The 56087-nt window shown below is 63.2% G+C and carries 55 protein-coding genes (2 of these 55 only partly in view); 28 read left to right on the top strand and 27 right to left on the bottom strand.

Translation table 11 applies throughout. The features are described from left to right. Both IFT75_RS13615 and IFT75_RS13620 read left to right on the top strand, forming a co-directional pair. Window positions 1–449: the end of a GMC family oxidoreductase gene (locus IFT75_RS13615; RefSeq protein ID WP_192055183.1), read on the top strand. It extends 1204 nt beyond the left edge of the window; 449 of the gene's 1653 nt are visible here — the last part of the coding sequence; its start codon lies beyond the left edge, outside the window; the stop codon is at window positions 447–449. 67 nt (window positions 450–516) lie between these two features. Next, on the top strand, window positions 517–2136 hold the full coding sequence (locus IFT75_RS13620) for an MFS transporter (RefSeq protein WP_192055185.1): 1620 nt from the start codon (window positions 517–519) through the stop codon (window positions 2134–2136). A 179-nt stretch (window positions 2137–2315) separates the two neighbouring features. On the opposite strand, the gene IFT75_RS13625 is transcribed toward IFT75_RS13620, so the two are convergent. The 4 genes from IFT75_RS13625 to glyQ are packed head-to-tail and all read right to left on the bottom strand — an operon-like array spanning window position 2316 to window position 6642. Beyond that, on the bottom strand, window positions 2316–3086 hold the full coding sequence (locus tag IFT75_RS13625) for a lysophospholipid acyltransferase family protein (RefSeq protein WP_122480050.1): 771 nt from the start codon (window positions 3084–3086) through the stop codon (window positions 2316–2318). Window positions 3087–3100: 14 nt separating this feature from the next. Then, a complete protein-coding gene (gene gmhB, locus IFT75_RS13630; RefSeq protein WP_192055187.1) occupies window positions 3101–3634 on the bottom strand; it encodes a D-glycero-beta-D-manno-heptose 1,7-bisphosphate 7-phosphatase in 534 nt (177 codons plus the stop codon). Window positions 3635–3637: 3 nt separating this feature from the next. Continuing rightward, window positions 3638–5692: a glycine--tRNA ligase subunit beta gene (gene glyS / locus IFT75_RS13635; RefSeq protein ID WP_192055189.1), complete on the bottom strand. Its 2055-nt coding sequence runs from the start codon at window positions 5690–5692 to the stop codon at window positions 3638–3640. Next, window positions 5689–6642, bottom strand: coding sequence for a glycine--tRNA ligase subunit alpha (gene glyQ, locus IFT75_RS13640; protein ID WP_043193756.1), 954 nt, complete (start codon window positions 6640–6642; stop codon window positions 5689–5691). Before glyQ ends, glyS begins: the two co-directional genes overlap by 4 nt. Window positions 6643–6725: 83 nt before the next feature. On the opposite strand from glyQ, the gene IFT75_RS13645 reads away from it, so the two are divergent. Both IFT75_RS13645 and IFT75_RS13650 read left to right on the top strand, forming a co-directional pair. Beyond that, window positions 6726–7277, top strand: a complete 552-nt coding sequence (locus IFT75_RS13645; RefSeq protein ID WP_185794621.1) for a DNA-3-methyladenine glycosylase I — start codon at window positions 6726–6728, stop codon at window positions 7275–7277. Between the two features lie 37 nt (window positions 7278–7314). Then, window positions 7315–8202, top strand: coding sequence for a lysophospholipid acyltransferase (locus IFT75_RS13650; protein ID WP_122480054.1), 888 nt, complete (start codon window positions 7315–7317; stop codon window positions 8200–8202). A gap of 127 nt (window positions 8203–8329) precedes the next feature. Here IFT75_RS13650 and trkA read toward each other — a convergent pair whose 3' ends face one another. The 4 genes from trkA to def form a co-directional block, all read right to left on the bottom strand. Continuing rightward, entirely contained in the window at window positions 8330–9703 is a 1374-nt protein-coding gene (gene trkA, locus IFT75_RS13655) for a Trk system potassium transporter TrkA (RefSeq protein ID WP_122480055.1), read from the bottom strand. A gap of 13 nt (window positions 9704–9716) precedes the next feature. Then, the gene (gene rsmB, locus IFT75_RS13660; protein WP_192055191.1) at window positions 9717–11030 is read right to left on the bottom strand and encodes a 16S rRNA (cytosine(967)-C(5))-methyltransferase RsmB; all 1314 of its coding nucleotides are present in this window, start codon (window positions 11028–11030) and stop codon (window positions 9717–9719) included. Then, entirely contained in the window at window positions 11027–11959 is a 933-nt protein-coding gene (fmt, locus tag IFT75_RS13665; RefSeq protein ID WP_192055193.1) for a methionyl-tRNA formyltransferase, read from the bottom strand. The genes rsmB and fmt overlap by 4 nt, the downstream gene beginning before the upstream one ends. A gap of 128 nt (window positions 11960–12087) precedes the next feature. Next, entirely contained in the window at window positions 12088–12594 is a 507-nt protein-coding gene (gene def, locus IFT75_RS13670) for a peptide deformylase (RefSeq protein ID WP_122480058.1), read from the bottom strand. 71 nt (window positions 12595–12665) lie between these two features. On the opposite strand from def, the gene IFT75_RS13675 reads away from it, so the two are divergent. The 3 genes from IFT75_RS13675 (at window position 12666) to IFT75_RS13685 (ending at window position 15507) form a co-directional block, all read left to right on the top strand. Next, window positions 12666–13691 (top strand): LysM peptidoglycan-binding domain-containing protein, encoded by a 1026-nt coding sequence (locus IFT75_RS13675; protein ID WP_122480059.1) that lies wholly within the window; start codon window positions 12666–12668, stop codon window positions 13689–13691. Window positions 13692–13808: 117 nt separating this feature from the next. Continuing rightward, window positions 13809–14915: a DNA-processing protein DprA gene (dprA, locus tag IFT75_RS13680; protein ID WP_192055195.1), complete on the top strand. Its 1107-nt coding sequence runs from the start codon at window positions 13809–13811 to the stop codon at window positions 14913–14915. A 37-nt stretch (window positions 14916–14952) separates the two neighbouring features. After that, window positions 14953–15507: an L-threonylcarbamoyladenylate synthase gene (locus tag IFT75_RS13685; protein ID WP_122480061.1), complete on the top strand. Its 555-nt coding sequence runs from the start codon at window positions 14953–14955 to the stop codon at window positions 15505–15507. 42 nt (window positions 15508–15549) lie between these two features. On the opposite strand, the gene IFT75_RS13690 is transcribed toward IFT75_RS13685, so the two are convergent. Continuing rightward, window positions 15550–16521, bottom strand: a complete 972-nt coding sequence (locus tag IFT75_RS13690; protein ID WP_192055196.1) for an NADPH:quinone reductase — start codon at window positions 16519–16521, stop codon at window positions 15550–15552. 165 nt (window positions 16522–16686) lie between these two features. Between IFT75_RS13690 and hemF the strand changes: the two genes are divergently transcribed. Continuing rightward, entirely contained in the window at window positions 16687–17610 is a 924-nt protein-coding gene (gene hemF / locus IFT75_RS13695; protein ID WP_185794616.1) for an oxygen-dependent coproporphyrinogen oxidase, read from the top strand. Between the two features lie 17 nt (window positions 17611–17627). Then, the gene (aroE, locus tag IFT75_RS13700; protein ID WP_122480137.1) at window positions 17628–18452 is read left to right on the top strand and encodes a shikimate dehydrogenase; all 825 of its coding nucleotides are present in this window, start codon (window positions 17628–17630) and stop codon (window positions 18450–18452) included. A 99-nt stretch (window positions 18453–18551) separates the two neighbouring features. Here the strand turns inward: aroE and choX are convergent, their stop codons facing one another. Both choX and betC read right to left on the bottom strand, forming a co-directional pair. Further along, entirely contained in the window at window positions 18552–19472 is a 921-nt protein-coding gene (gene choX / locus IFT75_RS13705; protein ID WP_192055198.1) for a choline ABC transporter substrate-binding protein, read from the bottom strand. A gap of 38 nt (window positions 19473–19510) precedes the next feature. After that, the gene (betC, locus tag IFT75_RS13710) at window positions 19511–21022 is read right to left on the bottom strand and encodes a choline-sulfatase (protein WP_185794614.1); all 1512 of its coding nucleotides are present in this window, start codon (window positions 21020–21022) and stop codon (window positions 19511–19513) included. A 114-nt stretch (window positions 21023–21136) separates the two neighbouring features. On the opposite strand from betC, the gene IFT75_RS13715 reads away from it, so the two are divergent. After that, window positions 21137–22045, top strand: coding sequence for a choline sulfate utilization transcriptional regulator (locus tag IFT75_RS13715; protein WP_122480066.1), 909 nt, complete (start codon window positions 21137–21139; stop codon window positions 22043–22045). Between the two features lie 86 nt (window positions 22046–22131). On the opposite strand, the gene trpA is transcribed toward IFT75_RS13715, so the two are convergent. Both trpA and trpB read right to left on the bottom strand, forming a co-directional pair. Beyond that, complete coding sequence (gene trpA, locus IFT75_RS13720; protein WP_185794612.1) at window positions 22132–22944, bottom strand: tryptophan synthase subunit alpha; 813 nt, start codon at window positions 22942–22944, stop codon at window positions 22132–22134. Continuing rightward, entirely contained in the window at window positions 22941–24164 is a 1224-nt protein-coding gene (trpB, locus tag IFT75_RS13725) for a tryptophan synthase subunit beta (protein WP_185794611.1), read from the bottom strand. The genes trpA and trpB overlap by 4 nt, the downstream gene beginning before the upstream one ends. Before the next feature lie 106 nt (window positions 24165–24270). On the opposite strand from trpB, the gene IFT75_RS13730 reads away from it, so the two are divergent. Beyond that, a complete protein-coding gene (locus tag IFT75_RS13730) occupies window positions 24271–25167 on the top strand; it encodes a LysR family transcriptional regulator (protein ID WP_192055200.1) in 897 nt (298 codons plus the stop codon). Here the strand turns inward: IFT75_RS13730 and IFT75_RS13735 are convergent. Continuing rightward, window positions 25164–25487 (bottom strand): DUF883 family protein, encoded by a 324-nt coding sequence (locus IFT75_RS13735; RefSeq protein ID WP_122480070.1) that lies wholly within the window; start codon window positions 25485–25487, stop codon window positions 25164–25166. The two genes, IFT75_RS13730 and IFT75_RS13735, sit on opposite strands and share 4 nt — an antisense overlap. A gap of 145 nt (window positions 25488–25632) precedes the next feature. Here IFT75_RS13735 and IFT75_RS13740 point away from each other — a divergent pair, with 145 nt between their 5' ends. Both IFT75_RS13740 and IFT75_RS13745 read left to right on the top strand, forming a co-directional pair. Next, the gene (locus IFT75_RS13740) at window positions 25633–25848 is read left to right on the top strand and encodes a dodecin (RefSeq protein WP_043191958.1); all 216 of its coding nucleotides are present in this window, start codon (window positions 25633–25635) and stop codon (window positions 25846–25848) included. A gap of 133 nt (window positions 25849–25981) precedes the next feature. Further along, window positions 25982–26206 (top strand): DUF1161 domain-containing protein, encoded by a 225-nt coding sequence (locus IFT75_RS13745; protein WP_122480071.1) that lies wholly within the window; start codon window positions 25982–25984, stop codon window positions 26204–26206. Between the two features lie 100 nt (window positions 26207–26306). On the opposite strand, the gene IFT75_RS13750 is transcribed toward IFT75_RS13745, so the two are convergent. After that, a complete protein-coding gene (locus IFT75_RS13750) occupies window positions 26307–27308 on the bottom strand; it encodes an LLM class flavin-dependent oxidoreductase (protein ID WP_185794607.1) in 1002 nt (333 codons plus the stop codon). A 197-nt stretch (window positions 27309–27505) separates the two neighbouring features. Between IFT75_RS13750 and IFT75_RS13755 the strand changes: the two genes are divergently transcribed. Together IFT75_RS13755 and IFT75_RS13760 are read left to right on the top strand one after the other, a co-directional pair. After that, the gene (locus IFT75_RS13755; protein WP_122480139.1) at window positions 27506–27931 is read left to right on the top strand and encodes an OsmC family protein; all 426 of its coding nucleotides are present in this window, start codon (window positions 27506–27508) and stop codon (window positions 27929–27931) included. Between the two features lie 53 nt (window positions 27932–27984). Further along, a complete protein-coding gene (locus IFT75_RS13760; RefSeq protein ID WP_192055202.1) occupies window positions 27985–28218 on the top strand; it encodes a DUF1161 domain-containing protein in 234 nt (77 codons plus the stop codon). Window positions 28219–28268: 50 nt separating this feature from the next. Here IFT75_RS13760 and IFT75_RS13765 read toward each other — a convergent pair whose 3' ends face one another. Further along, on the bottom strand, window positions 28269–28682 hold the full coding sequence (locus IFT75_RS13765) for a PA0061/PA0062 family lipoprotein (RefSeq protein WP_192055204.1): 414 nt from the start codon (window positions 28680–28682) through the stop codon (window positions 28269–28271). 109 nt (window positions 28683–28791) lie between these two features. Continuing rightward, on the bottom strand, window positions 28792–29205 hold the full coding sequence (locus IFT75_RS13770) for a PA0061/PA0062 family lipoprotein (RefSeq protein WP_192055205.1): 414 nt from the start codon (window positions 29203–29205) through the stop codon (window positions 28792–28794). A gap of 83 nt (window positions 29206–29288) precedes the next feature. On the opposite strand from IFT75_RS13770, the gene IFT75_RS13775 reads away from it, so the two are divergent. Beyond that, window positions 29289–30374 (top strand): aminopeptidase, encoded by a 1086-nt coding sequence (locus IFT75_RS13775; protein WP_192055207.1) that lies wholly within the window; start codon window positions 29289–29291, stop codon window positions 30372–30374. A 213-nt stretch (window positions 30375–30587) separates the two neighbouring features. Here IFT75_RS13775 and IFT75_RS13780 read toward each other — a convergent pair whose 3' ends face one another. Beyond that, window positions 30588–31244 carry an HAD hydrolase-like protein gene (locus tag IFT75_RS13780; protein WP_192055209.1) on the bottom strand — a complete coding sequence of 219 codons (657 nt, stop codon included), beginning with the start codon at window positions 31242–31244 and terminating at the stop codon, window positions 30588–30590. A gap of 4 nt (window positions 31245–31248) precedes the next feature. Beyond that, window positions 31249–31794 (bottom strand): gamma carbonic anhydrase family protein, encoded by a 546-nt coding sequence (locus IFT75_RS13785; protein ID WP_192055210.1) that lies wholly within the window; start codon window positions 31792–31794, stop codon window positions 31249–31251. 92 nt (window positions 31795–31886) lie between these two features. Here IFT75_RS13785 and prlC point away from each other — a divergent pair, with 92 nt between their 5' ends. The 6 genes from prlC to IFT75_RS13815 all read left to right on the top strand — a co-directional run bounded on the left by prlC (window position 31887) and on the right by IFT75_RS13815 (window position 40480). Further along, the gene (gene prlC / locus IFT75_RS13790; protein WP_185794600.1) at window positions 31887–33935 is read left to right on the top strand and encodes an oligopeptidase A; all 2049 of its coding nucleotides are present in this window, start codon (window positions 31887–31889) and stop codon (window positions 33933–33935) included. Beyond that, window positions 33932–34189: a YheV family putative zinc ribbon protein gene (locus IFT75_RS13795; protein ID WP_043191945.1), complete on the top strand. Its 258-nt coding sequence runs from the start codon at window positions 33932–33934 to the stop codon at window positions 34187–34189. The genes prlC and IFT75_RS13795 overlap by 4 nt, the downstream gene beginning before the upstream one ends. Window positions 34190–34309: 120 nt before the next feature. Continuing rightward, entirely contained in the window at window positions 34310–36379 is a 2070-nt protein-coding gene (locus IFT75_RS13800; RefSeq protein ID WP_192055212.1) for a M3 family metallopeptidase, read from the top strand. A gap of 252 nt (window positions 36380–36631) precedes the next feature. Further along, the gene (locus IFT75_RS13805; protein WP_185794598.1) at window positions 36632–37369 is read left to right on the top strand and encodes a gluconate 2-dehydrogenase subunit 3 family protein; all 738 of its coding nucleotides are present in this window, start codon (window positions 36632–36634) and stop codon (window positions 37367–37369) included. Between the two features lies 1 nt (window position 37370). Continuing rightward, complete coding sequence (locus IFT75_RS13810; protein WP_122480080.1) at window positions 37371–39155, top strand: GMC family oxidoreductase; 1785 nt, start codon at window positions 37371–37373, stop codon at window positions 39153–39155. Between the two features lie 11 nt (window positions 39156–39166). Further along, the gene (locus tag IFT75_RS13815; RefSeq protein ID WP_185794596.1) at window positions 39167–40480 is read left to right on the top strand and encodes a c-type cytochrome; all 1314 of its coding nucleotides are present in this window, start codon (window positions 39167–39169) and stop codon (window positions 40478–40480) included. Between the two features lie 145 nt (window positions 40481–40625). Here the strand turns inward: IFT75_RS13815 and IFT75_RS13820 are convergent, their stop codons facing one another. After that, entirely contained in the window at window positions 40626–41312 is a 687-nt protein-coding gene (locus tag IFT75_RS13820) for a FadR/GntR family transcriptional regulator (RefSeq protein ID WP_185794595.1), read from the bottom strand. 267 nt (window positions 41313–41579) lie between these two features. Between IFT75_RS13820 and IFT75_RS13825 the strand changes: the two genes are divergently transcribed. The 4 genes from IFT75_RS13825 to IFT75_RS13840 all read left to right on the top strand — a co-directional run bounded on the left by IFT75_RS13825 (window position 41580) and on the right by IFT75_RS13840 (window position 47185). Continuing rightward, the gene (locus IFT75_RS13825) at window positions 41580–42926 is read left to right on the top strand and encodes an MFS transporter (protein WP_425312016.1); all 1347 of its coding nucleotides are present in this window, start codon (window positions 41580–41582) and stop codon (window positions 42924–42926) included. Between the two features lie 93 nt (window positions 42927–43019). Continuing rightward, complete coding sequence (gene gudD, locus IFT75_RS13830) at window positions 43020–44354, top strand: glucarate dehydratase (RefSeq protein ID WP_244652748.1); 1335 nt, start codon at window positions 43020–43022, stop codon at window positions 44352–44354. A 407-nt stretch (window positions 44355–44761) separates the two neighbouring features. After that, entirely contained in the window at window positions 44762–45469 is a 708-nt protein-coding gene (locus IFT75_RS13835; protein ID WP_043191935.1) for a carbonic anhydrase, read from the top strand. 186 nt (window positions 45470–45655) lie between these two features. Then, complete coding sequence (locus IFT75_RS13840; protein ID WP_122480085.1) at window positions 45656–47185, top strand: SulP family inorganic anion transporter; 1530 nt, start codon at window positions 45656–45658, stop codon at window positions 47183–47185. Between the two features lie 65 nt (window positions 47186–47250). On the opposite strand, the gene IFT75_RS13845 is transcribed toward IFT75_RS13840, so the two are convergent. Further along, entirely contained in the window at window positions 47251–47898 is a 648-nt protein-coding gene (locus IFT75_RS13845) for a hypothetical protein (protein WP_192055216.1), read from the bottom strand. Window positions 47899–48072: 174 nt separating this feature from the next. Here IFT75_RS13845 and IFT75_RS13850 point away from each other — a divergent pair, with 174 nt between their 5' ends. After that, window positions 48073–48705, top strand: coding sequence for an SCO family protein (locus IFT75_RS13850; protein WP_192055218.1), 633 nt, complete (start codon window positions 48073–48075; stop codon window positions 48703–48705). Window positions 48706–48733: 28 nt separating this feature from the next. Here the strand turns inward: IFT75_RS13850 and IFT75_RS13855 are convergent, their stop codons facing one another. From IFT75_RS13855 to IFT75_RS13865, 3 genes are all read right to left on the bottom strand, one after another. After that, the gene (locus tag IFT75_RS13855; RefSeq protein ID WP_192055220.1) at window positions 48734–49507 is read right to left on the bottom strand and encodes a MetQ/NlpA family ABC transporter substrate-binding protein; all 774 of its coding nucleotides are present in this window, start codon (window positions 49505–49507) and stop codon (window positions 48734–48736) included. Between the two features lie 76 nt (window positions 49508–49583). Continuing rightward, window positions 49584–50255 carry a methionine ABC transporter permease gene (locus IFT75_RS13860; protein WP_122480089.1) on the bottom strand — a complete coding sequence of 224 codons (672 nt, stop codon included), beginning with the start codon at window positions 50253–50255 and terminating at the stop codon, window positions 49584–49586. Next, the gene (locus IFT75_RS13865) at window positions 50255–51262 is read right to left on the bottom strand and encodes a methionine ABC transporter ATP-binding protein (RefSeq protein ID WP_192055222.1); all 1008 of its coding nucleotides are present in this window, start codon (window positions 51260–51262) and stop codon (window positions 50255–50257) included. The genes IFT75_RS13860 and IFT75_RS13865 overlap by 1 nt, the downstream gene beginning before the upstream one ends. Window positions 51263–51545: 283 nt before the next feature. On the opposite strand from IFT75_RS13865, the gene katE reads away from it, so the two are divergent. Further along, on the top strand, window positions 51546–53684 hold the full coding sequence (gene katE, locus IFT75_RS13870; RefSeq protein ID WP_185794590.1) for a catalase HPII: 2139 nt from the start codon (window positions 51546–51548) through the stop codon (window positions 53682–53684). On the opposite strand, the gene IFT75_RS13875 is transcribed toward katE, so the two are convergent. The 3 genes from IFT75_RS13875 to znuC all read right to left on the bottom strand — a co-directional run. Then, entirely contained in the window at window positions 53681–54388 is a 708-nt protein-coding gene (locus IFT75_RS13875; protein ID WP_192055224.1) for a PA5502 family lipoprotein, read from the bottom strand. The two genes, katE and IFT75_RS13875, sit on opposite strands and share 4 nt — an antisense overlap. 187 nt (window positions 54389–54575) lie before the next feature. Further along, window positions 54576–55358 carry a zinc ABC transporter permease subunit ZnuB gene (znuB, locus tag IFT75_RS13880; protein WP_192050354.1) on the bottom strand — a complete coding sequence of 261 codons (783 nt, stop codon included), beginning with the start codon at window positions 55356–55358 and terminating at the stop codon, window positions 54576–54578. After that, window positions 55351–56087: the 3' portion of a zinc ABC transporter ATP-binding protein ZnuC gene (znuC, locus tag IFT75_RS13885; protein WP_122480094.1), read on the bottom strand. The gene runs 34 nt beyond the window's last position; 737 of the gene's 771 nt are visible here — the last part of the coding sequence; its start codon lies off the right edge, out of view — the gene reads right to left on this strand; the stop codon is at window positions 55351–55353. The genes znuB and znuC overlap by 8 nt, the downstream gene beginning before the upstream one ends.

Below are 56087 nucleotides of genomic sequence, written 5' to 3' on the forward strand. Positions count from 1 at the left end.
ATCCGGACGCAGCGCCGTTGATCGATCCCAACTATCTCAGCCATCCCGACGACGTGCAGGTGGCGGTCGATGCCATACGCCTGACGCGCAAGATCGTCCAGGGCTCGGCCCTGCAAGGCTTTGCCCCGCAGGAGTACCTGCCAGGCGCGGACGTACAGAGTGAAGAAACATTGCGCGCGGCAGCAGGACGCATAGGAACGACTATCTTTCATCCAGCAGGCACCTGTCGCATGGGCAACGACACCCTGGCGGTTGTGGATGCGCAACTCAAGGTTCGTGGCGTTCAGGGTCTGCGTGTGGCAGACGCGTCGATCATGCCGGAAATCGTCTCGGGCAATACCTGCTCACCGACGGTGATGATTGCAGAAAAGGCAGCGCAGATGATTCTGCATCCGCAGCCGCTGGAGGCCGTACCGGCCACTGCGCTGCAGGTGCCGGAAACGATTTGACCGAGTGCAGGCAGTACTCGGGAAAGGCAACAGTGGAACAACAACAATAATCACTGAGGATGGCAATATGGCGGATTATCTGCAACACGGCGCGGCGGCTGCGCCTGCCGTGAACCGGGACGAGAAGAAGATCATCTTCGCATCGTCGCTGGGGACGGTTTTCGAATGGTACGACTTCTTCCTGTACGGCGCCCTGGCTGCGGTGATCAGCAAGCAGTTCTTCGCCGGAGTGAACGAGACCACAGCCTTCATCTTTGCCCTGATGGCGTTTGCCGCAGGCTTCCTGGTGCGACCCTTCGGTGCCTTGGTGTTCGGACGCCTGGGCGATATGATCGGGCGTAAGTACACCTTTCTCATGACCATCATCCTGATGGGTGTCTCGACCTTTGCGGTGGGATTGCTGCCGACCTATGCCAGCATCGGCATTGCCGCGCCGATCATCCTGGTGCTGTTGCGCATGCTTCAGGGTCTGGCCCTGGGCGGCGAGTATGGCGGCGCAGCGACGTACGTGGCCGAACATGCGCCGCAGAAAAAACGTGGTTTCCACACCGGCTGGATTCAGTCGACAGCCACCCTCGGCCTGCTGCTGTCATTGCTGGTGGTAATGGGCAGCCGCTATATCAGTGGCGATCAATTCGAAGTCTGGGGCTGGCGCCTGCCGTTCCTGCTGTCGATCGTACTGCTGGGCATTTCCACCTGGATCCGCCTGAGCCTGAGCGAATCGCCCACCTTCACCAAGATGAAGGCCGAGGGCAAGACCAGTAAATCGCCGATCCGCGAGTCGTTCGGTTCCTGGCAGAACCTGAAGATCGTGTTGACCGCGTTGTTCAGCATCAATGCTGGGCAGGCCGTAACGTTCTACTGTGCGCAGTTCTACGTGCTGTTCTTTCTGACACAGATGCTCAAGATGGACCCGGCACTGGCCAATCAGCTGCTGATCATCAGTGTGGTCATCGGTGCGCCGTTCTTCGTGTTCTTCGGTTGGCTGTCCGACCGTGTCGGGCGCAAACCCATCCTGATGCTTGGCCTGCTGCTGGCGACCTTCGCCTACTTCCCCCTGTTCAAGGGTTTGAGCCACTACGCCAACCCGCAGATCGACAATGCCACTCGCAACTCGCCGGTCACGGTGATGGCGGATCCTGCTACGTGCACCTTCCAGTTCGACCCAGTGGGCAAGGCCAAATTCGACAGCCCCTGCGACAAGGTCAAGACGTTGCTGATCAAGTCGGGTGTGCCGTACAGCTCGGCGGCCCCGGTCGACGGTACGGATGTGGCAATCACGGTCGGTGAGCAACGGATCAACGGCTACGATGAGCCAGCCCTGCGCGCGGCCATTGCTCAGGCAGGCTACCCCGCCAAGGCCGATTCGAGCCTGGTCAATCAACCCATGGTGGTGTTGATCATCGTTGCCATGATCCTGATTGCCACGATGACCTATGGGCCGCTGGCGGCGGTGATGGTCGAGCTCTTCCCCACCCGCATTCGCTACACGTCCTTGTCCCTGCCCTACCACATTGGCAACGGCTGGTTCGGCGGATTCCTGCCCACGGTCTCGTTCGCGCTGGTGGTGTACACGGGGGATATCTTCTACGGACTGTGGTACCCGGTACTGGTGACCGGTATCAGCTTCGTGGTGGGGATGTTCTGTTTGAAGGAAACCCGGCACGTGGACCTGGACAAGGTCTGACGTCTGGCTGAAAACCCAGCGGTGAAAGGCTCGAAAAGACGAGCCTTTCACCGCCGTGCAAAAAACTTATGCACCAATTGCCGGGTTTTGATGGGTTTTGAAAACTGCATAGCCAACATAGGGTTACGCAGCTTTCAAAGACTTTGCACGAGAAACAATACACAAGTTATCCACAGAAACTAGATAACCGGCGTGGGTGCGATTTCCGGATGCTCCGGCAGCGCGCCCATGGCTTGTTGAGTTTGCTCGTTCCAGGCCTGGACGCGCTCGTTCAAGGCCGCAATGGCCCGCGGTCCGGTGCCTTCGGCGTACATGGGTGCCCCGATGACCACCTCGATGGTACCGCGATGCTTGTTCCAGCCTTCCTTGGGCCAGTAGCGCCCGGCATTGTGCGCAATGGGCAACACCGGCAACTGCGCGTTCACCGCCAAGGCACTGCCGCTGCGGGTGAATTTGCCGATCTGGCCGTATGGCACACGGGTACCTTCCGGGAAGATCAGTACCCAGACGCCGTCCTTCAACAGCGTGTCGCCCTTGCTGGCGACTTCCTTGAGTGCCGACTTGGGATTGTCGCGGTCGATGGCGATGGGGCGCAGCATGGCCATGGCCCAGCCAAAGAACGGCACGAAAAGCAGCTCGCGCTTGAGCACCTGGCTCAGGGGCTGGAAGTAGGCGGAAAGGAAAAAGGTTTCCCACGTGCTCTGGTGGTTGGAAACGATGACGCATGGAGTTTGCGGAACGTTTTCCGCACCTTTCACCCGTACGTCGATACCCAGCATGACGCGCGTCAGCCACAGCGCACAGCGGCACCAGTAGACGTTGATGAAACGGTAGCGCGCCTTGAAGGACAGAAAGGGCGCGATGAAAAAGCTCAGGGTGCACCACAGCAAGGCGCTGCTGCCCAGAAGCAGATAAAAGGCAAAGATTCTGATTGCCCGCAGGATCGACATAGCGGTGGATACCGTCAAGTGTGGATAAGGTGCCTGGCGACTGCCGCCAGGTCATCGAAAATCAGGGTTCCCTCGGGCAGGTCCTGGGTCAAGGTCCGTAGCCCTTTGCCGGTCTTCACCAGCACGGGTCGAGCAGCCACTGCCGTTGCGGCGTGCAGATCGCTCAGGCTGTCGCCGACGAACCAAACGCCGGTCAGGGGCGCGTCATAGTGGGCAGCGATGCGCTGCAGCAAACCCGGCCGCGGTTTGCGGCAGGTGCACTGGTCATTCGGACCATGGGGACAATGCACGATCAGGCCAACCTCGCCGCCCTGCTCCGCGACCAGCGCGCGCAGGTGGGCGTGCATGGCATCGAGGGTGGCCAGGTCGTAGTAACCGCGCGCCAGGCCAGACTGGTTGGTAGCGACGGCCACCGTCCAGCCAGCCTGGTGCAACTGTGCAATGGCCTGGATCGCTCCAGGCAATGGCAGCCATTCGGCGACTGATTTGATGTAGGCGTCGGAGTCATGATTGATGACCCCGTCGCGATCGAGAATCAGCAGTTTCAAGGCCTACCCCAGCAACGAAATGTCGGCGACGCCCAGGAACAGACCGCGCAGGCGTGCCAGCAAGGCATAGCGGTTGGCCCGCACATTGGCATCTTCGGCATTGACCATCACCGCTTCGAAGAACGCATCCACTGGCTCGCGCAGGGCGGCCAGACGGGTCAAGGCTTCGTTGTAGCGACGCTCGGCAGCCATCGGCGCCACCGCATGGTCGGCCTGGGTGATGGCCGAGTACAGCGAGAACTCGTTGGCGTTGTCGAAGTACTTGGGCTCCACGGTGGCAGCAACCTTGCCCTCGGCCTTGCTCAGCAGGTTCGAGACACGCTTGTTGACGGCTGCCAGGGCGGCGGCCTCAGGCAACCGGCGGAACGCCTGGACAGCCTGCACGCGCTGATCGAAGTCCAGTGCCGAACCGGGTTGCAGGGCACGCACCGAAAGATAAGTGGCCACATCGATGCCCTCGTCTTCGTAGCGAGCGCGCAGGCGATCGAAGATGAACTCCTGCACCTGCTCGGCAAGCCCGGCCGACTTGACCTGGGTGCCGAAGGCCGAAACGGCGAAGCTCACGGCTTCGTTGAGGTTCAGGTCCAGCTGCTTTTCGATCAGGATGCGCAGCACGCCCAGGGCCGCGCGACGCAGGGCATAGGGGTCCTTGCTGCCAGTAGGCAGCATGCCGATGCCGAAGATGCCGACCAGGGTGTCGAGCTTGTCGGCGATGGCCACCGCCGCACCGGTCAGGGTGCTGGGCAGCTCGGCGCCGGCGCCACGGGGCATGTATTGCTCGTTGAGTGCCAGCGCGACGTCTTCGGGTTCGCCGGCGTTGAGCGCGTAGTAATAGCCCGCCACGCCCTGCATTTCCGGGAACTCGCCGACCATTTCCGTGGCCAGGTCGCACTTCGACAGCAGGCCTGCCCGCGTCGCGCGCTGGGCATCGCCACCAATGCGCGAGGCAATGTAGGCCGCCAGCTTGGAAACCCGCACGGCCTTGTCGTAGACACTGCCCAACTGCGCCTGGAACACCACGTTTTCCAGGCGTTTGTTGAAGGCTTCCAGCGGTTGCTTCTTGTCCTGATTGAAGAAGAACTCGGCATCGGTCAGGCGTGGACGCACGACTTTCTCGTTGCCCTCGACGATCTGGCGCGGGTCCTTGCTCTCGATGTTGGCCACGGTGATGAAACGCGGCAGCAGCTTGCCGTCGGCGTTGAGCAGGCAGAAATACTTCTGGTTGTCCTGCATGGTGGTGATCAGCGCTTCCTGCGGGACATCCAGGAAGCGTTCCTCGAACGAACACACCAGCGGCACGGGCCACTCGACCAGGGCCGTCACTTCGTCCAGCAGCGTCGGTGGCACGATGGCGCTGCCTTCCTGCTGGGTGGCCAGCTCGGCGGTACGTCGGGCGATCAGTTCACGGCGTTCGTGGGCATCGGCCAGTACGTAGGCCTTGCGCATGTCTTCGCGGTAGCCGGCGGGCGAGCTGATGCGCACGTTCTGTGGATGATGGAAACGGTGACCACGCGATTCACGGCCTGCCTTCTGGGCCAGGATCGTGCAATCGATGACGTCGTCGCCCAACAGCATGACCAGCCACTGGGTTGGCCGCACGAACTCTTCCTTGCGCGCGCCCCAGCGCATGCGCTTGGGAATCGGCAGGTCGTTGAGGGAATCTTCGACGATGGTCGGCAACAGGCTGGCCGTCGGCTTGCCGACGATGTTCTGGCTGAAGCGCAGCTTGGGGCCGCTGCGGTCGATTTCGCTGAGGTCGACCCCGCACTTCTTGGCGAAGCCCAGTGCAGCCTGGGTCGGCTCGCCTTCGGCATTGAAGGCGGCCTGCAGCGGCGGGCCGTCGAGATTGATGCTGCGGTCCGGCTGCTGGGTATCCAGGCCGGTGATCAGCACGGCCAGGCGGCGTGGCGCGGCGTAGACGTTCTTGGCGCTGTAGTTCAGGCCGGCGGCCTGCAGGCCTTTCTCGATGCCGGCCAGGAAGGCGTCGGCCAGGGTGTTCAGGGCCTTGGGTGGCAGCTCTTCGGTGCCCAGCTCGACCAGAAAATCTTGAGCACTCATTGCGCAGCCTCCAGCTTGGCCAATACTTCATCTCGCAGATCGGGGGTCGCCATGGGGAAACCCAGCTTGGCACGGGCCATCAGGTAGGCCTGTGCCACGCCACGGGCCAGGGTCCGCACGCGCAGGATGTACTGCTGGCGCGCGGTGACCGAAATGGCGCGGCGAGCATCGAGCAGGTTGAAGGTGTGGGACGCCTTCAAGACCATTTCATAGCTGGGCAGCGGCAGTGGCTGGTCCAGTTCGAGCAGGCGCTTGGCCTCGCTTTCGTAGAAATCGAACAGCTCGAACAGTTTGTCGACGTTGGCGTGCTCGAAGTTGTAGGTGGACTGCTCCACCTCGTTCTGGTGGAACACGTCGCCGTAGGTCACTTTGCCGAACGGGCCATCGGCCCACACCAGGTCGTAGACCGAGTCGACGCCCTGCAGGTACATGGCCAGGCGTTCCAAGCCGTAGGTGATCTCGCCGGTGACCGGGTAGCATTCGATGCCGCCCGCCTGCTGGAAATAGGTGAACTGGGTGACTTCCATGCCGTTGAGCCAGACTTCCCAGCCCAGGCCCCAGGCGCCCAGGGTCGGCGACTCCCAGTTGTCTTCGACGAAACGGACGTCGTGCACCAGAGGATCGAGGCCGATGTGCTTGAGCGAACCCAGGTACAGTTCCTGGAAGTTGTCCGGGTTGGGCTTCAGAACCACCTGGAACTGATAGTAGTGCTGCAGGCGGTTGGGGTTCTCGCCATAGCGGCCATCAGTCGGACGGCGGCTGGGTTGCACGTAAGCGGCATTCCAGGTTTCCGGGCCCACGGCGCGCAGGAACGTGGCGGTATGAAAAGTGCCGGCGCCCACTTCCATATCGTAGGGCTGAAGCACCACACAACCTTGCTCGGCCCAGTATTGCTGGAGGGCGAGGATCAAGTCTTGGAAGGTACGCACGGCTGGCGTAGGCTGGCTCACGAAATTCACCTGTTTCTAGGGCTGCGAATATAAAGAGCGGGAGTATACCGCGAATCCGCGGCGCCTCTACCCATGGAGCCCTAATGCCTCGCTGCTTTTGGTGTACCCAAGACCCCTTGTACCAGGCCTACCATGACCTTGAATGGGGCGTGCCGCTGCGCGAGGCGGGCGCCCTGTTCGAGTTGCTTGCGCTGGAAGGGTTCCAGGCCGGCCTGTCGTGGATCACCGTGCTGCGCAAGCGTGAACGCTATCGGCAGGTGCTCCACGGCTTCGACCCGCAACGCCTCGCGCAGATGAGTGACGAGGAAATCGAGGTGCTGATGCAGGATCCGGGCATCGTGCGCAATCGCCTCAAGCTCAACGGTGTACGCAAGAACGCCCGCGCCTGGTTGCAGCTCGAAGACCCGGCAGCCTTCCTCTGGTCGTTCGTCGGTGGGCAGCCGCGGGTCAACCATCGGCGCGATCGCAGCGAGATCCCCACTGAAACCGAAGAAGCCCGGGCCATGAGCAAGGCCCTGAAGAAAGCCGGTTTCACCTTCGTCGGGCCGACCATCTGCTACGCCTTCATGCAGGCCTCGGGCATGGTCATGGACCACACCCAGGATTGCGACCGCTACGCCGAGCTGGTCGGCTGAGGCTAGAATGGGCGTCTGGGCAATTAAGGGGTGATCTGTGGATAAGTTCAAAGGGGCACTGATGGTCGGTGCCTTGCGGTTGTTTGCGCTGCTGCCGTGGCGCACCGTGCAGTGGGTCGGCACGGCCATCGGCTGGTTGATGTGGAAGCTGCCCAATCGCTCTCGCGAGGTGGTGCGCATCAACCTGGCCAAGTGTTTTCCGGACATGGACGCTGCCGAGCGCGAGCGCCTCGCAGGACGCAGCCTGATGGACATCGGCAAGACCCTGACCGAAAGCGCCTGCGCCTGGATCTGGCCGGCCCAGCGCTCGCTCGACCTGGTGCGCGAGGTCGAGGGGCTGGACGTGCTCAAGGATGCCCTGGCATCGGGCAAGGGCGTGGTTGGCATCACCAGCCACCTGGGCAACTGGGAAGTGCTCAATCACTTCTACTGCAACCAGTGCAAGCCGATCATCTTCTACCGTCCACCCAAGCTCAAGGCGGTGGACGAGCTGTTGCGCAAGCAACGGGTGCAATTGGGCAACCGCGTTGCGGCCTCGACCAAGGAAGGCATCCTCAGTGTCATCAAGGAGGTGCGCAAGGGTGGCCAGGTGGGCATTCCCGCCGACCCGGAACCCGCCGAATCGGCCGGGCTGTTCGTGCCGTTTCTCGGCACCCTGGCGCTGACCAGCAAGTTCGTGCCCAACATGCTCGCCGGCGGCAAGGCCGTCGGCGTGTTCCTGCACGCCGTGCGCCTGCCCGATGGTTCGGGCTACAAGGTGATCCTGGAAGCGGCACCCGAGGGCATGTACAGCACCGACACGTATACCTCGGTGGCAGCCATGAGCGCGGTGGTCGAGAAGTACGTGCGGGCCTATCCGAGCCAGTACATGTGGAGCATGAAGCGCTTCAAGAAGCGGCCGGCGGGTGAGGCCAGGTGGTATTGAGCTAGCGGCCGGCGTGGGAGCTTCTTCGCGGGCAGAGACCCGCTCCCACAGGGCATGCTTGCACTAGACCGGCTTTCACAGAGCGGGCTCCTGGACGGCCCGCTTTTTGGATGAGCGAGGCTGGGGGTCAGAAGAAGCTCAGGCCGACGTGGAAGAGCTTCTCGACGTCGCGGATGTATTTCTTGTCCACGACGAACAGGATCACGTGGTCACCGGCCTCGATCACCGTGTCGCTGTGCGCGATGATCACCTGGTCATCGCGAATGATCGCGCCGATCGTCGTTCCCGGAGGCAGGTCGATGGTTTCGATGGGCTTGCCGATCACTTTGCTCGAACGCGCGTCGCCATGGGCGATGGCCTCGATGGCCTCCGCGGCGCCCCGGCGTAGCGAGTGCACACTGACGATATCGCCCCGCCTTACGTGCGCCAGCAGGGTACCGATGGTTGCCAGCTGCGGGCTCAGGGCGATATCGATTTCGCCCCCCTGGACCAGGTCGACATAGGCCGGGTTGTTGATGATGGTCATGACCTTGCGCGCGCCCAGGCGCTTGGCCAGCAACGAGGACATGATGTTGGCTTCGTCGTCGTTGGTCAGGGCCAGGAAGATATCGGCCTGGGCGATGTTCTCTTCGAGCATCAGGTCGCGGTCGGAGGCGCTGCCCTGCAGCACCACGGTGCTGTCCAGGGTATCGGACAGGTAGCGGCAGCGCGCCGGGTTCATCTCGATGATCTTCACCTGGTAGCGGCTTTCGATGGCCTCTGCCAGGCGCTCGCCGATCTGCCCGCCGCCGGCGATGACCACCCGCTTGTTGCTCTGGTCGACCCGGCGCAGTTCGCTCATCACCGCGCGAATGTCTTCGCGGGCTGCAATGAAGAACACCTCGTCGTCGGCTTCGATGACCGTGTCGCCGCGTGGCAGGATCGGCCGGTCGCGGCGGAAGATGGCGGCCACCCGTGTATCGACCTTGGGCATGTGGTGACGAATCTGCCGCAGTTGCTGACCCACCAGCGGGCCGCCGTAGTAGGCCTTGACCGCCACCAGCTGTGCCTTGCCGCCAGCGAAGTCGATGACCTGCAGGGCGCCGGGGTACTCGATCAGGCGCTTGATGTAGTTGGTCACCACCTGTTCCGGGCTGATCAGCACATCCACCGGAATGGCGTCGTTGTTGAACAGGCCGGCGCGGGTGAGATAGGCCGACTCGCGCACCCGGGCGATCTTGGTGGGGGTATGGAACAGGGTGTAGGCCACCTGACAGGCGACCATGTTGGTCTCGTCGCTGTTGGTCACCGCCACCAGCATGTCGGCATCGTCGGCACCGGCCTGGCGCAGCACTGTCGGATACGAGCCGCGGCCCTGCACGGTGCGGATGTCCAGGCGATCGCCAAGGTTGCGCAGGCGTTCGGCATCGGTATCGACCACGGTGATGTCATTGGCCTCGCCGGCCAGGTGCTCGGCCAGCGTGCCGCCCACCTGACCTGCGCCCAGGATGATGATCTTCATCCATTACTCCCCGTCAGTGGCCGCGTACGGCGGCGATCTTGATCAGCTTGGCATAGTAGAAGCCGTCGTGACCGCCTTCTTGTGCCAGCAATTGGCGGCCATGAGCCTGCTTGATGCCGGCGGACGTGGCCAGGTCCAGTTCGCGGGCGCCGGGCGTGCGCGCCAGGAACGCTTCGATGACTTCGGTATTTTCCGTGGGCAGTGTCGAGCAGGTGGCATAGAGCAGCACCCCGCCGACCTCCAGGGTTGGCCACAGGGCGTCGAGCAACTGCCCTTGCAGCACGGCCAGGGCCGGAATGTCGTCGGGCTGGCGGGTCAGCTTGATGTCGGGATGGCGGCGGATCACGCCAGTGGCCGAACAGGGGGCGTCGAGCAGGATCCGCTGGAACGGCTGACCGTCCCACCAGGCTTGGGTATCGCGGCCATCGGCTGCGATCAACTGGGCTTGCAGCCCCAATCGCTGCAGGTTCTCGCGCACTCGAACCAGACGCTTTTCCTCGAGATCCACGGCTACCACAGTGGCCAGGGCCGGCTCGGCTTCCAGAATGTGGCAGGTCTTGCCGCCCGGCGCGCAGCAGGCGTCGAGTACCCGCTGGCCGGGCGCCAGGTCGAGCAGTTCCGCGGCCAGTTGCGCTGCTTCATCCTGGACGCTGATCCAGCCTTCGCTGAAGCCCGGCAGCCCGCGCACGTCGCAGGCTTCTGCCAGGACGATGCCATCACGGCTGTACACGCAAGCCTGGGCAGCCACGCCTTGTTCGGCCAGCAGGCCCAGGTAGGCATCGCGCGGCTGATGGCGACGGTTGACCCGCAGGATCATCGGCGGATGAGCGTTGTTGGCGGCGCAGATGGCTTCCCACTGCTCGGGCCAGAAGGCTTTCAGCGATTTCTGCAGCCAGCGCGGGTGCGCCGTGCGCACCACCGGGTCACGCTCGAGTTCGGCAAGAATGGCCTCGCTCTCACGCTGGGCTCGGCGCAGCACGGCATTGAGCAGCGCCTTGGCCCAGGGCTTCTTCAGCTTGTCGGCGCAGCCGACGGTTTCGCCGATCGCGGCATGGGCTGGAATGCGGGTGTACAGCAACTGGTAGAGACCGATCAGGAGCAAGCCATGTACATCGGCATCGGCGGCCTTGAAAGGCTTCTGCAGCAGGCGCTCGGCCAGCGCGTCGAGACGGGGCTGCCAGCGGGCGGTGCCGAATGCCAGGTCTTGGGTAAGGCCACGGTCGCGCGCCTCGACCTTGTCCAGCTCCCGGGGCAGGGAGCTGTTGAGCGAGGCCTTGCCGTTGAGTACTGCGGCCAGGGCACGGGCTGCCGCCAGGCGCGGGTTCATTGGCCCAGCACCGTGCCGACCACGAAACGATCGCGGCGGCTGTTGAACAGGTCACTGAAGTCGAGCGGCTTGCCTCCCGGCAACTGCAGGCGGGTCAGGCGCAGGGCCTGTTCACCGCAGGCTATGGTCAGCCCGTCCTTGTCGACCTGGATGATTTCGCCTGGCCGGCCGCTGCCTTCGGCCAAACTGGCGGCCAGCACCTTCAGCGCTTCGCCATTCAAGGTGCTGTGGCAGACAGGCCAAGGGAAAAACGCCCGCACCTGGCGCTCGAGCACCACGGCCGGTTGTGCCCAGTCGATGCGCGCTTCGTTCTTGTCCAGCTTGTGGGCGTAGTTGGCCAGGCTGTCGTCCTGCGCCTCGCCCTGCAGGGTAGCGGCGGCCAGGCCGGCAATGGCCTGGACCACGGCCGGTGGGCCCATCTGCGCCAAGCGGTCGTGCAGGCTGCCGCCGGTGTCGTGGGCGGCGATCGGGGTGCTGACCTTGAGCAGCATCGGGCCGGTATCCAGACCCGCCTCCATGCGCATCACGGTAACGCCGCTGTGGGCGTCGCCCGCCTGGATCGCCCGCTGGATCGGCGCCGCTCCGCGCCAGCGCGGCAGCAGCGAGGCATGGCTGTTGATGCAGCCCAGCGGCGGGATGTCGAGCACCGCCTGCGGCAGGATCAGGCCATAGGCGACCACCACCATCAAATCCGGTGCCAGCGCGCGCAGCTCGGCCTGGGCCTGGGGGTCGCGCAGGGTCGCTGGCTGCAGGACGGGAATGCCGTGCTCCAGGGCCAATTGCTTGACCGGGCTTTGCATGAGTTTCTGCCCCCGCCCGGCCGGGCGATCGGGCTGGGTGTATACGGCAACGATGTCGTGCGAAGTGGCCAGCAGGGCCTTGAGGTGTTCGGCGGCAAACTCGGGAGTGCCCGCGAAGACGATGCGCATGGAGTTCTCGCTGTTGGGGGTGGGCCGCAACCCTTTGTAGGAGCGGCTAGCAGCCGCGAAGGGGCCCTTCCTGACGCACCGAGGTGCGTTGTTCGCGGCTACTAGCCGCTCCTACAAGGGCACCGGAATCAGGCCTGCTGCTTGTGCAGTTTTTCCAGCTTTTTCTTGATGCGGTCGCGCTTGAGGTTGGACAGGTAGTCGACGAACAGCTTGCCGTTGAGGTGATCGCACTCGTGCTGGATGCACACGGCCAGTAGGCCTTCGGCGATCAGTTCGTAGGATTTGCCGTCGCGGTCCAGCGCGGTGACCTTGACCTTCTGCGGGCGATCGACGTTCTCGTAGAAGCCGGGCACCGACAGGCAACCTTCCTGGTACTGGTCCATCTCGTCGGTCAGCGACTCGAACTCGGGGTTGATGAACACCCGTGGTTCGCTGCGATCTTCGGACAGGTCCATGACCACGATGCGCTTGTGCACGTTGATCTGGGTGGCGGCCAAACCGATGCCAGGGGCGTCGTACATGGTTTCAAACATGTCATCGACAAGCTGGCGAACGCTGTCGTCCACCACCGTGACCGGCTTGGCGACGGTGCGCAGGCGCGGGTCTGGAAATTCGAGGATGTTTAAAATAGCCATATGCGTATGTGCTGCACTGTGAGGTAAAGTCGTTATTTCGCGTGAGCAGACATGATAAAGGGATTCACGGCATGAGGAAATCACTACTCGCCCTGCTGATGCTGGCAATGGCCGGCCTGGCGCAGGCGCAAGTGCAGCTCAGGGACGGCTATCCACAGCGCTACACGGTGGTGCGTGGCGATACATTGTGGGACATTTCCGGGAAGTTTCTCAGCCAGCCGTGGCAGTGGCCACACCTCTGGCACGCCAACCCGCAGATCGCCAACCCGGACCTCATCTACCCTGGCGACTCGCTGGTGCTGGGCTTCGTCAACGGCCAGCCGCAGCTGATGCTCGAACGTGGCGCCTCGCGCGGCACCATCAAGCTTTCGCCCAGGGTGCGCACCACGCCTGTGGCCGAGGCCATACCCAGCATCCCACTGGAATCGATCAACAGCTTCCTGCTGACCAACCGCATCATGGATTCGGTCGAGCAATTCAACGCCGCCCCCTACATCGTGGCCGGCAATGCCGAGCGCGTGCTCAGTGGCATGGGCGACCGCATCTACGCACGTGGCGCCTTCGACCCGGCGCAGTCGGTGTACGGCATCTTCCGCCAGGGCAAGACCTACATCGACCCCGACACCCAGGAATTTCTGGGTATCAACGCCGACAACATCGGCGGCGGCGAGATCGTCGCGACCGAGGGGGATATCTCTACCTTGGTACTGCAACGCTCGCGCGAAGAGGTCCGCCTGGGCGACCGGCTGTTCAGCGATGAACAACGCGCGGTCAATTCGACGTTTTTCCCCAGCGCGCCAGAGACTGACATTCGTGGTGTGATCATTGATGTGCCACGAGGTGTTACACAGATCGGCAAGTACGACGTGGTCACCTTGAACCGCGGAACGCGCGACGGACTGCGCGAGGGCAACGTTCTCGCGGTGTACAAGACCGGCGAGACAGTGCGCGATCGTATCACCGGCGAGCAGGTCAAGGTCCCCGACGAGCGCTCCGGGCTGCTTATGGTGTTCCGCACTTATGAAAAGCTGAGCTATGGTTTGATCCTCAACGCCAACCGCTCGTTGGCAGTGATGGACAAGGTAGGCAACCCGTAGCGCATAAGGCACCGGGCATGACGAGGTCACGCCCGGGCGCTTTCCGATACTTTTGTGCACAGAGTTATCCACAGCTTGTCCAGCTGTCTGCGAGCCTGCCGATTCAAGGATGATCGGATGCCGCTTTTCGATACCACTGCTCACACCCTTTCCGAACTCGAGGCGCGCCTGCGCTTGCACGTGCTGCCGGAAATCGGCCCGCAACGCTTCCACAAGCTCGTTGCGCACTTCGGCAGCGCGCGTTCGGCGCTTGCTGCGCCAGTCGGGCAATGGCGCGGGGCCGGCGGCAGCGACGCCAGTGCCCAGGCCCGCCGCGACCCCTGCATCCATCGCGACGCGGCGGCTGCAATGGCCTGGCTAGAGCGTCCGCATCAGCATTTGCTGATGTGGGACCACGCCGACTACCCCGCCCTGCTCAAGGAAATCGCCGATCCACCGCCGCTGTTGTTCGTACGCGGCGACCCCAGTGTGCTGGAGCGGCCGCAGATCGCTGTGGTCGGCAGTCGCCGCGCTTCGCCGCCCGGCCTGGACAACGCCCGGGCTTTCGCCCGCAGCCTGGCAGCGGCGGGATTTGCCATCACCAGTGGCCTGGCCCTGGGTGTGGACGGGGCGGCGCATCAAGGTGCGCTGGAGGTGGGTGGGCACACCATCGGGGTATTGGGCACCGGTCTGGAAAAACTTTATCCACAGAAGCATCGCGTGCTCGCCCAGGCCATCGTCGAGCGCAAGGGTGCGCTGGTTTCCGAGTTTCCCCTCGACGCGCAGGCGCAGCCGGGCAACTTTCCCCGACGCAATCGGATCATCAGCGGTCTGTCGCTGGGTGTGCTGGTCATCGAGGCCAGCCCGGCCAGCGGTTCACTGATCACCGCAAGGCTGGCCGCCGAGCATGGCCGCGAGGTGTGGGCGCTGCCCGGCTCCATTCATCACCCCGGCGCACGCGGTTGTCACCAGTTGATCCGCGATGGCGCGCAACTGGTCGAGACCATCGATCATATTCTTGAAGGGTTGCAGGGCTGGCAGCGTCTGCCACCGGTCCTGCCAGCGGCGCCAGCCCAGCCCGCCGATCCGCTGCTCGAGGTACTGGTGGCCGCCGCGCACACCACCGAAGGCTTGGCCACGGCGTTGGGATGGCCGTTGCCGCGGGTGATGGCGCAACTTACCGAGCTGGAGATGCAGGGGCGCGTGGTCAGCCAGGCGGGGCGTTGGTTTGCACGGGCCAGCTAAGTACACTGGCGGCAGTCTTCAATGGGAGTGACAGCAGATGGTGAGCAGTTGGCGTGTGCAGCAAGCGGCGCGCGAGATCCGAGCGGGCGCGGTGATCGCCTACCCTACCGAAGCTGTCTGGGGATTGGGTTGCGATCCATGGGACGAAGAAGCGGTGTATCGCTTGCTGGCCATCAAGGAGCGCTCGGTCGACAAGGGCCTGATCCTGATCGCCGACAACATCCGGCAGTTCGACTTTCTGTTCGAGGATTTTCCCGAAGAGTGGATCGATCGCATGGCCAGTACCTGGCCCGGCCCGAACACCTGGCTGGTGCCTCACCAGGGCCTGCTACCCGAATGGATCACCGGTATCCACGATTCCGTGGCCCTGCGCGTGAGCGATCACCCGCAGGTGCGGGAGCTGTGCGCGCTGGTCGGGCCGCTGGTGTCGACCTCCGCCAATCGCCAAGGCCGCCCGGCCGCGCGCAGCCGCCTGCGCGTCGAGCAATACTTTCGTGGCGAAGTGGACGTCGTGCTGGGCGGCGCGCTGGGCGGGCGCAAGAGCCCGAGCGTGATTCGCGACCTGATCACCGGTGAAGTGATCAGGCCCTGAGGCCAGGCAGGGAGCCGCGTTCACGGGGCTCCCTGTCTGGTTTCATGGCAGCAGGATGGTCGAGCCCACCGTTTCGCGCGCGGCGAGTGCGGTCTGCGCCTTGGCGGCATCGCTCAGTGCGTACTGCTGGCTGACGTCGACCTTGAGCTTGCCGCTGGCGATCATCTCGAACAGCTCGTCGGCCATGCCCTGTACTGCGCCGGGCACGGCGTAGCTGGCCAGGGTCGGGCGAGTCACGTACAGCGAGCCCTTCTGCGACAGGATGCCCAGGTTGACCCCACTGACCGCACCCGACGCATTGCCGAAGCTGACCATCAAGCCGCGCGGCTGGAGACAGTCCAGCGAGGTTTCCCAAGTGTCCTTGCCGACACCGTCGTACACCACCGGGCATTTCTTGCCGTCGGTCAATTCGAGCACTCGCTTGGCCACGTCTTCGTGGCTGTAGTCGATCACCTCCCAGGCACCCAGGGCCTTGGCCCGTTCGGCCTTGGCGGGCGAGCTGACGGTGCCGATCAGCTTCACGCCCAGTGCTGCCGCCCATTGGCAGGCCAGCGAGCCCACACCACCGGCGGCGGCATGGAACAGGATGGTTTCGCCAGCCTCGACCTTGTAGGTCTGACGCAGCAGGTATTGCACGGTCAGGCCCTTGAGCATCACCGCAGCGGCCTGTTCGAAGCTGATGCTCGACGGCAGGCGTACGGCCATGGCCGCCGGCAGCACGTGCAGATCGCTGTAGGCGCCCAGGGGGCCACCTGCGTAGGCCACACGGTCGCCGACCTTGAACCGGTCCACCTCGCTGCCGACCGCCTCGACCACGCCAGCGGCCTCGGTGCCCAGGCCCGAAGGCAGTGGCGTCGGGTACAGGCCGCTGCGGAAGTAGTTGTCGATGTAGTTCACGCCCACGGCGTGATTGCGTACGCGAATGTCTTGCGGGCCCGGTTGCCTGGGCTCGAAGTCGACGAACTCGAGGACTTCCGGGCCGCCGGTGGAACCGAACTGGATACGCTTTGCCATCTGCTCACTCCTGCTGTCGTTGGGCGAGGGCCTATCGGACGCCTTTGCTTGATCGGCGTCAACTGCCGCACGCGGTGAGCGATGCTATGCTACGCGCCGACTTGATCGCCGGTCAGGCGTGTTCCCAGGCCGCTGGCGGTATTTGCCCTTTTTCAAGGTGATGCCATGACTACCCGCACAGAGGCCGTAAAGGCCTATCTGCTCGATCTGCAGGATCGAATCTGCCACGCCATGCAGGCCGAAGACGGCGGCGCGCACTTCGTCGAAGATGCCTGGACGCGCGCAGCGGGCGGCGGCGGGCGCACCCGGGTAATTGCAGACGGTGAGTTGATCGAGAAAGGCGGGGTTAACTTTTCCCATGTATTCGGCACCGGCCTGCCACCTTCGGCCAGCGCCCATCGACCGGAGCTGGCCGGCCGCGGCTTCGAGGCACTGGGCGTGTCGCTGGTGATCCACCCGCACAACCCGCATGTGCCCACCTCCCACGCCAACGTGCGGTTCTTCATTGCCGAAAAGGAAGGCGAAGAGGCCGTCTGGTGGTTCGGCGGCGGCTTCGACCTGACGCCCTACTACGCTCACGAGGAAGACTGCATCCACTGGCATCGTGTCGCGCAACAAGCCTGCGAGCCCTTTGGCGCCGATGTCTATCCACGCTACAAGGCCTGGTGCGACCGCTATTTCCATCTCAAGCACCGGGGCGAGCCACGAGGCGTGGGCGGCCTGTTCTTCGATGACCTGAATGAATGGGATTTCGACACCAGCTTCGCCTTCATGCGCGCCATCGGCGATGCCTTCATCGACGCCTACCTGCCCATCGTGCAGCGGCGCAAGGCCATGGCGTTCACCGCGCAGCAGCGTGAATTCCAGGAGTTCCGCCGCGGGCGCTACGTCGAGTTCAACCTGGTCTACGACCGCGGTACGCTGTTCGGCCTGCAGTCGGGTGGCCGTACCGAGTCGATCCTGATGTCACTGCCGCCGCAGGTGCGTTGGGGCTATGACTGGAAAGCCGTACCTGGCAGCGAGGAAGCGCGGCTCACCGACTACTTTCTGCAGGATCGCGACTGGCTGGCGCAGACCCCTCCCCTATGATTCAGGAACCGATTCGCATGGACAGTTACGTGGTTTTCGGCAACCCGGTGGGGCACAGCAAATCACCCGCCATTCACCGTTTGTTTGCCGAGCAGACGGGCCAGGCGCTGGTATACGACACACGGCTGGCGCCCATCGACGACTTCACCCGAAGTGCATTGGGTTTTTTCGAAGAAGGGCTGGGCGCCAACGTCACCGTACCTTTCAAGGAGCAGGCGTTCGGCCTGTGCAGCGTACTGACCCCGCGCGCGCAGCGCGCCGGCGCGGTGAACATGCTCAGTCGGCTGCCCGATGGCAGCCTGCGTGGCGACAATACCGACGGCGTGGGGCTGGTGCGCGACCTGGTCAACAACGCCGGCGTGACCTTGCAGGGCAAGCGCATTCTGCTGTTGGGTGCCGGCGGCGCGGTGCGTGGAGTGGTCGAGCCGTTGCTCGAACAGCAGCCACTGTCACTGGTGATCGCCAACCGCACGGTCGAGAAAGCCGAACAGCTGGCGCAGCTGTTCGCTGACCTGGGGCCGGTGGCGGCCAGTGGCTTCGATTGGCTGGAGGAACCGGTGGATATCATCATCAATGCCACTTCGGCGAGCCTGGCGGGCGATCTGCCACCGATCGCCGCCAGCCTGATCGAGCCTGGTGTGACGGTCTGCTACGATATGATGTATGGCAAGGAGCCAACGCCGTTTTGCCGCTGGGCCAGCGAACACGGCGCACGGCTGTCGCTGGACGGTTTCGGGATGCTGGTCGAGCAGGCAGCCGAAGCGTTCACCTACTGGCGCGGCGTGGCGGTGGATACGGCACCGGTGCTGAGCCAGCTGCGCCGGGAGATGGCGGCGGGTTGAGTTGATTGAAGGGTGTCAGTGAAGGCCTCTTCGCGGGCGGCGAGCTCTCTGCCCGCGAAGAGGCCATGACTGACACCCATCAAATCAAAGCCCGTCAGATCAAAGCTTCGCGCGTACCGCCGGCAGCGCGTCCTTGCCATCCAGCGTTTTCACACCTTCCAGCCACTTCTCCAACACCGCCGGATTGGCTTTCAGCCAGGCCTGCGCCGCCTGTGCGCTGGTTTTCTTGTTGTTGGCCACATCGGCCATGATGCTGTTCTCCATGTCCTGGGTGAACACCAGATTGCTGAGCAGCTTGCCGGTGTTCGGGCAACTCTCGCCATAGCCCTTGCGGGTCAGGGTGTGCACGGTGCCGGTCGAGCCGAAATACTTCTCGCCGCCGGTGAGGTACTTGAGCTTGATCTGCACGTTCATCGGGTGCGGCGTCCAGCCGAGGAAGACCACGAACGACTTCTTCTTCACGTTGCGATTGACCTCGGTCAGCATCGCCTGCTCGCTGGACTCCACCAGTTTCCAGTCACCCAGGCCGAACTCGTTCTTCTTGATGATCTCGGCCAGCGAGAGGTTGGCCGGTGCTCCTGAACCGATCCCGTAGATCTTCTTGCCGAACTTGTCGGCGTGCTTGTCCAGGTCGGCGAAATCCTTCACACCCGCGTCATACACGTAGTCGGGGACGGCCAGGGTGAACTCGGTGCCGTCCAGGTTCTTGGCGTACTGCACCACGTCACCATTGGCCACGAACTTGTCGTAGAAACCCTGCTGGGCCGGCATCCAGTTGCCGAGGAAGACATCCACCTGGCCATCCTTGAGACCGCCAAAGATGATCGGCACCGCCAGGGTGTCGATCTTGGGCCGGTAACCCATGCCTTCCAGCACCAGGCTGGTGAGCGCGTTGGTGGCGGCAATGTCGCTCCAGCCCGGGTCGGCCATCTTCACCGTCTCGCAGCGTTGTTCGTCGGCGACCGCCGTGGTCCCGGCAACGGCCAGCCAACCGGCGGCCAGGGCTGTGGATATCTTCATGGTGACCTTCATGCGACTTCCCCTCAGAGCTTCGAATGTTATGGGCAGGGTTGTGGGTAACGTGCCTTGCGCTCCAGGTCGTCCAGGTCGATATGGTTGCGCATGTACTGCTGACTGGCGTCCACCAGCGGCTGGTGGTCCCAGCTCTTCAGATTGCCTTGGGCCAGTGCGCCGGCCACGAAGCGGCGTCGGCGCTGGCTGGCGAGCACCTGTTGGTGTATCGCCGGCATGTCCCATTTGCGGCGGGCTTCACTCATGAAAGCCTCGAACAGTGCCCGGTGCGGGGGTGACTGGCTCAGGTCTTCACGTTCGCGTGGGTCGTTATCCACGTCATAGAGTAGGCAAGGGTCGACCTCGCTGTAGATAAATTTCATCGCGCCACGGCGGATCATCATCAACGGGCTGTGGGTACCTTCGGCCATGTATTCACCGAACGCTTCGTCATGCCCCTTTTCACCCTGCAGATGGGCCACTAGCGAACGTCCGTCCAGCGGCAGGCCGGGTTCCAGTTCGCCACCGGCCAGCTCGACGAAGGTCGGCAGCAGGTCGGCGGTAGAGACTGCGGCCTGCACTCGCCCTGGCTTGAACTGCCCGGGCGCGCAAACCAGCAGCGGCACCCGCGCGGCCATCTCGAACCAGTGCATCTTGTACCAGAGCCCACGCTCGCCGAGCATGTCACCGTGATCGCCGGAGAAGACGATGATGGTGTCGTCGGCCAACCCGGTTTCTTCCAGGGTCTGCAGCAGTTTGCCGACGTTGTGATCGATGTAGCTGCACGCACCGAAGTAGGCGCGGCGTGCATCGCGGATCTTGTTCACGGGCAGGGGCTTGTCCCACAGGTCATAGACCTTGAGCAGGCGTTGCGAGTGGGGGTCCAGCGCGGCCTGGTCCGGTACATCCTGAGGCAGTGGAATGTCTTCGTCGCGGTACAGGTCCCAGAACGGCTTGGGAATGGTGTAGGGGTCGTGCGGATGGGTCATTGACACCGTCAGACAGAATGGCCGATCGCCGTCTTCGCGAATGTGATCGAACAGGTACTGCTGGGCTTTGAAGACCACCTCTTCATCGAAATCCAGCTGGTTGGTGCGCACGCACGGGCCAGCCTGCAACACCGAGGACATATTGTGGTACCAGCTGGGGCGAACGTCGGGTTCGTCCCAATTGACCGCCCAGCCGTAGTCGGCCGGGTAGATATCGCTGGTCAGGCGTTCCTCGTAGCCGTGCAGCTGGTCCGGGCCACAGAAATGCATCTTGCCCGACAGTGCGGTGCGGTAACCCAGGCGCCGCAGGTAGTGGGCATAGGTCGGCACGTCGGCAGCAAAGTCGGCAGCGTTGTCGTAGGCGCCGATCTTGCTCGGCAACTGGCCGCTGACCAATGTGAAGCGCGAAGGCGCGCACAGCGGGCTGTTGCAGTAGGCCGCATCGAAGACCACCCCGGTCTCGGCCAAACGGCTGATGTTCGGCAGCTTGATCGGTGATGGCGCGTAGATCGGCAGCATGGGTGCGGCCATCTGATCGGCCATGATGAAAAGAATGTTCTTGCGCTTCATCGGCTCAGGGCATTCCATAGTCGGGAGTAATGCGAATTTGCTTCGATTCAGAATGCGGCCCCTGCCCAGCCCGGTAAAGCCTGCTGTCGACAATGTCTAGGATAAGCGCAGCTTATGTATGAAAGTATCGGCGGTTTGTCCCTCGACCTGTTGCGTGCCTTCGAGTCAGCGGCGCGTCTGCATGGCTTCACGGCAGCGGCTGTCGAATTGGGCACCACTCAGCCAGCCATCAGCCAGCAGATCAAGCGTCTGGAGGAACAGCTGGGCACTCGCCTGTTTGATCGCATCTACCGTGGCATCGTCCTGACGGACGCCGGCCTTGCGCTGTTCGAGGCGGTCCAGGCGGGGCTGCAACGCATCGACGACGGCTTGCAGGCAATCACCGCGCAGACTCAGCACGAGGTGCTGCAGGTGTCGACTGACTTCGCCTTTGCGGCGTACTGGTTGATGCCGCGGCTGCACCGCTTCCATCAACGTTATCCACAGGTCGATGTCAGCCTGGTCACCAGCGAGCGCAGTCACGCCCTGCTCCGGCCCGATATCGACGTCGCGGTGCTGTTTGGCGATGGTCGGTTTCGCCAGGGCGAAAGCCATTGGTTGTTCAACGAAGAGGTGTATCCAGTGTGCAGCCCGCGCCTGCTGGCCGGTTACCGTCAGCCGTTGGCGCTGGATGCCTGGATCGAGTTGCCGTTGCTGCACCTGCGCGGCGAGCACAGCAGCCAGTGGTTCGACTGGAACGACGTGTTTCGCGCGCTGCACATTCCAGGTGTGCCTGCCCCCGGCCAGTTGCGTTTCGATAACTACACCTTGCTGATCCAGGCGGCCATCGCTGGTCAGGGCGTCGCCATCGGTTGGCGGCACCTGGTGGATGCGCTGCTGGATCAAGAGCTGCTGTGCCGCCCTCTTCAGGGCAGCGCAACATCGGCGTTGGGCTATTACGTGGTCGTCCCGCAACGCAAGCGCCGCGGGCAGATGGTGCAGCGCTTTCTGGATTGGGTGATGGAGGAACAAGGCGGGCGATAGCTGCCTGTTCCTTTCACCCTTCTATGTCGCTCTGGCCGCTGGCTTTGCACGGGCCAGGAGTGTGCCCTGGGTCAATACTCTCGGATTCACTGCACACGAGCACTGCGTACGCCTTGGGCCAGGGCACTGCACAGCGACAACACATCCTCTACGGCCTGGCCGTGATGCTGGGCGTTGGCGATCTTGTCGACCAGGGCCGAGCCGACCACTACGCCGTCCGCGAGCCGGGCGATGGCGGCGGCCTGGTCGGGCGTGCGGATGCCGAAGCCGACGCTGATCGGCAGGTGGGTGTGCCGGCGCAGTCGCTCGATGGCAGCGCCGACATGCTCGGTGGTGGCCGAGCCCGCACCGGTCACGCCGGCCACCGACACGTAGTAGACGAAGCCGGAGCTGCGCTCCAGCACCCGTGGCAGGCGCGCATCATCGGTGGTGGGGGTGGTCAGGCGAATGAAGTCGATACCCGAGGCTTGCGCCGGGGTGGCGAGTTCGCCGTCGTGCTCGGGCGGCAGGTCGACGATGATCAGGCCGTCGACACCGGCTTCCTTGGCTTGGGCCACGAAGGCTTCGACGCCGAAGCGGTGGATCGGGTTGTAGTAACCCATCAGCACGATCGGCGTGGTGCTGTCGTCGACGCGGAATTCGCGGACCATCTGCAAGGTTTTCGCCAGCGTCTGCCCGGCGTTGAGCGCGCGCAGGGTCGCCAGCTGGATGGCCAGGCCGTCGGCCATCGGATCGGTGAAGGGCATGCCCAGTTCGATCACATCGGCGCCGGCAGCCGGCAAGCCTTTGAGGATGGACAGCGAAGCATCGTAGCCTGGGTCGCCTGCCGTGACGAACGTCACCAGCGCGGCGCGGCCTTCGGCCTTGAGGTCGGCGAAGCGTTGTTCGAGGCGGCTCATGCCAGTGTCTCCTTCGGGTGGGCGCCCATATGGCTCATGACGGTTTGCATGTCCTTGTCGCCGCGGCCGGACAGGCACACCACCATCAGATGGTCGGCGGGCAATGTTGGCGCGCGCTTCATGGCCTCGGCCAGGGCGTGGGCGGTTTCCAGCGCCGGGATGATGCCTTCCAGGCGGCAGGTGGCGTGGAACGCGGCCAGCGCCTCTTCATCGGTGATGCTGGTGTAGTTCACGCGCTTGATTTCATGCAGAAAGGCGTGTTCAGGGCCGATGCCGGGGTAGTCCAGGCCGGCCGAGATGGAGTGCGCGTCGGTGATCTGCCCATCGTCGTCCTGCAGCAGATAGGTACGGTTGCCGTGCAGTACGCCGGGCACGCCGCCGTTGAGGCTGGCGGCATGCTTGCCGGAATCCACGCCATGGCCGGCGGCTTCGACACCGATGATTTCCACGCTGCTGTCATCCAGGAAAGGATGGAACAGGCCCATGGCATTGGAACCGCCACCTACGCAAGCCACCAGGCTGTCGGGCAGGCGCCCTTCCTTCTCTTGCAACTGCTCGCGGGTTTCCTTGCCGATGATCGACTGGAAATCGCGAACCATGGCTGGATAAGGGTGCGGACCGGCCACGGTGCCGATCAGGTAGAAGGTGTCGTCGACATTGGTGACCCAATCGCGCAAGGCATCGTTCATGGCATCTTTCAAGGTGCCGGTACCGGAAGTGACCGGCACGATCTCAGCGCCCAGCAGCTTCATGCGAAACACGTTGGCCTGCTGGCGCTCGATATCCGTGGCGCCCATGTAGATCACGCAAGGCAAGCCGAACCGAGCCGCCACCGTGGCCGTGGCCACGCCGTGCATGCCGGCGCCGGTCTCGGCGATCAGGCGCTTCTTGCCCATGCGCTTGGCCAGCAACACCTGGCCGATGCAGTTGTTCACCTTGTGCGCGCCGGTGTGGTTGAGCTCTTCGCGCTTGAAGTAGATTTTCGCCCCGCCGCAGTGTTCTGTCAGGCGCTCGGCGAAATACAGCGGATTGGGCCGGCCGATGTAGTCGCGTTGAAAGTAGGCGAGCTGCTCGAGAAATTCGGGATCGGCCTTGGCGGCTTCGTACTCGCGAGCCAGCTCCAGCACCAGCGGCATCAGGGTTTCGGCGACGTAGCGGCCACCGAAGGCGCCGAACAGGCCGTTGCTGTCAGGACCACTGCGAAGATTGGTCTGGGTCATGCGAAGCTCCAGGGGAATTGAATGACGATGTAGCCACTGTACCCACGACAACGATCGAAGAAAACCGATAAGATCTCGACAACCTGTCAGGATTTCTCACAATACCATGAGCCGTGACCTGCCCCCGTTGAATGCCCTCAAAGCGTTCGAAGCCACTGCCCGGCTCAACAGCGTCAGCAAGGCGGCTGACTACTTGAGCGTTACCCACGGTGCCGTGAGCAGACAGTTGAAAGTGCTTGAAGAGCATCTGGGCATCGCGTTGTTCGTCAAGCAGGGACGTGGCTTGAAACTCACAGATGCTGGCATTCGACTGCGCGATGCCAGCGCCGAGGCCTTCGAGCGTTTGCGTCTGGTCTGTACGGAGCTCAGCCAGGCCCAGGCTCAGGCACCGTTCGTTCTGGGGTGCTCGGGAAGCTTGCTGGCGCGCTGGTTCATACCTCGATTGGGTCGGCTGAACAGCGAGCTGCCGGACTTGCGCCTGCACCTCTCGGCTGGCGAAGGTGACCTGGACCCTCGCCGTCCTGGGCTGGATGCCTTGCTGATGTTCGCCGAGCCGCCCTGGCCCGCCGACATGGACGTGTACGAGCTGGCCGAAGAGCGTATCGGCCCGGTACTCAGCCCGCGCTTCCAAGGGTTCGAAGCCTTGCAGAGCCGTGCGACCAGCGACTTGCTCGGGCACTCGTTGCTGCACACCACATCGCGGCCACAGGCCTGGCCCAGCTGGGCACGGCGCAACGGTCTGGATCCCGAGGCGTTGACCATGGGACAGGGGTTCGAGCATTTGTATTATTTGCTGGAGGCGGCGGTGGCCGGGCTGGGCATTGCCATCGCGCCCGAACCGCTGGTGGTCGATGACCTGCGTGCCGGGCGCCTGGCCGCGCCATGGGGGTTTACGCAAACCCCGGCGCGGCTGGCACTTTGGGTCCCGCGGCGCGCCGCAGATGGGCGCGCCCGACAACTGGCGCTATGGCTTGCGCAAGAGCTCGAACGCCAGGTCGATTAGTTGCTGCGATTGCACATCAGGTAGGCAGCGATCAGGCCCAGCGCGCCAACAGCGACGCCAGCGGCGGCCCAAGGATGCTCCTGGGCGTAGTCACGGGTGGCAATGCCGGTTTCCTTGGTCTTGACCTTGACTTCTTCATAGGCGTCGCTGATCAGGCTGCGCGAATGGCTCAGCGCGGATTCCGCGTTGGCTTTCAACGCTTTGAGCACCTTGCGCGATTCTTCGGTGGAATCTTCTTTCAGGCTTTCCAGGGAGCGGAGCAGGCTTTCGATTTCTGCTTCCATGCTCTGCAGCGAAGCTTTGCGTGACGAAATTGCCATGGGTAACTCTCCTTCATTGTGGTGAATAGCGTGTGTAGATTCCGACTGCGCTGCAAGATGAAAGTGCAGTGCGTGTGAACTTTTAGCGCAGAAATCCCCACACAGGTAGACAACCACTTCAGTAGCCACCCGAATGGAGAGCATCATGAGCGATCATCACACGTACAAGAAGGTTGAACTGGTAGGTTCCTCGACCACCACCATCGAAGACGCCATCAACAACGCGTTGGCCGAAGCGAGCAAAAGCATCGAGAAAATGGAATGGTTCGAAGTGACCGAAACCCGTGGCCATATCGAAGACGGTCGCGTGGCGCATTTCCAGGTCACACTCAAAGTCGGCTTCCGTATCCAGAACAGCTGACAGAAAACACGGAATCTTCCGACTGGCCGAATGCCATAGGTTGAGTTACAACACATTACCGGCGTGTCGACCTGAATCCAGGCGGCCCGCCGTTTGTCTTTAAACCGGCACTACCAGACCAAGGATGTAAGCGATGAAGCGAGTTTTATTGGCTGTGGGTTTGTTGAGCCTGGCAAGCGGCGCGTTCGCTGCGGGCAAGTCGTGTGAAGAACTCAAGGGCGAAATCGCCGCGAAGATCGACGCCAATGGCGTGTCGGGCTACACGCTGGAAGTGGTCGACAACGTCACTCCGGATGCCGGTTTCCAGGTAGTCGGTTCGTGTGAAGGCGGCACCAAGGCTATCGTCTACAAGCGCTGAAGATTGCAGCCGCCCCCCGCTCCCACAGAAAACGAAATCCCCTGTAGGAGCGGTCAGCGGCCGCGAAACGAACTCCGCAATACCCAGGTCGGTGCAAGACTCAGCCCTGCATCACCTGCGCCAACAGCTCATACGACCGCAAACGGTCGGCATGCTCGTACAGATCGCAGGTAAAGATCAGCTCATCTGCCTGAGTCTGTTCCTTCAGCACGTCCAGCTTGGCGCGGATCTTCGCCGGTCCCCCCACCATCGCCAGGCCCAGAAAGTCCCCGACCGCAGCCTTTTCATGGGGTAACCACAACCCTTCCATGCTTTTCACGGGTGGCTGCTGCACCAGGGTCTGGCCACGCATCAGGTTGAGGATGCGGCGGTAGACCGAGGTCGCCAGGTAGTCGGCATGCTCGTCGCTGTCGGCTGCCACCAAAGGCACCCCGAGCATCACATAAGGCTTGTCGAGCACCTCGGAGGGCTGGAAGTGGGCGCGATAGACGCGAATCGCCTCATGCATGTAGCGTGGCGCAAAATGCGAAGCGAAGGCATACGGCAGGCCGTACATGCCCGCCAGCTGCGCGCTGAACAGGCTGGAGCCCAGCAACCAGATCGGCACGTTGGTACCGCTGCCCGGCACGGCAATCACTTTCTGGTCCGGAGTACGCGGACCCAGATAGGCCATCAGTTCGCGGACGTCGTCGGGAAAGTCGTCGGCGCTGCCGGAGCGCTCACGGCGCAGCGCTCGAGCGGTCATCTGGTCCGACCCCGGCGCGCGGCCCAGGCCGAGGTCGATCCGTCCCGGATACAGGCTTTCCAGCGTGCCGAACTGCTCGGCGATGACCAGCGGCGCGTGGTTGGGCAGCATCACCCCGCCCGAGCCGACGCGGATCGACGAAGTGCCCCCCGCCAGATAGCCCAGCAGCACCGAGGTCGCCGAGCTGGCGATACCGTCCATGTTGTGATGCTCGGCTACCCAGAAACGGTTGTAGCCCCAGGTTTCGGCATGGCGCGCCAGGTCCAGCGCGTTGTGCAGCGACCGCGCCGGGCCGTGGTCGGCACGCACTGGTACAAGGTCGAGGACGGAGTATTTCGTATCGGTCAAACCAGTCATGATCATTGGCATCCTGTGGGTATGTGGCAGGTGGGATGCCCCGCGCATCTTTGCTACCGAGTGTGTAATCAATATGGGCTTATCATTCGGATTCAATAGCCAGCGGTCAGAACGGCGCTGAACTTGCCTCGCGCCGTGGCCTCTGAACACTTGTCACCGCGCGAACCCGTCGCGCCCATCAAGGAGGCTTTATGAGCATCAAGAAAACCGCATCGGCTGTCTGGAAAGGCGATCTGAAAACCGGCAAGGGCGAGATCTCGACGCAAAGCGGCGCCCTGAAAAGCAACCCCTATGGTTTCAACACCCGCTTTGAAGGCCAGCCAGGCACCAACCCTGAAGAATTGATCGGCGCGGCCCATGCCGGCTGCTTCTCCATGGCCTTCTCGATGATCCTGGGTGGCGAAGGCTTCACGCCAGACCAGATCAACACAACGGCCGAGGTTACGCTGGACAAGGAAGGCGAAGGTTTCGCGATCACCGCCATCAAACTGACCATGTCGGCGAAGATCCCCAACATCGACCAGGCGAAGTTCGAAGAACTGGCCAACAAGGCCAAAGAAGGTTGCCCAGTGTCGAAAGTGCTGAACGCCCAGATCACTCTGGACGCTAAGCTGGAATCTTGAGGTAGGGTTGCGCCCGGTTGCCGTACACTGCTCACTCACCTGGAGAATTGCCCATGAAACGATTCATTTTGGCGATGACGTGCGGTGTCCTGGCAACCTCGGCGTTGGCGGCACCCAAGTCGTGTGAAGAATTGAAGGCCGAGATCGAAGCCAAGATCCAAGGGGCAGGCGTTGTGTCCTACACCCTGGAAATCGTCGACAATCTGGACGCCAAGGATCCGAGCATGGTGGTGGGGTCCTGCGACAACGGCACGCGCAAGATCATCTATCAAAAGAACGACACCTGATCCCACGGCATCCGCTGTCGTCGTTCAGTGGTGCACCGCTGCGCCCGGATTCAGGGAATGCAGTGAATCGCCCGGTCTTCGGCGACGATCTGCCGGCTTGAATCGTACAGACGGGCACTGGCCTGCATGGCAATTGCCCTGCCCTCCAGGCGGTAGCGCTGGCCTGCCTTGAAGCCGTCATAGCGCACGGTCAGGTAGCAGGTACGGTCGAACGGGTCGTTGACCAGCCCGCCACCGGCGTACATTTCGTAGTCAAAACGCACTTCCAGCTCATGGCTGCCGGGATCTACCTGGAAGTAGCGGCCGTCATTGAGTTTGCGACCATCCAGACTTTCTGCCATGACCAGGCGACCGGTCGTGGTGAACATCTCGATCCAGGCCTTGCCAGGGTCAACGGCCGGCAACGGCGGATTGGCGCAGCCGGCCAGCATGGCGAGGGTCAACAGGGCGAGCACGGCGCGCATGGAAGCTCCTTGGCTGCAGGAAAAAAGTGAGCAGGACAAAGGTCGAGTCTAGAAGCTTTGCGTCGGCGCTGCGAGTCGCCGCCGACGGTGGCCATGTTCAGGCCCGTGCTCAGGCGCTCTGGCAGCCCGCAGGTTGCGCCTGGCCTACCAGTTTGCGCTGCTCGTCGTAGAGCCTGGCCCACGGGCGAAAGCCGACGCTGCCGGCTTCCAGGAAATAGCGTTGCCCCGCGTCGAAGCCGGCATAGGTGAGGTTCAGTTCGCAGTTGCGCCACAGCGGCGCGGGGACTGGGCCGATGTTGGTCGGCTGCACGGGAAACTGCAAGCGCACGGTCAGCTCATGGCTGCCGGGTTCGACTTCGAAATAACGGGTGTCGCCCCATTCCCGCTCGTCGACTTGCGTCGCCTGCAGGGCGTTGTGCCCGTTGGCCTGCAGATCGATCCAGGCCTGGTTGGGGTCCGGGTCGGGCAGACCGGCGCAGCCGGCAAGGGCCAGCATGCCGCCAGCAATGATCAATGCGCGCATGGAATTCTCCTGATGGGATCGTAAGATGCAGGGTCAGCGCCGATAACACCTGCTCGCTGGCGGGCCTGGCCATGGAAAACCACATGCATGAATTCGTTGTTGTTCGTCGTTCCATTCTTGCCGCACTCGACCGCGGTTTGCGCGCTTTTGTTCCCCTGTGCCTGCTGTTCCTGCTCAGCGGTTGCACCAGCGTCGGCTATTACGGCCAGTTGATGCAGGGCCAGTGGCGGCTGCTGCAGGCGCGTGAGCCGGTGGCGCGGATCCTGGCCGACCCCTCGCGCGATCCACGTCTGCGCGAGCAGTTGCAGCGTGCCCAGGCCGCTCGCGATTTCGCCAGCGCGCATCTGCACCTGCCGGACAACCGCAGCTATCGGCTGTATGCCGACATCGGTCGGCCGCTGGTGGTGTGGAACGTGTTCACCACGCCCGAGTTTTCCCTCGCCCCGTTGACCCACTGCTTTCCCATCGCGGGGTGCGTTGCCTACCGCGGCTACTACAGCCAATCCGGCGCGCGGGGCGAAGCGGCGCTGCAGAAGCTGTCGGGCCGGGATGTGTACATCGGCGGCGTCGAAGCCTACTCGACCTTGGGCTGGTTCGATGATCCGATTCTCAACACCATGCTGGGCTGGGGCGACGAGCGCCTGGCCACGCTGATCTTCCATGAGCTGGCGCATCAGCGCGTGTATGTGCAGGACGACACCGAGTTCAACGAGTCCTTCGCCACCTTCGTCGAGCAGGAGGGCACTCGGCAGTGGCGGGCCTGGCGCGGTTTGGCAAATGCGGCAGGCACACCTGCAGTACAACGTGAGCAGTTCACCCGGCTGGTGCTCGAGACCCGCGAACGCCTGGGTGCGCTGTATGCACAGCCGCTGTCGGCCGAGGCCATGCGCGCAGGCAAGGCTGCCGAGTTCGAGCACCTGCGCCGCGAGTATCGCCAGTTGCGCGATGAACGCTGGGGTGGCGACCGGCGTTTCGATGCCTGGATGAATGGGCCGATGAACAATGCCAAGCTGCTGCCGTTCGGATTGTACGACCAATGGGTGCCGGCGTTCGCCGGCCTGTTCCGGCAGGTCAATGGTGATTGGCAGGCGTTCTATGCCCAAGCGGAAAAGCTGGGCAAGTTGCCGATGGACCAGCGCAGGACCGAGTTGAATCGGTTGGGCAGATGATGGTCGCAGTGTTCTCTCGGGCCCTTTCGCGGCCACTGGCCGCTCCTACACGAAGCCTTGCGTAACCCGGTATCTATACCGCTACACGAACCCCTGTAGGAGCGGCCACTGGCCGCTCCTACACGAGGCCTTGCGTAACCCGGTATCTATACCGCTGCACGAATCCCCGTAGGAGCGGCCAGTGGCCGCGAAGAGGCCCGCGCCTTCACCGCATCATCCCGCGCCTTGCAAAAACGCCTCATGCAGCGCCTGCAACGTATCGAAATGATACGTCGGATTTTCCAGGACCAGCTCTTCCCGCGAACCGAACCCATAGCCCACCGCCGCGCAATCCAGGCCATTGAGGCGGGCGCCGATCAGGTCATGCTTGCGGTCGCCGACCATCAAGGTCTGCGTCGGCTGCAGCCCTTCCTGCTCGAGGATATGAGCGATCAGTTGCACCTTGTCGGTCCGCGTGCCGTCGAGCTCGCTGCCGTAGATGACCTTGAAGTGCCTGGCGAAATCGAAATGGCGGGCGATTTCCCGGGCGAACTCCCAGGGTTTGGACGTGGCGATGTACAAATGCCGGCCCTGCGCCTGCAATGTTTCGAGCAGCGCGATGACACCGGCGAAGATCTGGTTTTCATACAGGCCCGTGACGCGGAAGCGCTCGCGGTAGAAATTCACTGCCCGCCAGGCGCGGGCTTCGTCGAAACCATAGGCGTGCATGAACTGCTCCAGCAGGGGTGGGCCAATGAAATGCTCCAAGTTGCGCAGGTCGGGTTCGTCGATGCCCAGTTTGGCCAAGGCATACTGGATGGAGCGGGTGATGCCCTCGCGCGGGTCGGTCAGGGTGCCGTCGAGGTCGAACAGAATGTTTTGATAGTGCACGGAATCAGTCCTTGTCGAAGCCTTCGGCCAGGTGTTGGTCCTTAAGCTTCACGTAGTTGCCAGCGGTGTAGGCGAAGAACGCGCGTTCCTTGTCGGTCAGCGGCCGCGCCTGCCGAGCCGGGCTGCCCACGTACAGGAAGCCGCTGAGCAGGCGCTTGCCCGGCGGCACCAGGCTGCCGGCGCCGATGATCACGTCGTCTTCCACCACCGCGCCGTCCATGACGGTACTGCCCATGCCGACCAGAATGCGATTGCCCAGGGTGCAGCCGTGGAGCATGACTTTGTGTCCAATGGTGACATCATCGCCGATCAGCAGCGGGAAACCGTCCGGATTGAACGGGCCGGCATGGGTGATGTGCAGCACACTGGCATCCTGCACGCTGGTGCGCTTGCCGATGCGGATGCGGTGCATGTCTGCGCGCACCACGGTCAGCGGCCAGATCGAACTGTCGGCGCCGATCTCGACGTCGCCGATGACCACCGCCGAGCGGTCGACGAAGGCGCGTTCGCCAAGGCGCGGCGTATGCTGCTGGAATGTGCGAATAGCCACGATAGGCATCCTCTGTGTTGTCGATAGCTGCGGTGAATCGCAATTGTAATTAAGATGTCCCAGTGTTTCTTCAATAGCCAAGGTGTTTAACCGTGAGCGCGAATCCCCTTCTGCAGTCCTACGACCTGCCGCCGTTCTCGGCGATCCGTGCCGAGCACGTACAACCGGCGATTGAACAGATCCTGGCCGACAACCGCGCGGCCATTGCCCACATTCTGCAAACCCAGGGCAGCCAGCCTACCTGGGCCGGCCTGGTGCTGGCCATGGACGAGCTGAACGACCGCCTGGGCGCCGCCTGGAGCCCGGTCAGCCACCTCAATGCCGTGTGCAACAGTGCCGAACTGCGCCAGGCCTATGAAGCGTGCCTGCCAGCGCTCAGTGCCTACTCCACCGAGCTGGGCCAGAACCGCGAACTGTTCCAGGCCTTCGAAACCCTGGCCAACAGCCCTGAAGCTGCGAGCTTCGACGTTGCCCAGAAAACCATTCTGGAGCATTCGCTGCGCGATTTCCGCCTGTCCGGTATCGATCTGCCGGTGGATCAGCAGCAGCGCTACGCACAGGTACAGAGCAAGCTCTCGGAACTGGGCAGCCGTTTCTCCAACCAGCTGCTCGATGCCACCCAGGCGTGGACCAAGCATGTTACCGACGAAGCGGCCCTGGCCGGGCTGACCGACTCGGCCAAGGCGCAGATGGCTGCAGCGGCGCAGGCCAAGGGCCTGGACGGCTGGCTCATCAGCCTCGAGTTCCCCAGCTACTACGCGGTCATGACCTACGCTCACGACCGTGCCCTGCGTGAAGAACTTTACGCAGCCTACTGCACCCGCGCGTCGGACCAAGGCCCCAATGCTGGCCAGAACGACAACACGCCGGTGATGCGCGAGATCCTCGACCTGCGCCAGGAGCTGGCGCAGCTGCTGGGCTACGCCAGCTATTCGGAGTTGAGCCTAGCCACCAAGATGGCCGAATCGACCGATCAGGTGTTGACCTTCCTGCGTGATCTGGCTCAGCGCAGCAAGCCGTTCGCGGCCCAGGATCTGGAACAGCTCAAGGCCTACGCCGCCGAACAGGGTTGTGCCGACCTGCAAAGCTGGGACAGCGGCTTCTATGGCGAAAAGCTGCGCGAACAGCGCTACAGCGTTTCCCAAGAGGCGCTGCGCGCCTACTTCCCCATCGACAAGGTGCTGGGCGGCCTGTTCGCCATCGTGCAGCGCCTGTACGGCATCGAGATCGCCGAGCAGAAAGGGTTCGACACCTGGCACCCCGACGTACGCCTGTTCGAGATCAAGGAAAACGGCCAGCACGTGGGCCGCTTCTTCTTCGATCTCTATGCGCGCGCCAACAAGCGCGGCGGCGCCTGGATGGACGGCGCGCGCGACCGGCGTCGCACCGAGGCCGGCGAGTTGCAGAGCCCGGTGGCCAATCTGGTATGCAATTTCACCCCGGCCGATGCCGGCAAGCCCGCGCTGTTGACCCACGATGAAGTCACCACCCTGTTCCACGAGTTCGGCCATGGCCTGCACCACCTGCTGACGCGGGTCGAGCATGTGGGCGTCTCGGGTATCAACGGCGTGGCGTGGGACGCAGTCGAGTTGCCCAGCCAGTTCATGGAAAACTGGTGCTGGGAACCCGAAGGCCTGGCCCTGATCTCGGGTCACTATGAAACCGGCGAGCCGTTGCCCCAGGACCTGCTGGAGAAAATGCTGGCGGCGAAGAACTTCCAGTCCGGCTTGATGATGGTCCGGCAGATCGAGTTCTCGCTGTTCGACTTCGAACTGCACGCCTCCCACGGCGACGGCCGCAGCGTGATGGAAGTGCTCGACGGTGTCCGCGACGAGGTTTCGGTCATGCGTCCACCGGCCTACAACCGCTTTCCCAACAGCTTCGCGCACATCTTCGCCGGCGGCTACGCGGCCGGTTACTACAGCTACAAGTGGGCCGAAGTGCTGTCGGCCGACGCGTTCAGCAAGTTCGAGGAAGACGGCGTGCTCAACGCCGACACTGGCCGCGCGTTCCGCGAAGCCATTCTGGCCCGTGGTGGGTCGCAGGCACCGATGGTGCTGTTCGTCGACTTCCGCGGTCGCGAGCCCTCCATCGATGCGCTGCTGCGTCACAGCGGGTTGAGTGAGGAAGCGGCAGCATGATCACCAAGAAACGCTTCATCGCCGGGGCCGTCTGCCCGGCCTGCAGCGAGCCGGACAAGCTGATGATGTGGAGCGTCGACGAGGTTCCGCATCGCGAATGCGTGGCCTGCGGCTACAGCGACACGCTGAACGCGCAGGGCCAATCGGTGCCCAGCGAGCTGGGCACGCGGGTCAATAAGGTGGCCGTCAAGGTCGCCCGGCCCACTTCGCAACCGGTGCAGTTCTTTCCCAACCCCAAGCTCAAGAAGCCTTGAGCCAGGCGTGCCGTCGACTTGCCGCAAGGGCAGGCCGACGTCAATAGCCGGCTACCACGTCATGCTTCGTTCCCGTTCCTAGACTGGCGCGCCACTCAGGCGTCATTCAAGGAATCGAACATGACCGCTGCGCACCTCGCTGTACTCCCCGCCCTGCTTGCCGAAAACCCCCTGCTGGGCCATCACGATGTGATCCCCTACCACTTGATCAGGGCCGAACACGTCGAGCCGGCGATCGAGCATGTGATCCAGACCAACCTCCGGCAGCTGGCGCAATTGCTCCCCGAGCAGCTCGCGGCACCTACATGGGAAGGCTTGGTCAAGCCATTGGAAGACATGCACCAGCGCCTGCTGGCGGTGCTGCAGCCCGAGCAGTTGCTCAGTCGTCATCAGCACCTGGCGGTGATCAACGCCTATGCGCGCTGCCGCGATCGGGTGCAGGCCTATGAATTGGCCATCAAGCACAACCGTACCGTGCATGCCGTGCTGCAGCTGTTGCAGCAGAGCCCGCAGGCGCTCGATTTCGATCCGACCCAGCAGGCTGCATTGAGCCATGCGTTGCGTGCTTCGCGCCTGGCCGGGGTAGGCACCCAGCCGTCGATCCAGAAGCGCATTGGGCGTCTGCAGATGGAGCTGGCCGGGTTGTACCAAACCTTTGCCGACAACCTGAGTGCAGCCAGCGAAGCCGGGGCCTTGGCGTTCGACAACGAAACCGCTCTGGCAGGCATTGCTCCCGCGGTACTTGCCAGCATGGCGCTATGCGCGCGCGAGGCCGGCCAGTCGGGCTGGCGGCTGCCACTGGAGCTGCCACTGGTGCTGGCGGTATTGAGCCAGGCCCATGACCGCGCGCTGCGCGAGCAGGTGTACCGCGCCTTCTACACCCAGGCTTCGGAGCAAGGCCCGCAGGCCGGAACCTATGACAATGGACCGGTGCTGCAACGCATCCTTGCCGCCCGCGCCGAGCTGGCCGAAGCGGGTGGCTATCGCAGCTATGCCTCGCTGGCCCAGGCCACGCGCATGTTCGACGAGGCCGCGGACGTGGAGCAGCTCTTGCTGCAATTGATCGACAAGGTCCGCCCTGCGGCGCGGGCGGAGTTCGCCCCGCTGCAGGAACTGGCCGCGCTGTTCGGAGTGCCGGCGCTGCAGCCCTGGGACTGCAATTACTATCAGGAGAAATACCTGCAGATCCATCATGGGGTGACAGAGCTCAAGGTGCGTGAATACTTTCCCGTGCAGGCGGTGCTCGATGGGCTGCAGCGGCTGCTCGAGCAGCTGTTCGACGTGCAGTGGCTGCAATGCCCGCCAGCACCGCGCCAGCCTGCATCGGTGCACCTGATTCAACTCAGCGAGCAGGGGCAGGTCCTGGGCCATATCTATCTGGACCTGCACAGTCGGCCGAAGAAACGCGCGGGTGCCTGGATGGAAGCCCTGCGTGACCGCCACCGTTTCGCCGATGGTCGGCTGCAGCTGCCCATCGCCCACGTGGGATGTGATTTCGCCGCCGACACGCCAGCGTTTCCCTGCCTGCTGAGCCTGGGCGACATCCAGACGTTCTTCCACGAGCTGGGGCATGCGCTGCACCATGTACTGACCCGCATCGACCATGGCAGCGTCTCTGGCATCAAGGGCGTGGCCGAAGATGCGGTGGAATTGCCCAGCGGCGTGTTCGAGCACTGGGCCATGCAGCCTGAAGTTCTGCAATCGATGTCGCGACATCATCGGACCGGCGAAGCCATCGGTAGCGCCTTCGTCGAGCGGGCGCTCGCGGCCCAGGCCCGCTTTCGTGCCCAGGCCCTGCTGTGGCAACTCGAATACGCTCTGGTCGACTATCGCCTGCACAGCCACAGCGACACGCTGTCGGCGCAGCAGATTGGCGAACAGGTGCTGGAGCAGACGCAGATCGTCCGTCATCCACCCTATGTTCGTTGGCTCAACACTTTCGCCCACCTGTTCACCGGCGCCGACTACGCCGCCGGGTACTACAGCTATGTCTGGGCGCAGGTGCTGGCCGCTCATCTGTTCGCCCGTTTCAAGCGTGAGGGGCTGTTCTCGAGTCAGGTCGGTGGGGATTTCGAACGTTTGATTCTGGCATCGGGAGGGACGCGACCTTTTGCGGAACTGGTCGAGAGCTTCGCTGGCAGCGAGGCGGGTATCGAAGCGCTGCTGCTCGATCTGGGCATCAAGACGTGAGCCGTTCGGGCAACGACAGACGTGAAGACTGAGCACAGGTAGGCTGAAACCGGTTTCATTTGCCGTCACAAATGGATACATTTATCGGCTGAACCGTCAGGGCGGCATTTTGCCGCGCCTGGCTTCGTGCCGAATGTGTCGCGTCTGCGCCTTCAACAAAGCACCACCCGCCTCCGGCCGCGTGGTGCAACGAACACGTACCGTTGGGCTGCGCATCGATAAAACCGTATCGAACAGCTGATGAGAACCTTGATGTCCGAGCAAGAAAACAACCCGCGCCGGGATTTTCTGCGCAAAACCCTGACCCTCATTCCGGTGGTGACCGTTGCCAGCAGTGGCCTGGGCGTCGCTGCCCTGACTGCCAATGCCAATGCCGATACTCGCTCGCCAGCGCCAGCCCCCGCGCCCGCCGCCGACTACCAGCCGTCATTTTTCACCGCTGAAGAATGGGCTTTCGTCCAAGCCGCAGTGGCTCGCTTGATTCCGGCGGACGATCTGGGCCCAGGTGCTCTGGAAGCCGGAGCGGCAGAATTCATCGACCGCCAGATGAACACGCCCTACGCCACCGGCGCGCTGTGGTACATGCAGGGTCCGTTTGTCACCGACGCCGCGCCGCAAATGGGCTATCAGCTGCAGTTGGTGCCGCAGCAGATCTATCGCTTGGGCATCGCTGCCACGGACACCTGGTGCAAGGCTCAATCAGGCAAAACCTTTGCTGAGCAAGACAGCGCTACCCAGGAACGTATTCTCAGCAAGATCGAAGCAGGCGAGCTGGTTTTCGAGGAATTGCCGGCCACGGCATTTTTCAGTCTGATGCTGCAGAACACCCGCGAAGGCTTCTTCTGCGATCCGGTGCATGGCGGCAACAAAGGCATGGTCGGCTGGACGCAGATCGGTTTTCCCGGCGCCCGCGCCGATTTCATGGACTGGGTGGAACGCAACGAGCAATACCCTTTCCCGGCAGTATCGATTCGCGGCGAGAGGGCCTGACATGGCAACGGTAATGAAGAAGGTCGACGCGGTCATCGTCGGGTTCGGCTGGACCGGCGCGATCATGGCCAAGGAACTCACCGAGGCGGGCCTCAACGTGGTCGCGCTGGAGCGCGGCCCGATGCAGGACACCTACCCCGACGGCAGTTATCCACAGGTGATCGACGAGCTGACCTACAGCGTGCGCAAGAAGCTGTTCCAGGACATCTCCAAGGAAACCGTGACCATCCGTCACAGCGTCAACGACGTCGCCCTGCCCAACCGTCAGTTGGGTGCGTTTCTGCCAGGCAAAGGCGTCGGCGGTGCCGGCCTGCATTGGTCCGGCGTGCATTTCCGGGTCGATCCCATCGAGCTGCGCATGCGCAGCCACTACGAAGAGCGCTACGGCAAGCAGTTCATTCCCAAGGACATGACCATCCAGGATTTCGGCGTCAGCTATGAAGAGCTGGAACCGTTCTTCGATTTTGCCGAAAAAGTCTTCGGCACCTCGGGTCAGGCCTGGACGGTGAACGGCGTGCGCGTCGGCGAAGGCAAGGGTGGTAACCCGTATGCGCCGGACCGTTCCAACCCGTTCCCGCTGGCCTCGCAGAAGAACACCGTGTCGGCGCAGCTGTTCCAGAAGGCTGCGGCCGAGGTCGGTTACAAGCCGTACAACCTGCCCTCGGCCAATACCTCGGGGCCGTATACCAACCCCTATGGCGCGCAGATGGGCCCCTGCAACTTCTGCGGCTTCTGCAGCGGCTATGTCTGCTACATGTATTCCAAGGCGTCACCGAACGTGAACATTCTGCCGGCATTGCGTCAGGTCGACACCTTCGAGCTGCGCACCAATGCCCACGTGCTGCGGGTCAACCTGGACAGCAGCAAGCGCAAGGCAACCGGCGTGACCTACGTCGACGCCCAGGGCCGTGAGGTCGAGCAGCCCGCAGACCTGGTGATTCTTGCGGCATTCCAGTTCAACAACGTACGCCTGATGCTGCTCTCCGGCATCGGCCAGCCGTACGACCCCAAGACCGGCGAAGGCGTGGTCGGCAAGAACTTCGCCTATCAGAACATGGCCACCATCAAGGCCTTCTTCGACAAGGACACCCACACCAACAACTTCATCGGTGCCGGTGGCAACGGTGTGGCGTTCGACGATTTCAACGCCGACAACTTCGACCATGGCCCCCATGGCTTCGTCGGCGGCTCGCCGATGTGGGTCAACCAGGCCGGCAGCCGGCCCATCGCCGGTACGGCCAATCCACCCGGCACGCCTGCCTGGGGCAGCGCCTGGAAGAAAGCCACTGCCGACTACTACACCCATCAGGTGTCGATGGATGCCCACGGCGCCCATCAGTCCTATCGTGGCAACTACCTGGACCTGGACCCGGTGTACCGCGATGCCTATGGCCTGCCGTTGCTGCGCATGACCTTCGACTGGCAGGAAAACGACATCAAGATGAACCGCTTCATGGTCGAGAAAATGAGCAAGGTCGCCCAGGCCATGAACCCCAAGGCCATTGCCCTGCTCGGCAAGAAGGTCGGCGAGCATTTCAACACTGCCTCCTACCAGACCACCCACCTCAATGGCGGCGCGATCATGGGCACCGACCCCAAGACCAGCGCGATCAACCGTTATCTGCAGTGCTGGGATGTGCCTAACGTGTTCGTTCCAGGCGCCTCGGCCTTTCCTCAGGGCCTTGGCTACAACCCCACTGGCCTGGTGGCGGCATTGACCTACTGGTCGGCGCGGGCCATTCGCGAGCAGTACCTGAAGAACCCCGGCCCGCTGGTGCAGGCATAAGGAGCGCAGAGATGAACGTTATCCAGATCGCTGCGTTGACCTTGCTGGCCTGCCTGTCGACCAGTCTGCCGGCCTGGGCCGCCGAGCCCGACGACGCCCTGATCGAGCAGGGTCGCTACCTGGCCCGTGCCGGTGATTGCGTGGCTTGCCATACCGCCAAGGGCGGTGCGCCATTCGCGGGTGGGCTGGGCATGGAAACCCCGATCGGCACGGTCTACTCGACCAATATCACGCCGCACGGCGACGGCATCGGCAATTACAGTTTCGACGACTTCGACAAGGCCGTGCGCCACGGTATCGGCAAGAACGGCAGCAGCCTGTACCCGGCCATGCCCTACCCGTCGTATGCGCGGGTCAGCGATGCCGACATGCAGGCCCTGTATGCCTACTTCATGAAGGGCGTGGCGCCGGTGGCCGAGCCGAACAAGGCCACCGACATTCCCTGGCCGTTGAGCATGCGCTGGCCTTTGGCGATCTGGCGCGGTCTGTTCGCGCCCAAGGTCAGTGCCTATCAGCCACCGCCGGGCTCGGATCCGGTGATCAGCCGCGGCGCCTATCTGGTCGAAGGGCTCGGGCACTGCGGCGCCTGCCATACGCCGCGGGCGATCACCATGCAGGAGAAGGCCCTGAGCGCCGCCGACAGCGCCGACTTCCTTGCTGGCAGCGCACCGCTCGAAGGCTGGATCGCCAAGAGCCTGCGCGGCGATCACAAGGACGGCCTGGGCAGCTGGAGCGAAGAGCAACTGGTGCAGTTTCTCAAGACCGGCCGCAGCGACCGCAGCGCGGTGTTCGGCGGCATGAGCGACGTGGTCGAGCACAGCATGCAGTACATGAGCCATGAAGACCTGACCGCAATTGCCCGCTACCTGAAGACGCTTCCGGCAGTGGACCGGGCCGACAAGCCGCATGAATACGATGCGCGCGTGGCCGATGCGCTGTGGAAGGGCGACGACAGCAAGGTCGGCGCCGGGGTGTACATCGACAACTGCGCGGCCTGTCATCGGACCGATGGCCAGGGCTATACCCGGGTGTTCCCGGCCTTGGCCGGCAACCCGGTGCTGCAGACCGAGGATGCCAGTTCGTTGATCCATATCGTACTGGCCGGGGGCACGTTGCCAGCGACGCACACGGCGCCGTCGACGTTCACCATGCCTGCCTTCGCCTGGCGCCTGTCCGACCAGGAAGTGGCCGACGTGGTGAACTTCATCCGCACCAGCTGGGGCAACCAGGGCTCGGCGGTGTCGGCCAGCGACGTCAAGCAGATGCGCGGTGACGACATGAAACACACTTCCGGCGATGACCTGGGGCAGTCCACCAGCCATTGATCGAGGCAGCCGGCCTCTTCCTGGGCAGAGGGCTCGCCGCCCGCCCCGCTCCCACAGGTATGTGAATGGGTGACCATCCTTGTGGGAGCGGGTCTCTGCCCGCGAAGAGGCCCCCACTGAAACCCTTCAGTAAAAGGCCTCCCCCTCAATCGGCATTGAAACGATCACGGCTGTTGCTCAAATGCAGCCACATCGCCGCCCGCGCCGCGTCGGCATCCTGCTTGCGAATGGCCTGGTAGATCGCTTCATGCTCGAGGTTCGCCAACTGCCCCAGCTGGGACAGATCGGCGTCACCTTTCTCCAGCGCATTCAGACGAGTGCGCGGGATCATCGCATCACCCAGGTGCTGCATGATGTCGGTGAAATACGTATTGCCGGTCGCCTCGGCAATCAGCAAGTGAAAGCGTTTGTCTTCCTCCACGCAACTGTCGTTGTTGGCCAGCGAGCGTTGATAGTCATCCAGCGCCTTGCGCATGCGTTCCAGTTGAGCGTCGCTGCGACGCTTGGCCGCCAAAGCCGCCGCCTGGGTTTCCAAGCCAAGGCGCAGCTCCAGGATGCCGCGCACGCTGAGCGCCGTATCGACGTTCAAGCGCAGGCCATGGGCCGGCTCGCGCTGCAACACGAAGGTGCCGACGCCATGCCGGGCCTCCACCAGCCCGGACGCCTGCAAGCGTGACAAGGCTTCGCGCACCACGGTCCTGCTGACCCCGTGCTCGGCCACGATGGCGCCCTCCGACGGCAGTTTGGCCCCTGGCGCCAAGGTGCCCAGGCGGATCTGCTGGCTCAATGCCTCCACCAGCACATGGGCCAGGCTGTTGGGTCGCTTGGACATCGATGAGCCCCCCTCGAGGAAAAATCCGATCATACCTTGGGTGTATCACTCAGGCATTGCACCGGGCCCGGTACGGGTTTCCCGGAATGACCATCGACATCGCCACCTGCCCGCCCAAGATGTATGACAACGACGGATGGCATGCTTAAAGCCTGCATAAGCGTTGAGTTTTAATGATGCTGAGTTGTATGATGTCTGCCGACCGAGCACACAGCTGCCGCTCGATCCACACACTACCCGCATAAAAACAATCAGTGGGAGATTTGAATTGTGAGCAATTCAAACGTTGCAACCGGCGATGCCGTCCTGGCCCGCGCCGTCTCGAAAGTGAAGCGTCACGTACTCCCGCTGTTCGTCATCATGTTCATCGTCAACTACATCGATCGGGTCAACATCGGCTTCGTGCGCACGCACCTGGAGCATGACCTGGGCATCGGTGCGGCGGCCTATGGATTCGGCGCCGGATTGTTCTTCATCGGCTATGCCCTGTTCGAAGTGCCGTCCAACATGCTGTTGCAGAAAGTCGGCGCACGGGTCTGGCTGACGCGGATCATGTTCACCTGGGGCATCGTCGCGACGATGATGGCGTTCATTCAGAACGAAACCCATTTCTACATCCTGCGCTTTCTGCTGGGGATCGCCGAAGCCGGTTTCTTCCCGGGAGTGATCTACTACTTCACCCGCTGGTTGCCTGGGGTCGAGCGTGGCAAGGCGATTGCCATCTTCCTCAGCGGTTCGGCCCTGGCCTCGCTGATTTCCGGGCCACTGGCCGGTGCCCTGTTGCAGATCGAAGGGCTGGGCATGCACGGCTGGCAGTGGATGTTCCTGATCGAAGGCCTGGCCTCGGTGCTGTTGTGCTTCTTTGTCTGGTTCTGGCTGGATTCCAGGGTTCACGACGCCAAATGGCTGACCCAGGAAGAGAAAGATACGCTGGTGGGCGAGATTGACCGCGAACAGCGCGAACGTGATGCCATGCACACCGTCAAGCCTACCTTGGGCACCCTGCTCAGGGATCGCCAGATCCTGCTGTTCTGCCTGATCTACTTCTGCATCCAGCTGACCATCTATGCGGCGACCTTCTGGCTGCCCAGCATCATCAAGAAAATGGGCGGCCTGGACGACCTGCAGGTGGGCTTCCTCAACTCCATACCCTGGCTGATCTCGATCATTGCCATGTACGGCTTCGCGGCCCTGTCCGGCAAGTTCAAATTCCAGCAGGCGTGGGTGGCCACGGCCTTGCTGATCGCCGCCGCTGGGATGTTCATGTCGACCACCGGTGGGCCGGTGTTCGCCTTCGTCGCCGTGTGTTTCGCCGCGATCGGTTTCAAGTCGGCCTCGTCGCTGTTCTGGCCGATTCCCCAGGCGTACCTGGATGCACGCATCGCTGCGGCGGTGATCGCCCTGGTCAACTCGGTGGGCAACCTGGGTGGCTTCGTCGCACCGGCCACCTTCGGCTTTCTGGAGCAGAGCACGGGCTCCATTCAGGGCGGGCTGTACGGCCTGGCCGGTACCTCGGTGCTGGCCGCGATCGTGGTGTTCTTCGCGCGCACCCAGCCCAAGCCCGGCAAGCCTGCCAACGGCCTGGCCGAACCCGCGCAGGCCCGGTCGCTCTGACGGGCACGCCGGCCTGCACTGTTTTCGCCAGGCCCATGCGGCGCCTGGCGTGGATTCAATGACAAGGACAACAACATGGAGAAGGAAAACAACATGACCGCACACAACGCTCCTGTCGTCACCAGCCTGCAGGTCATCCCGGTTGCCGGGCACGACAGCATGCTGCTCAATCTCAGCGGTGCCCATGGCCCGTTCTTCACCCGCAACATCGTGATTCTCAAGGACAGCGCCGGCAACACCGGGGTTGGCGAGGTGCCTGGGGGCGAGCGCATTCGCGAAACCCTGGAAGACGCCCGCAGCCTGGTGGTGGGCCAGCCGATCGGCCAGTACCAGCAGATCCTCAATCGCATGCGCACCACCTTCGCCGCCCGTGACAGCGCCGGCCGCGGCCTGCAGACCTTCGACCTGCGCATCACCATCCATGCCGTGACGGCCATGGAAGCCGCCCTGCTCGACCTGCTTGGGCAGTTTCTCGAGGTGCCGGTGGCGGCGCTGCTGGGTGAAGGCCAGCAGCGCGACGCCGTGAAGATGCTGGGCTACCTGTTCTACGTCGGTGATCGTGGCCAGACCGACCTGGCCTACCGCAGCGAGCCGGACGCCGGCGACGACTGGAGCCGCCTGCGCCATGAAAAGGCAATGACCCCCGAGGCGGTAGTGCGATTGGCCGAAGCGGGCAAGGCCAAGTACGGCTTCAATGACTTCAAGCTCAAAGGTGGCGTGCTGCGCGGTGCCGAAGAAATCGAGGCGGTGACCGCACTGGCCGAGCGCTTCCCCGAGGCGCGCATCACCCTGGACCCCAACGGTGCCTGGTCATTGAAGGAGGCGATCGGCCTGTGCCGTGACCAGCACCATGTGCTGGCCTACGCCGAGGACCCATGCGGCGCGGAGAACGGCTACTCGGGGCGTGAAGTCATGGCCGAGTTCCGCCGTGCCACCGGCCTGCCCACCGCCACCAACATGATTGCCACCGATTGGCGCGAGATGGGCCATGCCATCCAGCTGCAGTCGGTAGACATCCCGCTGGCCGACCCACATTTCTGGACCATGCAGGGGTCGGTGCGGGTGGCGCAGATGTGCAACGACTGGGGGCTGACCTGGGGCTCGCACTCCAACAACCACTTCGACATTTCCCTGGCCATGTTCACCCAGGTAGCGGCGGCGGCGCCGGGTGAGATCACCGCGATCGACACGCACTGGATCTGGCAGGACGGCCAGCGTCTGACCAAGGAGCCGTTGCAGATCGTCGATGGCTTCGTCAAGGTGCCGGCCAAACCGGGCCTGGGCGTGGACATCGACATGGACGAAGTGGCCAAGGCCCACGAGCTGTACAAGGCCAAGGGCCTCGGCGCGCGCGATGACGGCATTGCCATGCAATACCTGATCTCGGGTTGGCAGTTCGACAACAAGCGTCCCTGCCTGGTGCGTTGAACCGCCAGCTGCACCGTATGCCCTCATGACGCGGCTTGCGCCGCTGCTACAGCCGACACCGGAGCGGCTTGCACCGTGTTTGCGGATCGCATGATCCCTGTAGCAGCGGCGCGAGCCGCGTCGGCGGTCCATGTGGTGCATCTGGGAGAGCGCGGTGACGCCTGACGCGGCTCGCGCCGCTGCTACAGGGACCGCGTGCTCCTGTAACACCGTTCATCGTCTCGACAACCCTCATCCCCGCGCAATAGACGCCTCGATTCAGGTTCAGTTAAGTTTTCACCGGTAGGGTTAGTGACAAATGACTCACGAGTCATAATCCTGTGTGAATCGTCTCATCCAGCCATGAGCTGTGGGAATTTTTACCCGGTAAACTGGGAACCATCTCAAATCCAGCAAGAGGATGAATCATGAGCGACAAGGATCCTACACCGAGCCATGCCGATACGGCTGAAGCCTCCCTGAAGCAGATCGTCGACGGCTTCCTGCATTTCCATCATGACGTCTTCCCCCAGCAACAGGAATTGTTCAAGAAGCTTGCCACTGCGCAAGCGCCACGGGCCATGTTCATCACCTGTGCAGACTCGCGAATCGTCCCTGAACTGATCACCCAAAGCTCCCCCGGCGACCTGTTCGTCACCCGCAACGTCGGTAACGTCGTGCCACCCTACGGGCAAATGAACGGCGGCGTTTCCACAGCGCTGGAATACGCCATCCTGGCGCTGGGCGTGCAGCACGTCATCGTCTGCGGCCACTCCGACTGCGGCGCCATGCGCGCCGTGCTCAACCCGGCTTCGCTGGAAAAGATGCCAACGGTCAAGGCCTGGCTGCGCCATTCGGAAGTGGCCCGCACGGTCGTCGAAGACAACTGCAACTGCGCCAACGAAGCCGAAAGCATGAAAGTGCTGACCGAAGAAAACGTCATCTCCCAGCTGCAGCACCTGCGCACGCACCCATCGGTAGCCTCGCGCATGGCCAGCGGCCAGTTGTTCATCCACGGTTGGATCTACAACATCGAAACCAGCGAGATCAAGGCCTACGACGCCGAACAGGACTGCTTCCGTCCCCTCGACAGAATGACCACGACCCCGAGCGCGACGCCCAAGGGCCGGTTCTAGGTAGCCGCGTCATTCGTATGACAGGGCCCGCCTGGCCGTAATCTGTCGACAGCACACCTCATCGTTCGCTTGCCGAATCCACCTGTACCCAGCCGCGTTGGCTGGGCCGCAGGGGATTGGGCAGGCACGCTGCTGCCTGTCGGAAAGTGCGGCCCGGCTCGCCTGAATGCTTGCAGGAGATTGAACGTGAATATTGCACAGATGAAAGCAGTGTTGCCGCGCGAGTTGCTCGCCTCGGTCGTGGTGTTTCTGGTTGCGCTGCCGTTGTGCATGGGTATCGCCATCGCCTCGGGAATGCCGCCTTCCAAAGGCCTGATCACCGGCATCATCGGCGGTATCGTGGTCGGATTCCTGGCCGGGTCGCCGTTGCAGGTCAGTGGTCCCGCCGCCGGCCTGGCGGTGTTGGTCTTCGAGCTGGTTCGCCAGCATGGCATGGCCATGCTCGGGCCGATCCTGCTGCTGGCCGGCCTGCTGCAACTGTTGGCCGGGCGCTTCAAGCTCGGCTGCTGGTTCCGCGTCACCGCACCGGCAGTGGTCTACGGCATGCTCGCCGGCATCGGCGTACTGATCGTGCTGTCCCAGGTGCATGTAATGCTCGACCGGGCGCCGCAACCCTCGGGCTTGAGCAACCTGATCGAATTTCCCGCCGTGGTCGGCCAGGCCATCCCCAGCATCGGTGGCGGGCTGGGCTGGCAGGCTGGCTTGCTGGGCCTGCTGACCATTGCCGTGATGTATGCGTGGGAAAAGCTGCGCCCGCAAAAACTGCGCTTCGTGCCCGGTGCCTTGCTCGGTGTGGGCCTGGCGACGGGCCTCAGCCTGTTCTTCGCGATGCCGGTCAAGCGTGTCGAAGTGCCGGCGAACCTGGCGGAAGCCATCGACTGGCTGCGCCCGGCAGACCTGCTCAACCTGGCCGATCCTGCCCTGCTCATCGCCGCGATCGCCGTGGCCTTCATCGCCAGTGCCGAAACCCTGCTCTCGGCAGCAGCGGTCGACCGCATGCACAACGGCCAGCGTTCGGATTTCGACCGCGAGCTGTCGGCACAAGGTGTAGGCAACATGCTCTGCGGCATTCTGGGCGCACTGCCCATGACCGGCGTGATCGTGCGCAGCTCGGCCAATGTCCAGGCCGGCGCACAGACACGCATGTCGGCGATCCTGCACGGTGTCTGGCTGCTGGGGTTCGTGGTTCTGCTGTCCAGCCTGCTGCAAAGCATCCCGGTCGCTAGCCTGGCGGGCGTGCTGGTCTTCACCGGCGTCAAGCTGGTCGACTTCAAGGCCTTCAAGGGCCTGGGCCGCTACGGCCGGATGCCGATGTTCACCTACGCGGCCACGGCGCTGGCAATCGTCTTCACCGACCTGCTCACCGGTGTGCTGCTGGGTTTCGCCCTGACCTTGCTGAAGCTGGCCTTCAAGGCGGCACGTCTGAAGATCACCCTGATCGACCAGGCACCGGGTGAAGTGGAATTGCGCATGGTGGGCTCGGCGACCTTTCTCAAGGTACCGGCCCTGACCAAGGCCCTGGCGAGCATTCCGGAGGGTACGACCGTGCATGTGCCACTGGCCGGGTTGAACTACATCGACCACTCATGCCTGGAGCTGCTGGAAGACTGGGGTCGGGCCAACCAGAGCAAGGGCTCGCGGATGGTCATCGAAAGCCGCGGGCTGAAGCGGCGTATCGAGGGTCGGCTGCGCACCACGGCAGGCTTCGGCAGCTAGCACGACAGCGCAGACCGGCTGCACGGGGCCTGGCGACGACCGCTCGCCAGGCCCCGTGCAGGCCCTCAGGAACTGGCCGAGTTCAGGTCCAGGCCAATACCCAGGCGCCGCGACATGCACGGCCATTGCTGCCACGCCGCGCCGGTTTCAGGGCTGATCAGCTTGTCGCGATAGGCCAGCACCGACGGCAGCTCGAAGCGCTCGTCGCACAGCATCTGAGCCATCGAGTGATGCACGACTTCATCCAGCTGGTTGGCGAACGTTTCACCGATCAACTGGTGAGCGATCAGGTTGGCCACGGTCATGTCCAGCGGTATCAGTGGCTGGCCCAGGTGGCGGATGTACAGGTCGTTCACTTCCTCGACCAGGCGATGCGCCAGGTAGGCTTCGTCGAGCAGGCCATCCAGCCCCTCCTGGCCGGCCACAATTCCGGGCGGACGCAGAAAATACTCCTCGGCTATCTTCAGTACCGGTTTGATCTGCGACTCGATTCCGGCCTTGCCGGCGACTTCGCTGGCCGCATCGAGCAACTGCGGGACTTCCTCGATGTAGGCGCTGACGAAGCGCCACAAAGCGACACCACCGCCCTCGGCCAGGTCGATGGCCGGGTGCAGCTGCGGCAACTGTTTTTCCAGGCGTTGATGCAGGTGGCCGGTAGCGGCCTCGTGTTCGGTTGCACGTTGAATCTGCTCGCGCAATGCGGCGGTGTTCATGAAGGCTCCAGGCGAGTGTCACGCAAGTGAAGTGGGAACGATAGCTGGCCCATCGGGAAGGCTAAGACGCATTTGTCATAATCAGGACACATTTCATAACGGCGCTTGACCACTACCCTCGCTGCGGCTCGCCTGATAACGTCGCCTCCTCCAACGTCTCTCGATCCCAGGCTCATGACCCGAACGCAGAAAATCGTGTTTACCCTTGCCGGCGCCCTTGCCCTGCTGATCGGGCTGAGCGTTCATCACCTGCTCAGTGGACAGCGTCAACCCGACCGCGCCGGGTTGGTCGATGCGGGCATCATCCTGTTGGCGCAAAGCCGCGCGATGCCTGCCCTGCACATGACCGACGAGAACGGATCGGTGGTCGACCTGACCCGGCTGCAGGGTAAATGGTCGCTGCTGTTCTTCGGCTACACGTTCTGCCCGGATATCTGCCCCACCACGCTGGCCAACCTGCGCGATGTGCAGAACCAGCTACCGGACGCCACGCGCGAGCGCCTGCAAGTGGTGCTGATCAGCGTCGACCCGCACCGCGACACGCCCGAGCGGCTCAAGCAATACCTGGGTTATTTCAAGGCGGGATTCCAGGGGTGGGTGGCGCCGGTCGACACTCTGCAGACACTGGCCAGGGCCATCAGCATTCCATTCATCGCGGCCGACACGCGCAAGCCCAATTACCTGGTGGAGCACAGTGCCAACCTGGCGTTGATCGGGCCGGATGGGCGCCAGCGTGGGTTCATCCGCGGGCCGATCGACAATGCCAAGATGATCGCCCAGCTTCCAGGGCTGGTCGCGGGCGATTGAGGGACGCGCCGGTCAAGCCGTTACGGGCTCAGAAGGCCGGCAATACTGCACCCTTGTACTTCTCGGTGATGAATTGCTTGAGCTCGGGGCTGTGCAGCGCGGCTGCCAGCTTCTGCATGGCCGGCGCATCCTTGTTGTCGGGGCGTGCCACCAGGATGTTCACGTACGGCGAATCGCTGCCTTCGATGAACAGCGCGTCCTTGGACGGATCCAGCTTGGCTTCCAGGGCATAGTTGGTGTTGATCAGGGCCAGGTCGACCTGGGTCAGCACGCGCGGGATGGTCGCTGCCTCCAGCTCGCGGATCTTCAAGCCCTTGGGGTTCTCGACGATGTCCTTGGTGGTCGCCAGGATGTTGCTCTGTTCCTTGAGGCGGATCAGCCCGTACTTCTGCAACAGCAGCAGCGCGCGGCCGCCGTTGGTGGCGTCGTTGGGCACCACTACGTTGGCGCCGTTGCCCAACTCGTCGAGGGTCTTGATCTTGCTGGAATAGGCGCCCAGCGGCTCCAGATGGACGCCGGTCACGGCGACCAGGTCGGTACCCTTGCCCTTGTTGAATTCATCCAGGTAAGGCTGGTGCTGGAAGAAATTCGCGTCCATGGCTTTCTGCGCCACCTGGACGTTGGGCTGGATGTAGTCGGTGAACACCTTGATGTTGAGGTCCACGCCCTGTTCGGCCAACTGCGGCTTGACGAACTCGAGAATCTCCGCGTGAGGCACTGCAGTGGCTGCCACGCTCAGGGTTTCGTTGGCTTGGGCGGACAGTGCAGCGACGGCGGCCATGGCGGCCAGTAGTCTTTTCATCTTCGGTTTCCTTGTCGGCCCCTGCGGGCCTGACTGTGAACTATTTACCAGGCATGAATGAGGTGCGAGGCATGAATCATTTGCGCGAGAAATGCACGACCAGACGGTCGCCGAGCATCTGCAGCAATTGGACCATCAGAATCAGAATGATCACCGTGACGTACATCACGTTGTCCTGAAAGCGCTGGTAGCCGTAGCGAATCGCCAGGTCGCCCAGGCCTCCGGCGCCCACCACACCGGCCATCGCGGTGTACGACACCAAAGTGATGGTCGTCACGGTGATGGCCGCGATGATCCCCGGCATGGCTTCGGGCACCAGTGCCCGGGTGATGATCTGCCGCGTCGTGGCGCCCATGGCCTGGGTCGCCTCGATGATGCCGCGGTCGACCTCGCGCAGGGCGGTTTCAACCAGGCGGGCAAAGAATGGCACGGTGCCGATGACCAGTGGCGGAATTGCACCGGCTACCCCCAGCGAGGTGCCTACCAACACCACCGTGGCCGGGATGAGCAGGATGATCAGAATGATGAACGGCAGCGAGCGGACCACGTTGACGATGAACGAAAGCACCGCGTACAAGCGTGGCTTTTCGAACATCTGCCGTGGGCTGGTGAGGAACAGCACGACACCCAGCGGCAGCCCCAGCAGGATGGTGAACAGCAGCGAGGTGCCGAGCATCACCAGCGTATCCAGGGTGGCCTGCCAGATTTCGCTCCAGTCGACACTGGCGAAGAAGTTGATCAGGTCCATCAGCGCAGCACCTCCATGTGAACGTCGGCTGCGGTGAAGCGAGCGAAGGCCGCTTCCATGTCGCCGCCCGTGATAGCCAGGGTCAACTGGCCATAGGGGGTATCCTTGATGCGGTCGATACGACCGGCCAGGATGCTGTAGTCGACACCGGTCTCGCGTGCCACCGTGCCCAGCAGCGGCGCATAGGTGGCCTCGCCCTGGAACGTCAGGCGCACGATCCGCCCCGCCACATGGGCGAAGTCGCTGCGCTGCTCATTCTCGTCGACCTGCTCGTCTTCCTGGACGAAGCGACGCGTGGTTGGATGTTGCGGGTGCAGGAACACGTCGGCCACCGTGCCTTGCTCGACGATGCGCCCGGCGTCCATCACCGCAACCTGGTCGCAGACCCGGCGAATCACGTCCATTTCATGGGTGATCAGCACGATGGTCAATTGCAGTTCGCGGTTGATCTCGGCCAGCAACTGCAATACCGAGGCCGTGGTCTGCGGGTCCAGCGCGCTGGTGGCCTCGTCGCAGAGCAGGATCTTCGGGTTGGTCGACAGGGCGCGGGCGATGCCGACGCGTTGCTTCTGTCCGCCCGACAGCTGCGCCGGGTATTTGCGTGCGTGGTCGGACAAGCCCACCCGCTCAAGCAACTGGGCCACGCGCTGGTCGATTTCCTTGCGCGACAGACGGCCGGCCAGGTTCAGCGGCATCGCCACGTTGTCGGCGACGGTCTTGGACGCCAGCAGATTGAAATGCTGGAAGATCATGCCGACCTGTTGCCGGAAACCGCGCAGGGCGTCGGCGTCGAAGGCAGTGACGTCTTCACCGTCGACGATGATGGTGCCGCCGCTGGGGTTCTCCAGGCGGTTGATCAGGCGCAGCAGCGTGCTTTTGCCCGCGCCCGAGTGGCCGATGAGGCCGAACACCTGGCCTGCCGGCACCGTGAGCCGGGTGGGGTGCAGCGCGGGAATTTCCCTACCGGCCACGCGGTAGGTCTTGTGGACATCTTGGAACTCGATCACGTAGCGAACCTTGTGGGGCGCATGAATGGGGGCAGCGGGTAGCCGGGCGCGCATTTTAGCCCAGGCATCCCGTGGCATTTAGCATTTATTTTCGCGGCGACCTGCGATTTGGCAATAACGCGACTAAAGGCTCGCCCACCCACCGTTCGCGAAAAAAAAGGAACGTCCACGCAATTCGTCCGGTCACTTGCTGAGTATCCCTGGCCCATGCCTGCCGTGATCAGGTGAGGGTACTTATCAGAGTCCGTCCACGGACTGCCGTGAACCAAGGAGTTAAGGCCCGATGAGCAACAAGACCCCCCCTACCGGCAAGAGCGAAGCCGCTGGCACCGATACCCTGGATCGCCAGAACACCAACGCCAAGCTCGAATCGCTCGAGCAGTTCCGTGCCGATGGCACCGGACAAGCGCTGCGCACCAACCATGGCGTGAAAATCAGCGACAACCAGAACACCCTCAAGGCTGGCCCGCGCGGCCCGTCGCTGCTCGAAGACTTCATCATGCGTGAGAAAATCACGCACTTCGACCACGAACGCATCCCGGAGCGTATCGTCCACGCCCGCGGCACCGCGGCCCACGGTTTCTTCGAAACCTACGAAGACCACTCGGCGCTGACCAAGGCCGGCTTCCTGCGCGACCCGTCGAAAAAGACCCCGGTCTTCGTGCGCTTTTCCACCGTGCAGGGCCCGCGTGGCTCGGGCGACACCGTGCGCGACGTACGTGGTTTTGCGGTCAAGCTGTACACCGACGAAGGCAACTTCGACCTGGTCGGCAACAACATGCCGATCTTCTTCATCCAGGACGCGATCAAGTTCCCCGACTTCGTCCACGCGGTGAAGCCTGAGCCGCACAACGAGATCCCGACCGGCGGCTCCGCCCACGACACCTTCTGGGACTTCGTCTCGTTGGTGCCTGAGTCGGCGCACATGGTGCTGTGGACCATGTCCGACCGGGCGATCCCGAAAAGCCTGCGCACCATGCAGGGCTTCGGTATCCATACCTTCCGCTTCGTCAATGGCGAGGGCAAAGGCACATTCGTCAAGTTCCACTGGAAGCCCAAGTTCGGTACCTGCTCGCTGGTCTGGGACGAGGCGCAGAAGCTGGCCGGCAAGGACACCGATTTCCACCGCCGTGACCTGTGGGAATCCATCGAGATGGGCGACTACCCGGAATGGGAACTGGGCGTGCAGATCGTGCCGGAAGAAGACGAGCACAAGTTCGAATTCGACCTGCTCGACCCGACCAAGATCATCCCTGAAGAGCTGGTCCCGGTCACTCCGCTGGGCCGCATGGTGCTGGACCGTAACCCGGATAACTACTTCGCCGAGACCGAACAGGTCGCGTTCTGCCCGGGCCACATCGTGCCTGGCATCGACTTCAGCAACGACCCACTGCTGCAGGGCCGTCTGTTCTCCTACACCGATACCCAGATCAGCCGCCTCGGTGGGCCGAACTTCCACGAGATCCCGATCAACCGTCCGATCGCGCCGAACCACAACGGTCAGCGTGATGCCCAGCATCGCACGCGTATCGACAAGGGCCGTGCTTCCTACGAACCGAACTCGATCGACGGCGGCTGGCCGAAGGAAACCCCATCGGCACCCATCGACGGCGGCTTCGAGACCTATCCCGAGCGTGTCGATGCGCACAAGGTCCGCGAGCGCAGCGAATCGTTCTCCGACCACTTCTCCCAGGCCACGCTGTTCTTCAACAGCATGAGCCATGCCGAGAAAGAGCACATCATCGCGGCCTACAGCTTCGAGTTGGGCAAGGTCGAGCGCGAGTACATCCGTGCCCGTCAGGTCAACGAGATTCTGGCCAACATCGATCTGGAACTGGCTTCGCGCGTTGCGGCCAACCTGGGTCTGCCGGCGCCTACCAAGGGCACCGTATCGGTCAAGCCTTCCTCGCTGAAGGAATCGCCTGCGCTGAGCCAGATGAACCTGTTGTCCGGCGACATCAAGAGCCGCAAGGTCGCCATTCTGGTTGCCAACGGCGTGGACGGCAATGCAGTCGCTGCGTTGCAGAAGGCGCTCAAGGCCGAAGGCGCGCATGCCAAGGTGCTGGGCCCTACCAGCGCACCGGTCAAGACGGCCGATGGCAAGACCCTGGCCGTCGACGCTTCCCAGGAAGGCCTGCCTTCGGTGGCTTTCGATGCGGTGTGGGTGCCGGGCGGCGCCGATTCGATCAAGGCGCTGAGCGCCGATGGTGTGGCATTGCACTACCTGCTCGAGGCCTACAAGCACCTCAAGGCAATCGGTATCAGCAAGGATGGCAAGGCGCTGCTCGAAGCGTTGCGCCTGAAGGAAGATGCCGGCCTGTTGGTGGGTGACGATGACAGCACCATCAAGGCGTTCATCGCCGCCATCGCCAAGCACCGCGTGTGGGATCGCGAGCCGGCCGCCAAAGCCATTCCGGCTTAACGGCGCGGTATAAGCACCACCTGGGTCGGTTGTCCGTGGACCACACGGCGACCGACCTTCAGTTGCATCTCTGGCAACTGTTCGCTGACGCGCTGCTTGAGCAGCGCTTCCAGCCGGCGATACTCGCCCGGTTGGGCCACCTGAATGATCACATCGCATTGGTAATGAACGACGTCGGTTGCGATGTCGTGCATCTGTGCGCGCAGCTGCGGCGCGCTGTACATCTTCAACGGCACCGCTGAAACGCTGGCGTTCGGATCCAGCACGAGGGCCTTGGGCCTGGCTTCGGCAGCTTTCAGGGCGGCTTCGGCTTTCTCCAGTTCAGACTTGCGCGCCTGGGCGATGGCGCCGTTGACGCCACCGGTGAGCGCCGGTGCCTGGGGCATCAGCACGCGGGCACGGCCCAGCGCAGTGGCGGCAGCGTTGACGTCACCTTTCTGCAGCATCACCTGGCTGCGCTGCAGGTAGGCTTCGGCCAGCTGCCGCTGCGCCTCGGTGAGGCGTGGATCCTGCGGTGCCTGCGCCTGCAGCTTGACCAGCTGATCCTCGGCCGTGGCCAGTTCGCTGCTGGCAATGTTTGTTTCCAGCTGCTGCCAGGCATCCGGACCCGCATCAGCGGCGTGGTCGGCCGGTGAGGTCTGGCAAGCGGTCAACACCAGGGAAAGTGTGGCAAGTAGCAGGTAACGGGAGACGAACGGCTTCATTGCTACGACTCTCTATTTGCCCAAAAAACGGCCAAGTCTACACCGTGGGGGTGTCGGCGAAAATATGGACGCCGAAAATCGCTGAGGCCACCACTCTTTGGCCGAGGAAAGCGGGGTCTGTGCCTGTCCACAGCTGGGCAATCGACGCGAGGTGTACAGATAACAGCGACACGCGCCGGCCACTCCACTACCGCTTGGGCAACGCAAAACTCAGCAAAAACAACACCGCCGCACTGACCACGATCGAAGGCCCGGCCGGCGTGTCCTTGAACCACGACAAGGCCAACCCGGCACATACCGCGATCACCCCCAGCACACTGGCACCCAGCGCCATCTGCTCGGGCGAGCGCGCATGCCGCTGTGCGGCTGCCGCCGGGATGATCAGCAATGAGGTGATCAGCAACACCCCGACGATCTTCATTGCCACCGCGATCACCACCGCAATCAGCAGCATCAAGGCCATGCGCAGGCCCGCCACGGGCAGTCCTTCGATCCGTGCCAGCTCTTCGTGAACGGTGATTGCCAGCAACGGCCGCCACAGGGCGATCAACAGCGCGAGCACGGCCACGCTGCCACCGATGATCCAATACAGATCGGTCGGACTGATCGCCAGCAGGTCACCAAACAGATAACCCATCAGGTCGATGCGCACGTCGTGCATGAAGCTCAGCACCACCAGACCCAGCGACAGTGTGCTGGGCGCGAGTATCCCCAACAGCGTGTCCGAGGCCAGCGGCTGGCGTTGCTGCAGGGTCACCAGCAGTATCGCCAGCAGCAGGCAGCCTACCGTGACCGCCAGTGCCGGGCTGATGTCGAGCACAAAGCCCAGGGCCACGCCCAGCAAGGCCGCGTGGGACAAGGTGTCGCCGAAATAGGCCATGCGCCGCCACACCACGAACGAGCCCAGCGGTCCCGCTACCACTGCCAGGGAAAGCCCCGCCAGCAAGGCATACAGTAAAAAATCAGCCATGCTTGCAGCTGTCTCCGTGTACATGAGTGTCACTGACCACGCTGCCGTGCAGGTCATGGGCATGGTCGTGATGGTGGTGATAGATGGCCAGGCTGGGAGCGTGGCTGCCGAACAGCTCGACGAACGCCGGATCACCGCTGACCTGCGCAGGGTGCCCGGAGCAACAGACATGCCGGTTCAGGCAGACCACCTGGTCGGTGGTGCTCATGACCAGGTGCAAGTCGTGGGAAACCATCAGCACACCGCAGCCGTGGCGTTCGCGCAGGCGCGTGATCAGGGCATACAGTTCGGCCTGGCCGGCCACGTCGACGCCTTGCACCGGCTCGTCGAGCACCAGCAGTTCCGGCTCGCGCAACAGTGCCCGGGCCAGCAGCACCCGCTGCATCTCACCGCCGGACACCGTCTGGATCGGGCTGTCGATGGTCTGCGCGGCGCCTACTTCTTCCAGCGCCGCCAGAGCGCGGGCACGGTCCACCCCCGGCACCAGGCGCAAAAAGCGCAGGACCGACAGCGGCAGGGTCGGATCCACGTGCAGCTTCTGCGGCATGTAGCCGATGCGCAGTCGCGGCTTGCGCCAGACGCTGCCCGAATCGGGCTTGAGCAACCCGAGCACGGCACGCACCAGGGTGGTCTTGCCGGCGCCATTGGGGCCGATCAACGTCACGATTTCGCCGGGCTGCACGCACAAGTGGATGTCATCGAGCACGCGCTGGCCGGCAAATGCCACCG

The organism is Pseudomonas sp. CFBP 8758 (assembly GCF_014841725.1).
Lineage (GTDB): Bacteria > Pseudomonadota > Gammaproteobacteria > Pseudomonadales > Pseudomonadaceae > Aquipseudomonas > Aquipseudomonas baltica.

Coding starts and splice junctions, on each gene's coding strand:
- IFT75_RS13875 (WP_192055224.1), bottom strand. CDS start 54,388: ATGAAGCCGTTCGTCTCCCGTTACCTGCTACTTGCCACACTTTCCCTG.
- hemF (WP_185794616.1), top strand. CDS start 16,687: ATGACTACCCGCACAGAGGCCGTAAAGGCCTATCTGCTCGATCTGCAG.
- IFT75_RS13675 (WP_122480059.1), top strand. CDS start 12,666: ATGAGGAAATCACTACTCGCCCTGCTGATGCTGGCAATGGCCGGCCTG.
- IFT75_RS13715 (WP_122480066.1), top strand. CDS start 21,137: ATGTATGAAAGTATCGGCGGTTTGTCCCTCGACCTGTTGCGTGCCTTC.
- IFT75_RS13855 (WP_192055220.1), bottom strand. CDS start 49,507: ATGAAAAGACTACTGGCCGCCATGGCCGCCGTCGCTGCACTGTCCGCC.
- choX (WP_192055198.1), bottom strand. CDS start 19,472: ATGAAGATATCCACAGCCCTGGCCGCCGGTTGGCTGGCCGTTGCCGGG.
- trpA (WP_185794612.1), bottom strand. CDS start 22,944: ATGAGCCGCCTCGAACAACGCTTCGCCGACCTCAAGGCCGAAGGCCGC.
- znuB (WP_192050354.1), bottom strand. CDS start 55,358: ATGGCTGATTTTTTACTGTATGCCTTGCTGGCGGGGCTTTCCCTGGCA.
- IFT75_RS13800 (WP_192055212.1), top strand. CDS start 34,310: ATGACCGCTGCGCACCTCGCTGTACTCCCCGCCCTGCTTGCCGAAAAC.
- IFT75_RS13815 (WP_185794596.1), top strand. CDS start 39,167: ATGAACGTTATCCAGATCGCTGCGTTGACCTTGCTGGCCTGCCTGTCG.
- IFT75_RS13770 (WP_192055205.1), bottom strand. CDS start 29,205: ATGCGCGCATTGATCATTGCTGGCGGCATGCTGGCCCTTGCCGGCTGC.
- fmt (WP_192055193.1), bottom strand. CDS start 11,959: ATGCGCATCGTCTTCGCGGGCACTCCCGAGTTTGCCGCCGAACACCTC.
- IFT75_RS13850 (WP_192055218.1), top strand. CDS start 48,073: ATGACCCGAACGCAGAAAATCGTGTTTACCCTTGCCGGCGCCCTTGCC.
- IFT75_RS13810 (WP_122480080.1), top strand. CDS start 37,371: ATGGCAACGGTAATGAAGAAGGTCGACGCGGTCATCGTCGGGTTCGGC.
- IFT75_RS13735 (WP_122480070.1), bottom strand. CDS start 25,487: ATGGCAATTTCGTCACGCAAAGCTTCGCTGCAGAGCATGGAAGCAGAA.
- IFT75_RS13765 (WP_192055204.1), bottom strand. CDS start 28,682: ATGCGCGCCGTGCTCGCCCTGTTGACCCTCGCCATGCTGGCCGGCTGC.
- IFT75_RS13690 (WP_192055196.1), bottom strand. CDS start 16,521: ATGGCAAAGCGTATCCAGTTCGGTTCCACCGGCGGCCCGGAAGTCCTC.
- rsmB (WP_192055191.1), bottom strand. CDS start 11,030: ATGAACCCGCGCCTGGCGGCAGCCCGTGCCCTGGCCGCAGTACTCAAC.
- IFT75_RS13795 (WP_043191945.1), top strand. CDS start 33,932: ATGATCACCAAGAAACGCTTCATCGCCGGGGCCGTCTGCCCGGCCTGC.
- glyS (WP_192055189.1), bottom strand. CDS start 5,692: ATGAGTGCTCAAGATTTTCTGGTCGAGCTGGGCACCGAAGAGCTGCCA.
- IFT75_RS13845 (WP_192055216.1), bottom strand. CDS start 47,898: ATGAACACCGCCGCATTGCGCGAGCAGATTCAACGTGCAACCGAACAC.
- katE (WP_185794590.1), top strand. CDS start 51,546: ATGAGCAACAAGACCCCCCCTACCGGCAAGAGCGAAGCCGCTGGCACC.
- IFT75_RS13740 (WP_043191958.1), top strand. CDS start 25,633: ATGAGCGATCATCACACGTACAAGAAGGTTGAACTGGTAGGTTCCTCG.
- IFT75_RS13760 (WP_192055202.1), top strand. CDS start 27,985: ATGAAACGATTCATTTTGGCGATGACGTGCGGTGTCCTGGCAACCTCG.
- IFT75_RS13860 (WP_122480089.1), bottom strand. CDS start 50,255: ATGGACCTGATCAACTTCTTCGCCAGTGTCGACTGGAGCGAAATCTGG.
- IFT75_RS13625 (WP_122480050.1), bottom strand. CDS start 3,086: ATGTCGATCCTGCGGGCAATCAGAATCTTTGCCTTTTATCTGCTTCTG.
- IFT75_RS13775 (WP_192055207.1), top strand. CDS start 29,289: ATGCATGAATTCGTTGTTGTTCGTCGTTCCATTCTTGCCGCACTCGAC.
- IFT75_RS13835 (WP_043191935.1), top strand. CDS start 44,762: ATGAGCGACAAGGATCCTACACCGAGCCATGCCGATACGGCTGAAGCC.
- dprA (WP_192055195.1), top strand. CDS start 13,809: ATGCCGCTTTTCGATACCACTGCTCACACCCTTTCCGAACTCGAGGCG.
- betC (WP_185794614.1), bottom strand. CDS start 21,022: ATGAAGCGCAAGAACATTCTTTTCATCATGGCCGATCAGATGGCCGCA.
- IFT75_RS13750 (WP_185794607.1), bottom strand. CDS start 27,308: ATGACTGGTTTGACCGATACGAAATACTCCGTCCTCGACCTTGTACCA.
- aroE (WP_122480137.1), top strand. CDS start 17,628: ATGGACAGTTACGTGGTTTTCGGCAACCCGGTGGGGCACAGCAAATCA.
- gudD (WP_244652748.1), top strand. CDS start 43,020: ATGACCGCACACAACGCTCCTGTCGTCACCAGCCTGCAGGTCATCCCG.
- trpB (WP_185794611.1), bottom strand. CDS start 24,164: ATGACCCAGACCAATCTTCGCAGTGGTCCTGACAGCAACGGCCTGTTC.
- IFT75_RS13685 (WP_122480061.1), top strand. CDS start 14,953: ATGGTGAGCAGTTGGCGTGTGCAGCAAGCGGCGCGCGAGATCCGAGCG.
- IFT75_RS13745 (WP_122480071.1), top strand. CDS start 25,982: ATGAAGCGAGTTTTATTGGCTGTGGGTTTGTTGAGCCTGGCAAGCGGC.
- IFT75_RS13645 (WP_185794621.1), top strand. CDS start 6,726: ATGCCTCGCTGCTTTTGGTGTACCCAAGACCCCTTGTACCAGGCCTAC.
- IFT75_RS13620 (WP_192055185.1), top strand. CDS start 517: ATGGCGGATTATCTGCAACACGGCGCGGCGGCTGCGCCTGCCGTGAAC.
- def (WP_122480058.1), bottom strand. CDS start 12,594: ATGGCTATTTTAAACATCCTCGAATTTCCAGACCCGCGCCTGCGCACC.
- IFT75_RS13820 (WP_185794595.1), bottom strand. CDS start 41,312: ATGTCCAAGCGACCCAACAGCCTGGCCCATGTGCTGGTGGAGGCATTG.
- IFT75_RS13730 (WP_192055200.1), top strand. CDS start 24,271: ATGAGCCGTGACCTGCCCCCGTTGAATGCCCTCAAAGCGTTCGAAGCC.
- trkA (WP_122480055.1), bottom strand. CDS start 9,703: ATGAAGATCATCATCCTGGGCGCAGGTCAGGTGGGCGGCACGCTGGCC.
- IFT75_RS13805 (WP_185794598.1), top strand. CDS start 36,632: ATGTCCGAGCAAGAAAACAACCCGCGCCGGGATTTTCTGCGCAAAACC.